The 55,803-nt window shown below is 63.1% G+C and carries 55 protein-coding genes and 1 tRNA gene (2 of these 56 running past the window's edge); 39 read left to right on the top strand and 17 right to left on the bottom strand.

All coding sequences use genetic code 11. The features are described 5' to 3' along the window. The 14 genes in view from SJY33_RS10390 to SJY33_RS10325 are tightly spaced (at most 52 nt apart) and all read left to right on the top strand, a layout consistent with a single transcriptional unit that may run on beyond the window. Positions 1-539, top strand: partial view of a FliH/SctL family protein gene (locus tag SJY33_RS10390; RefSeq protein ID WP_379922686.1) — the 3' portion only. It extends 103 nt beyond the left edge of the window; 539 of the gene's 642 nt are visible here — the last part of the coding sequence; its start codon lies off the left edge, out of view; the stop codon is at positions 537-539. After that, entirely contained in the window at positions 503-1,882 is a 1,380-nt protein-coding gene (locus SJY33_RS10385; RefSeq protein WP_379922685.1) for a FliI/YscN family ATPase, read from the top strand. The genes SJY33_RS10390 and SJY33_RS10385 overlap by 37 nt, the downstream gene beginning before the upstream one ends. After that, entirely contained in the window at positions 1,872-2,312 is a 441-nt protein-coding gene (locus SJY33_RS10380; protein ID WP_379922684.1) for a hypothetical protein, read from the top strand. Before SJY33_RS10385 ends, SJY33_RS10380 begins: the two co-directional genes overlap by 11 nt. A gap of 24 nt (positions 2,313-2,336) precedes the next feature. Beyond that, entirely contained in the window at positions 2,337-3,779 is a 1,443-nt protein-coding gene (locus tag SJY33_RS10375; RefSeq protein WP_379922683.1) for a hypothetical protein, read from the top strand. 52 nt (positions 3,780-3,831) lie between these two features. Further along, complete coding sequence (gene fliL / locus SJY33_RS10370) at positions 3,832-4,425, top strand: flagellar basal body-associated protein FliL (RefSeq protein ID WP_379922682.1); 594 nt, start codon at positions 3,832-3,834, stop codon at positions 4,423-4,425. Further along, positions 4,422-5,402 carry a FliM/FliN family flagellar motor switch protein gene (locus SJY33_RS10365; RefSeq protein ID WP_379922681.1) on the top strand — a complete coding sequence of 327 codons (981 nt, stop codon included), beginning with the start codon at positions 4,422-4,424 and terminating at the stop codon, positions 5,400-5,402. Before fliL ends, SJY33_RS10365 begins: the two co-directional genes overlap by 4 nt. Next, positions 5,399-5,752 carry a FliM/FliN family flagellar motor switch protein gene (locus SJY33_RS10360; RefSeq protein ID WP_379922680.1) on the top strand — a complete coding sequence of 118 codons (354 nt, stop codon included), beginning with the start codon at positions 5,399-5,401 and terminating at the stop codon, positions 5,750-5,752. Before SJY33_RS10365 ends, SJY33_RS10360 begins: the two co-directional genes overlap by 4 nt. Next, a complete protein-coding gene (locus SJY33_RS10355) occupies positions 5,752-6,039 on the top strand; it encodes a flagellar biosynthetic protein FliO (RefSeq protein WP_379922679.1) in 288 nt (95 codons plus the stop codon). The genes SJY33_RS10360 and SJY33_RS10355 overlap by 1 nt, the downstream gene beginning before the upstream one ends. Then, positions 6,039-6,851, top strand: a complete 813-nt coding sequence (gene fliP / locus SJY33_RS10350; RefSeq protein ID WP_379922678.1) for a flagellar type III secretion system pore protein FliP — start codon at positions 6,039-6,041, stop codon at positions 6,849-6,851. Before SJY33_RS10355 ends, fliP begins: the two co-directional genes overlap by 1 nt. A gap of 10 nt (positions 6,852-6,861) precedes the next feature. Further along, entirely contained in the window at positions 6,862-7,134 is a 273-nt protein-coding gene (locus SJY33_RS10345; RefSeq protein ID WP_379922677.1) for a flagellar biosynthetic protein FliQ, read from the top strand. A gap of 4 nt (positions 7,135-7,138) precedes the next feature. Then, entirely contained in the window at positions 7,139-7,930 is a 792-nt protein-coding gene (locus SJY33_RS10340) for a flagellar biosynthetic protein FliR (protein ID WP_379922676.1), read from the top strand. Next, on the top strand, positions 7,931-9,070 hold the full coding sequence (locus SJY33_RS10335) for a flagellar biosynthesis protein FlhB (RefSeq protein WP_379922675.1): 1,140 nt from the start codon (positions 7,931-7,933) through the stop codon (positions 9,068-9,070). It abuts the gene before it with no gap. Positions 9,071-9,100: 30 nt separating this feature from the next. Next, positions 9,101-10,531 (top strand): flagellar filament capping protein FliD, encoded by a 1,431-nt coding sequence (gene fliD, locus SJY33_RS10330; protein WP_379922674.1) that lies wholly within the window; start codon positions 9,101-9,103, stop codon positions 10,529-10,531. Positions 10,532-10,540: 9 nt separating this feature from the next. Continuing rightward, on the top strand, positions 10,541-10,909 hold the full coding sequence (locus tag SJY33_RS10325; protein WP_379922673.1) for a hypothetical protein: 369 nt from the start codon (positions 10,541-10,543) through the stop codon (positions 10,907-10,909). A gap of 38 nt (positions 10,910-10,947) precedes the next feature. Here SJY33_RS10325 and SJY33_RS10320 read toward each other — a convergent pair whose 3' ends face one another. Genes SJY33_RS10320 through SJY33_RS10310 form a run of 3 tightly spaced genes read right to left on the bottom strand, consistent with a single transcriptional unit; the run spans position 10,948 to position 14,513 of the window. Next, on the bottom strand, positions 10,948-11,826 hold the full coding sequence (locus SJY33_RS10320; RefSeq protein WP_379922672.1) for an alpha/beta hydrolase: 879 nt from the start codon (positions 11,824-11,826) through the stop codon (positions 10,948-10,950). 55 nt (positions 11,827-11,881) lie between these two features. Then, positions 11,882-13,411: a lipopolysaccharide biosynthesis protein gene (locus tag SJY33_RS10315; protein ID WP_379922671.1), complete on the bottom strand. Its 1,530-nt coding sequence runs from the start codon at positions 13,409-13,411 to the stop codon at positions 11,882-11,884. Next, on the bottom strand, positions 13,404-14,513 hold the full coding sequence (locus SJY33_RS10310; protein WP_379922670.1) for a GNAT family N-acetyltransferase: 1,110 nt from the start codon (positions 14,511-14,513) through the stop codon (positions 13,404-13,406). The genes SJY33_RS10315 and SJY33_RS10310 overlap by 8 nt, the downstream gene beginning before the upstream one ends. A 165-nt stretch (positions 14,514-14,678) precedes the next feature. Between SJY33_RS10310 and SJY33_RS10305 the strand changes: the two genes are divergently transcribed. Then, entirely contained in the window at positions 14,679-15,230 is a 552-nt protein-coding gene (locus SJY33_RS10305) for a flavin reductase family protein (protein WP_379922669.1), read from the top strand. Positions 15,231-15,255: 25 nt separating this feature from the next. Here the strand turns inward: SJY33_RS10305 and SJY33_RS10300 are convergent, their stop codons facing one another. Together SJY33_RS10300 and SJY33_RS10295 are read right to left on the bottom strand one after the other, a co-directional pair. Beyond that, complete coding sequence (locus SJY33_RS10300; protein WP_379922668.1) at positions 15,256-16,368, bottom strand: S-(hydroxymethyl)glutathione dehydrogenase/class III alcohol dehydrogenase; 1,113 nt, start codon at positions 16,366-16,368, stop codon at positions 15,256-15,258. Positions 16,369-16,386: 18 nt separating this feature from the next. Then, positions 16,387-16,575, bottom strand: a complete 189-nt coding sequence (locus SJY33_RS10295; RefSeq protein ID WP_379922667.1) for a DUF5522 domain-containing protein — start codon at positions 16,573-16,575, stop codon at positions 16,387-16,389. A 145-nt stretch (positions 16,576-16,720) separates the two neighbouring features. Between SJY33_RS10295 and SJY33_RS10290 the strand changes: the two genes are divergently transcribed. Beyond that, positions 16,721-19,147, top strand: coding sequence for a M1 family aminopeptidase (locus SJY33_RS10290; protein ID WP_379923569.1), 2,427 nt, complete (start codon positions 16,721-16,723; stop codon positions 19,145-19,147). Then, a complete protein-coding gene (locus SJY33_RS10285) occupies positions 19,144-19,653 on the top strand; it encodes a DUF6702 family protein (protein WP_379922666.1) in 510 nt (169 codons plus the stop codon). Before SJY33_RS10290 ends, SJY33_RS10285 begins: the two co-directional genes overlap by 4 nt. On the opposite strand, the gene SJY33_RS10280 is transcribed toward SJY33_RS10285, so the two are convergent. Together SJY33_RS10280 and SJY33_RS10275 are read right to left on the bottom strand one after the other, a co-directional pair. Then, positions 19,654-21,846, bottom strand: coding sequence for a putative bifunctional diguanylate cyclase/phosphodiesterase (locus tag SJY33_RS10280; protein WP_379922665.1), 2,193 nt, complete (start codon positions 21,844-21,846; stop codon positions 19,654-19,656). Positions 21,847-21,870: 24 nt separating this feature from the next. Beyond that, on the bottom strand, positions 21,871-22,827 hold the full coding sequence (locus SJY33_RS10275) for a LysR family transcriptional regulator (protein ID WP_379922664.1): 957 nt from the start codon (positions 22,825-22,827) through the stop codon (positions 21,871-21,873). Positions 22,828-22,933: 106 nt separating this feature from the next. Here SJY33_RS10275 and SJY33_RS10270 point away from each other — a divergent pair, with 106 nt between their 5' ends. The 11 genes from SJY33_RS10270 to SJY33_RS10220 all read left to right on the top strand — a co-directional run bounded on the left by SJY33_RS10270 (position 22,934) and on the right by SJY33_RS10220 (position 35,298). Continuing rightward, on the top strand, positions 22,934-23,263 hold the full coding sequence (locus SJY33_RS10270; RefSeq protein WP_379922662.1) for a nuclear transport factor 2 family protein: 330 nt from the start codon (positions 22,934-22,936) through the stop codon (positions 23,261-23,263). Positions 23,264-23,468: 205 nt separating this feature from the next. Next, positions 23,469-23,765: an STAS domain-containing protein gene (locus SJY33_RS10265; protein ID WP_379922661.1), complete on the top strand. Its 297-nt coding sequence runs from the start codon at positions 23,469-23,471 to the stop codon at positions 23,763-23,765. Continuing rightward, positions 23,762-24,127, top strand: a complete 366-nt coding sequence (locus SJY33_RS10260) for a response regulator (protein ID WP_379922660.1) — start codon at positions 23,762-23,764, stop codon at positions 24,125-24,127. Before SJY33_RS10265 ends, SJY33_RS10260 begins: the two co-directional genes overlap by 4 nt. Beyond that, complete coding sequence (locus tag SJY33_RS10255; RefSeq protein ID WP_379922659.1) at positions 24,124-26,160, top strand: chemotaxis protein CheA; 2,037 nt, start codon at positions 24,124-24,126, stop codon at positions 26,158-26,160. The genes SJY33_RS10260 and SJY33_RS10255 overlap by 4 nt, the downstream gene beginning before the upstream one ends. Before the next feature lie 4 nt (positions 26,161-26,164). Beyond that, positions 26,165-26,692 carry a chemotaxis protein CheW gene (locus SJY33_RS10250; RefSeq protein ID WP_379922658.1) on the top strand — a complete coding sequence of 176 codons (528 nt, stop codon included), beginning with the start codon at positions 26,165-26,167 and terminating at the stop codon, positions 26,690-26,692. A gap of 43 nt (positions 26,693-26,735) precedes the next feature. Further along, positions 26,736-29,066 (top strand): methyl-accepting chemotaxis protein, encoded by a 2,331-nt coding sequence (locus tag SJY33_RS10245; RefSeq protein ID WP_379922657.1) that lies wholly within the window; start codon positions 26,736-26,738, stop codon positions 29,064-29,066. Beyond that, positions 29,063-29,551 (top strand): chemotaxis protein CheW, encoded by a 489-nt coding sequence (locus SJY33_RS10240; protein WP_379922656.1) that lies wholly within the window; start codon positions 29,063-29,065, stop codon positions 29,549-29,551. The genes SJY33_RS10245 and SJY33_RS10240 overlap by 4 nt, the downstream gene beginning before the upstream one ends. A 63-nt stretch (positions 29,552-29,614) precedes the next feature. Further along, positions 29,615-31,573, top strand: a complete 1,959-nt coding sequence (locus SJY33_RS10235) for a methyl-accepting chemotaxis protein (protein WP_379922655.1) — start codon at positions 29,615-29,617, stop codon at positions 31,571-31,573. Positions 31,574-31,622: 49 nt separating this feature from the next. Then, positions 31,623-32,477 carry a CheR family methyltransferase gene (locus tag SJY33_RS10230; protein WP_379923568.1) on the top strand — a complete coding sequence of 285 codons (855 nt, stop codon included), beginning with the start codon at positions 31,623-31,625 and terminating at the stop codon, positions 32,475-32,477. A 10-nt stretch (positions 32,478-32,487) separates the two neighbouring features. Then, on the top strand, positions 32,488-33,564 hold the full coding sequence (locus tag SJY33_RS10225) for a chemotaxis response regulator protein-glutamate methylesterase (protein ID WP_379922654.1): 1,077 nt from the start codon (positions 32,488-32,490) through the stop codon (positions 33,562-33,564). Positions 33,565-33,567: 3 nt separating this feature from the next. After that, positions 33,568-35,298 carry a hypothetical protein gene (locus SJY33_RS10220; RefSeq protein WP_379922653.1) on the top strand — a complete coding sequence of 577 codons (1,731 nt, stop codon included), beginning with the start codon at positions 33,568-33,570 and terminating at the stop codon, positions 35,296-35,298. Positions 35,299-35,451: 153 nt separating this feature from the next. Here SJY33_RS10220 and SJY33_RS10215 read toward each other — a convergent pair. Next, positions 35,452-35,538, bottom strand: a tRNA-Leu gene (locus SJY33_RS10215). A gap of 130 nt (positions 35,539-35,668) precedes the next feature. Continuing rightward, positions 35,669-36,688 carry an MJ0042-type zinc finger domain-containing protein gene (locus SJY33_RS10210; protein WP_379922652.1) on the bottom strand — a complete coding sequence of 340 codons (1,020 nt, stop codon included), beginning with the start codon at positions 36,686-36,688 and terminating at the stop codon, positions 35,669-35,671. A gap of 164 nt (positions 36,689-36,852) precedes the next feature. On the opposite strand from SJY33_RS10210, the gene ftsE reads away from it, so the two are divergent. The 4 genes from ftsE to SJY33_RS10190 are packed head-to-tail and all read left to right on the top strand — an operon-like array spanning position 36,853 to position 39,770. Further along, positions 36,853-37,593, top strand: a complete 741-nt coding sequence (gene ftsE, locus SJY33_RS10205; RefSeq protein ID WP_379922651.1) for a cell division ATP-binding protein FtsE — start codon at positions 36,853-36,855, stop codon at positions 37,591-37,593. Then, a complete protein-coding gene (locus SJY33_RS10200) occupies positions 37,590-38,537 on the top strand; it encodes a cell division protein FtsX (protein WP_379922650.1) in 948 nt (315 codons plus the stop codon). The genes ftsE and SJY33_RS10200 overlap by 4 nt, the downstream gene beginning before the upstream one ends. Before the next feature lie 10 nt (positions 38,538-38,547). Then, positions 38,548-39,081 (top strand): YdcF family protein, encoded by a 534-nt coding sequence (locus tag SJY33_RS10195; RefSeq protein WP_379922649.1) that lies wholly within the window; start codon positions 38,548-38,550, stop codon positions 39,079-39,081. Continuing rightward, positions 39,078-39,770, top strand: a complete 693-nt coding sequence (locus SJY33_RS10190; RefSeq protein WP_379922648.1) for a lysophospholipid acyltransferase family protein — start codon at positions 39,078-39,080, stop codon at positions 39,768-39,770. The genes SJY33_RS10195 and SJY33_RS10190 overlap by 4 nt, the downstream gene beginning before the upstream one ends. A 39-nt stretch (positions 39,771-39,809) precedes the next feature. On the opposite strand, the gene SJY33_RS10185 is transcribed toward SJY33_RS10190, so the two are convergent. From SJY33_RS10185 to SJY33_RS10175, 3 genes are all read right to left on the bottom strand, one after another. Then, positions 39,810-40,772, bottom strand: a complete 963-nt coding sequence (locus SJY33_RS10185; RefSeq protein WP_379922647.1) for a beta-1,6-N-acetylglucosaminyltransferase — start codon at positions 40,770-40,772, stop codon at positions 39,810-39,812. A 328-nt stretch (positions 40,773-41,100) separates the two neighbouring features. After that, positions 41,101-44,541 (bottom strand): DUF4132 domain-containing protein, encoded by a 3,441-nt coding sequence (locus SJY33_RS10180; RefSeq protein ID WP_379922646.1) that lies wholly within the window; start codon positions 44,539-44,541, stop codon positions 41,101-41,103. 70 nt (positions 44,542-44,611) lie between these two features. Beyond that, positions 44,612-45,031: a hypothetical protein gene (locus tag SJY33_RS10175; protein WP_379922645.1), complete on the bottom strand. Its 420-nt coding sequence runs from the start codon at positions 45,029-45,031 to the stop codon at positions 44,612-44,614. A gap of 221 nt (positions 45,032-45,252) precedes the next feature. Between SJY33_RS10175 and SJY33_RS10170 the strand changes: the two genes are divergently transcribed. Further along, positions 45,253-45,687 carry a hypothetical protein gene (locus tag SJY33_RS10170; RefSeq protein WP_379922644.1) on the top strand — a complete coding sequence of 145 codons (435 nt, stop codon included), beginning with the start codon at positions 45,253-45,255 and terminating at the stop codon, positions 45,685-45,687. A gap of 156 nt (positions 45,688-45,843) precedes the next feature. Here SJY33_RS10170 and SJY33_RS10165 read toward each other — a convergent pair whose 3' ends face one another. The 4 genes from SJY33_RS10165 to SJY33_RS10150 all read right to left on the bottom strand — a co-directional run bounded on the left by SJY33_RS10165 (position 45,844) and on the right by SJY33_RS10150 (position 50,004). After that, the gene (locus SJY33_RS10165; protein WP_379923567.1) at positions 45,844-46,629 is read right to left on the bottom strand and encodes an alpha/beta fold hydrolase; all 786 of its coding nucleotides are present in this window, start codon (positions 46,627-46,629) and stop codon (positions 45,844-45,846) included. A gap of 232 nt (positions 46,630-46,861) precedes the next feature. Beyond that, complete coding sequence (locus tag SJY33_RS10160; protein WP_379922643.1) at positions 46,862-47,161, bottom strand: hypothetical protein; 300 nt, start codon at positions 47,159-47,161, stop codon at positions 46,862-46,864. An 834-nt stretch (positions 47,162-47,995) separates the two neighbouring features. Then, a complete protein-coding gene (locus SJY33_RS10155) occupies positions 47,996-48,898 on the bottom strand; it encodes a prephenate/arogenate dehydrogenase family protein (RefSeq protein ID WP_379922642.1) in 903 nt (300 codons plus the stop codon). Beyond that, entirely contained in the window at positions 48,895-50,004 is a 1,110-nt protein-coding gene (locus tag SJY33_RS10150) for a pyridoxal phosphate-dependent aminotransferase (protein ID WP_379923566.1), read from the bottom strand. The genes SJY33_RS10155 and SJY33_RS10150 overlap by 4 nt, the downstream gene beginning before the upstream one ends. Positions 50,005-50,111: 107 nt before the next feature. On the opposite strand from SJY33_RS10150, the gene SJY33_RS10145 reads away from it, so the two are divergent. Both SJY33_RS10145 and metW read left to right on the top strand, forming a co-directional pair. Beyond that, complete coding sequence (locus tag SJY33_RS10145) at positions 50,112-51,209, top strand: homoserine O-acetyltransferase (protein WP_379922641.1); 1,098 nt, start codon at positions 50,112-50,114, stop codon at positions 51,207-51,209. Continuing rightward, positions 51,206-51,808 carry a methionine biosynthesis protein MetW gene (gene metW / locus SJY33_RS10140; RefSeq protein ID WP_379922640.1) on the top strand — a complete coding sequence of 201 codons (603 nt, stop codon included), beginning with the start codon at positions 51,206-51,208 and terminating at the stop codon, positions 51,806-51,808. Before SJY33_RS10145 ends, metW begins: the two co-directional genes overlap by 4 nt. Here metW and SJY33_RS10135 read toward each other — a convergent pair whose 3' ends face one another. Next, positions 51,809-52,201: a VOC family protein gene (locus SJY33_RS10135; protein WP_379922639.1), complete on the bottom strand. Its 393-nt coding sequence runs from the start codon at positions 52,199-52,201 to the stop codon at positions 51,809-51,811. Between the two features lie 110 nt (positions 52,202-52,311). Between SJY33_RS10135 and SJY33_RS10130 the strand changes: the two genes are divergently transcribed. The 4 genes from SJY33_RS10130 to SJY33_RS10115 all read left to right on the top strand — a co-directional run. After that, positions 52,312-52,689 (top strand): hypothetical protein, encoded by a 378-nt coding sequence (locus tag SJY33_RS10130; protein WP_379922638.1) that lies wholly within the window; start codon positions 52,312-52,314, stop codon positions 52,687-52,689. A 67-nt stretch (positions 52,690-52,756) separates the two neighbouring features. After that, the gene (locus tag SJY33_RS10125) at positions 52,757-53,425 is read left to right on the top strand and encodes a glutathione S-transferase family protein (protein WP_379922637.1); all 669 of its coding nucleotides are present in this window, start codon (positions 52,757-52,759) and stop codon (positions 53,423-53,425) included. Positions 53,426-53,497: 72 nt separating this feature from the next. Further along, positions 53,498-53,908, top strand: coding sequence for a peptide-methionine (R)-S-oxide reductase MsrB (gene msrB / locus SJY33_RS10120; RefSeq protein ID WP_379922636.1), 411 nt, complete (start codon positions 53,498-53,500; stop codon positions 53,906-53,908). Between the two features lie 133 nt (positions 53,909-54,041). After that, positions 54,042-55,803 carry the 5' portion of a transglycosylase domain-containing protein gene (locus SJY33_RS10115; protein WP_379922635.1) on the top strand. It continues 431 nt past the right edge of the window, so the window shows 1,762 of its 2,193 coding nt (coding positions 1-1,762); it begins with the start codon at positions 54,042-54,044; its stop codon lies beyond the right edge, outside the window.

Here is a 55,803-nt window from a genome sequence, read left to right as displayed (position 1 = left end):
CCTATGCCGTCCCGGCAGAGCCCATCCCGCTGCCCGAACCGGAGCCGGCGCAGGAGCCGGACGCAGCGGCTGTCGATCCCATGGAGGCGGCGCTGGCACAGGCCTATGCCGATGGTGTTGCGGCCGGACAGGCTGAGGCCGATGTGCATCATACGGCGCAAACTGCCTGCCAACGCGCGCTGCGACTGGCTTTTCGCACGCTGGATGAAGCCGCGTTGGGCGTGCTCGCCGATGATCTGTCCGCCACCGTTGTCGCACTTTGCGATGCGGTGCTGGGCGAAGCGGCGATTGACCGTGAAGGGCTGGCGGCGCGGTGTCAGGCCGCTGCACGGCGGATCGGCGGTGCAACGGATCAACTCGCACTGCACCTTCACCCACAAGACATCGCCGTGCTAGGCGCAGAGGCGTTGCCGGGCTGGCAGGTGATCCCCGATGCGGCCTTGGAACGCGGCAGCGTGGTAATCGAAGGGGCGGATGGTTCGGTCAGCGATGGGCCTGCCGAATGGCGCCGCGCAATTGCCGCTGCGGTGCGGGGATGATTGCCGAACTGCAACTGGATCTGGCCCGGATGCGCAGTGCGCATGTGGCACACGGGCCGGTGCTGACCGGACGCGTTGTCACCTGTGACGGCGGGCTGATCGAAGTCGAAGGACTGCCGCTTCCGGTCGGATCGCTGGGTCTGATCGAAAACGATGCCGGGGCGGAATGTCTGGCCGAAGTGATCGGATTTCGTGCCGGCCATTCGCTCATGATGCTGCTGGGCGATACGATGCTGCTGCGCCCGCGGGCACGCGTGCGGGCACAGGGGCAAGCGGGCGAAGTGCGCGTGGGCGAGGCGCTGCTGGGCCGTGCGGTCGATGCGCTAGGCGATCCGATAGACGGCGGCCCGCGGCTTGATCTGGCGCAGGTCTGGCCGCTGGCGGGCAAGCGCGAAGGCGCACTGGAGCGGGCGAGCGTCGAAGTTCCGTTCGATTGCGGGGTGCGCGCGATCAACGCGCTTGCCACCATGGGCGTGGGCCAGAGACTTGGCATCATGGCCGGATCGGGCGTTGGCAAATCGGTGCTGGTCGATACCATCGCGGGCCATGCGGTCGCCGATGTCACCGTGGTCGCCCTGATCGGGGAACGCGCGCGCGAAGTGTCCGATTTCGTGAATCGCCACATGGCCGGCGCGCGGCGGGGTGGCATCGTGGTGGTGGCTGTCCCGGCTGATCATGCCCCCAATCTGCGGCTGCGCGCCGCGCAATATGCCAGCGCGATTGCGGAATATTTCCGGGCGCAGGGCAAACGGGTGCTGCTGATCCTCGACAGTCTGACCCGTGTCGCGCATGCCGCGCGCGAACTGGCGCTGGTGCTGGGCGAACCGGGCGCAGCGCGGGGCTATCCGCCATCGGCGCTGGCGGCGATCACCCGTCTGGTTGAACGTGCGGGCAATTCGGCACGATCAGGCGGCGCGGTCACGGGGGTCTACACCGTTCTGGCCGATGGCGATGACGCCAATGATCCGGTGGTTGATACCGCGCGCGCCATTCTGGATGGGCACATCGTCCTGTCGCGCGAACTGGCGCAGCGCGGGCATTATCCTGCCATCGACATCCCTGCATCGCTGAGCCGGGTGATGGATGATCTGGTCGCCCCGCCGATCCTGCATGCCGCACGTCGCCTGCGCGGACTGATCGCAGCACGCGAGGCGGGGCGCGATCTGGTCTTGATGGGGGCGTACCGCGCTGGGGGTGATCCGCTGCTGGATGAAGCGCTGGCGTTGAGCGGCCCGATCGACGCCTTTCTGACCCAGCCGCGCGGCGCGGCCGAACCGCTCGGCGCAAGTCACGCGGCACTGACCGCGCTGTTGGCCGCGAGCGAGTGCGGCCATGCAGCGTGAAGCGCGGCGCCTGTTGCTGCTGCGCCGGCAAAGCCTGATTGCCGATGTGGCACGCAAGCAGGCGCTGCGGGCTCTAGCCGAGGCGCTCGACACCGAGGCACGCAGCGCCGCGCTGGCCGCGCGCAGCCGCGGGCTGGTCAACGCGAGCGGAGCCCGCTTGGGGGACACCACGGGTGCAGCCTTGCGCGCACGCGCCGATTTCACCGCCGGCCTGTCGCACGTCGCGGTCCAGGCGGGAGAGGCCGCGCGCGATGCGGCCCGCCAGCGCATCTGGCAGGCCGAAACCCTCACCCGCGCCGAAACCCGTGCGCGCCGTCTGTCCGAACGCGTGGACGAAGCGCGTGCCGCGCTGGCCGCCGCCAAAGCGCAGCGCGAAGCGGCGCGTGAACTGCCGCTGGCACGCAAGTTGCAAAGCCGGGCCGAGAGCTGACTTCGATTGCCAAGGATAACGCCGATGATCCCGCTTCTGTCTGATCTGACCGCAGCCGCCAGCGCGCCGCCTCCCGGCGCGGTTCTGCCGCAACCGGGGGAAACGGGGCAGACAGGGCTCGACTTTTCCGGATTGCTGAGCGCCGCGATGCCCCCGCCGCCGCCGCAGCCGCAGGCTTTGTCCGGCGCTGGGGCGATGCATTCGGCCCCGTCCGGGGTGGCACCATCGGCGCTTGTTCCCGCTACCAATCCCGCGATGCCGGGCGGCAATACCCTGCCGGAATCCGGCATGTCCCTGCCGCAGTCGTTGCCTCTTTCAGGAGCGACAGTCCCGACGGCGGAGGCAAGCCTTCCCGCGGCAGACCATCGCCCGACATTGCTTTTCACCATCGCCCCCGTGCCCGACCAGATCGCTGCTGTACCGGCCACTCGCCCTTTTCCCGAAGCGGCTTTGGCAGATCAGCACCCCCCCGCAGACATCGCGCCGGAAGCCGCACCGCAAACGCCAATCCCGGCGCAGGTTGAACCAGAAGCGCCGCTGGCCGACCCTGCACCCGCTTCTGAACTGGAGACTGAACCCGATACCGCGACACCTTCCCTTGCGGTTGCCCCTCCGGTGCTGCCCGATCCACGGGTCGCAGCGGCTGGCGCGATATTGCCAGCCCCATCATCCCCGAACCGCCGTACAGAGCCGCTGACCAGCGCCCGTGTTCCGGGACAGCATACTGCGCTGATGACACCCAGCGCGAACGTGCCGCTTCCTGCGCGGGTAAACCTGGCGGCCGATATGACCGGGGACATTCCCTCTGCCATGCCTCTGTCCGAACCCGGCGCTGCGCTATTGCCAGCGCCCCCGGTGGCCGCGCCCGAAGGGTCAGCACCGACTGCGCCAGCACAAGCAGGGGCACCGCTGTCCGCGGCGGTCGCGGTGCAGCAGGACGCGATCTCCGATGCCGGACGATCGGTTGGTGGCCGTCCCTTGGGCCCGCAGATCGAATCGGCGATCTCGCAAGTTGGCGATCTGCGCGAAGCGATGCGCACCGCGCGGCCCGAAATGACGGTGCGCCACGCCGAATTCGGCGTCGTGTCGGTGCGTATCGAGGCCGGCGGCGCGCAGGATTGGCGCGCTGTTCTGGCAAGCCGCGATCCGGGCTTCGTTCCTGCCATTCAGGCGGCGCTGGGCGACCGTGCAATGATGATGGCAGCGTCCGCCAGCGCCGACAACGGCACCCCCGCGGGCCACCACGGCGCGAACCAGAACGGGACATCGGACTCCCGCTACGGAGCATCCCCTAGTGGGGGGCAGGCAGGCTCGCAACCATACCTGGGCCAATCGTCTGATCGAGACGGCAATGCTGCGCCGGACCACCGCCGAACTTCGACCGCGGCCGCACTTGCGGCCTCTGCTGAGGACGAAGGGGATGCCGGTGGCAGCACCGCCGGGCACGCACGCGGCATGTTCGCCTGACCCCTTGCAGGGCAGCGCGACGATACGGACAAGAACAGGGAGCTGACAGGGCATGGCCAAGGGTAAGGACAAGGCCGAAGGCGAAGGCGGCGGCAAGTCCGGCAAGGGTGGTTTGATCAAGATCGTGCTGGGCGCGGTGCTGCTGCTCGGGCTTGGGGCAGGAGGGGCCTATGGCGCCTTCGCAATGGGCCTTATCGGCGGCGGCGGCGCGAATGAGCCCGATGAACCCAAGTTCGTGGTAAAGGGCGAAGACGATCCTTACACGTTGCCTGGCGCCGAAAAGGAAAAGGATGCCGCTGCACCCGTCTATGGCGAAGGGGGCAGCAAGTATCGCACCGCCTATTATTCCTTTGCCGAAAGCTTCACATCAAACCTCGCGGATTCGCCGGGGTTGGTGCAGGTCGAACTGGCCGTGTCGACCCGCCGCGATGGCCGCGTGCTGCAATGGGTGAAGAACCACGAACTTGCCATCCGTTCGGCCATCCTTGCGCAGCTTGCCGCCACGACCGAAGCCGAAGCCTATGATGTCGAAGGCAAGAAACGCCTTGCCGAACGGCTGACGAAGGCGGTCAATCACGTGCTGGAAGACAACGAAGGTTTTGGCGGCGTGGATGCCGTGCACTTTCGCGGGTTCCTGGTCCAATGAAGATGGGCGAAGGCTTTGCCGCAGCGCACCCGGCTGCGGTGCATTGTGCCGAACTGATCGGGCATAGTCTGGCCCGCGGCCCGCGCCCGGAAGAAAACGCCGCGCTGCTATCGGCATGGCGCCGTGATCTGGCGCGATTGCTGGCTGATGATCTGTCGGGCCTGCTTTCGGGCGATCGGTTGGATGTTGCGATTTCCGAACCCGAACGCATGTCCGGCGCCGATGCCTTGCGGCGGATCGGGCAGGTGGCGGCTAATTCGCTGCTGCGGTGCGGAGTGGCGGGCGAAACCGCGCTTTTGAGCTTCGATCTTGCCACCGCCATCGCGCTGACGGATCGCAGCTTTGGCGGGGATGGCCGTATCACGGGCGCGGTGCCCGACACCCTGCCGCGTTCGGCCGCCCTGCTGACCGAGGAAGCCGCCACCATGATTGCCTGCGCGATGACCCGCGCAAGTTACGGCGACATGCCGCCGCCTGCGAGCATCGGCACGCGCGGCGGGGGCGGCGGCGCAGGGGGCGGGGATGTGATCGTGCGCAGCGAAAGCGCGGTGCGCCTGAAGCCCTTTGCGCTTGATGCCGAAGCGTTGCTGTTCACGCTCGAAATCGTCAACCGTCAGGGTTGCACCTGGCGAGCCAGCCTTGCCGTTGCGGCCGACCGGATGGGCCGATTGCTTCCCGGTGCTGTGCAGCGGGCCAAGACGGGCGCTGCGCACTGTGCCCCCGATCCCCAAGCCGCGCCCTTTGCAGCCATACCCTTGCCGCTTCACGTGGTGCTTGCCGATTTCGACCTGTCGCTTGCGCGGTTGCAGTCGCTTGCACCCGGCGATGTCATCCCGCTGGCCATGGGCCGGCAGGTGCCGCTGATGGTGCGCGACACGGTGGTTGGCCACGGCACCGTCGGCACCGCTGAAGACCGCATGGCAATCCGCCTTACCCGTATTCCCGCTTCCGTTTCTGTTCAGGGGTTCGCACCATGACTGCCTATCAACCCATTACCCCCGCCCCGTTTGCCCGCTTCGGCGATGTCGCGGTGCGTCTTTCGGTCGAATTGGGCCGCACCGAAATGTGCCTGCGCGATGTGTTGTCGCTGGCAGAAGGCAGCACGGTGTCGCTGGACCGGCTGACCGATGAATTGCTGGATGTCACCGCCAATGGCCGCGTGATCGCGCGCGGCGAAGTCGTGGCCGAAAAGGGGCGCTTTGCACTGCGGATCGTAAGCCTCGTGGGTGAAGAAGGGCAGAATGTCCCCCCACCGCCGGGCGCTGTTGCGCCCATGGCCGCGGCGCCGTCCGATCCGGTTATTCCCGCCGATGACGGGCTGGCGTAATGGTCGAATATCTGTTGCGGCTTGCGCTGCTGCTGCCGCTGCTGGCGGGGCTGATCTGGGGAAGCCTGTGGCTGACCCGCTGGCTGCAAACCCGGCTGCACGGCGGCGCGCCGGGGGCTGGCAACGCGGGCCGGCATCTGCAGCTTGTCCAGACCAGCCTGATCGCGCCCGGCATGAAGCTTGCCGTGGTACGCTTTCATGACCGCGAAATTCTGCTGGGTTGCACGCGGCACGGCCTTGTACGGTTAAGCGAAGCGCCTGCAATCACGCTGCCGGAGACGGATTGATGCGCAGTCTTGCTGCAGTGCGCGGCGCATGGGTGTGCCTGGCGGCGTTAACCATGTTGCTGATGCCCGAACTGGCGCATGCCGCGCCCCCGCCCCCACCACTGGCCGCCCCCGATCCGATCGCCGCGGGCATTGGCTCGGCAATCGAACGCGCTTTGGGTGATGGACAGGCGGGGGAAGATAGCCCGCTGAGCATGTCCTTGCAGTTGCTGGTGGTGATGGGTCTGCTGACCATCCTGCCTGCGCTGGTGCTGATGATGACCAGTTTCCTGCGCATTCTGGTGGTGCTGGCGATTTTGCGGCAGGCGCTGGGGTTGCAGGGTTCGCCGCCGGGGCAGGTGCTGGCAGGTCTGGCGCTGTTCCTGTCGCTGTTCGTGATGGCCCCGACGCTTGACGTGGTGAATGCGCAGGCTGTCGCCCCTTATGCCGCGGGCACGATCGGTGCAGACGCCGCCATCGGCAAGGCGGGCGAGGCGTTCCACGCCTTCATGATCGCCCAGACGCGCGAGACCAACCTGATGATGTTTACCGACATCGCAGGCGGCGGGACGTTCCAGAACGGGGCCGAGGTTCCCTTTTCGATCCTGCTGCCCGCCTTTGTCACATCCGAACTGGAAACCGCTTTTCAGATCGGTTTCATGATCTTCCTGCCGTTCCTTGTCATCGACCTTGTCGTGGCGAGCGTGTTGATGAGCCTTGGCATGATGATGCTATCGCCCACGATCATATCGCTGCCGTTCAAGCTGCTTTTGTTCGTGCTGGTCGATGGTTGGGCGCTGCTGATGGGTTCGCTCGCCCTCAGTTTCGCTTAGGGGGCCGCTGATGCAGGAAGATGCCGCGCTTCTCGCGCTTGCGGATCAGACCTTGTGGGTGACCGCGCTGATCGCCGGGCCGGTGCTGATCGCGGCGCTGCTGGTGGGGTTGGTGGTCGGGATCATCCAGGCCGCCACATCGGTCAACGAACAGACGCTGAGCTTCATTCCCAAACTGGCGGTAACCGCGCTGGTTTTCGTGGTGCTGGGCGCTGCGATGATGGGGCTGCTGGCCGATTTCACCCGCGAAATTATGGCGCAGGTTGCCGGTTTGTCGGTGTGATGCGATGAATGTCCTCGATGTCGGGCTGGGCAGTCTGGAAGCGCAGTTGTGGCACATCTTGTTCCTGTCGATCCGCTGCGGCGCGGCGCTGATGGCGGCGCCGATGATCAGCGGCAATGCCGTACCCGCGCCGGTCCGCATCCTGTTTTCGCTCGTTCTGGGCACCTTCGTTGCGACATGGGTGCCGCTTGCCGCGCCCCCTGCCATGCTGAGCCTTGCCGCGATTCTCGCAGTGCTTCAGGAAATTGCGCTGGGCCTGATGCTGGGCTTCGTCCTGCAACTGGCCTTTGCGATCCCGCTGATTGCCGCCGAACAGATTTCGGGCACGATGGGTCTTGCCATTGCCACGTCGATCGATCCGGCCAGCGGTGCGCAGTCCGGCGCGCTGGGGACGTTCTTTGGCCTTGTCCTGAGCCTGCTGTTCTACGCGATCGGTGGGCACCTGTTGTGGTTTGAACTGCTGATCGAAAGTTACCGCCTGCTGCCCGCGGGCGCGTTTGCCTTGGGCGCTTGGCGGGCAGAGGCGGTTGTGATGTTCATGGGTTACGGCCTTGCAACCGCGGCTGCAATTGCGCTTCCGGTGGTGCTGGTGCTGCTGCTTGTTCAGGTGGTAACGGGGGTGATTGCCCGCTCCGCCCCGTCGCTCAACCTGTTCGCGCTGGGTCTGCCTGCCGGGGTGCTGGCGGGAATTGCCGCACTGATCATCGCGCTGCCGGTGATGGTGGGCCAGTTCAAGGGCGTGATCGAACGCACGATCGAATATTCATCGACCTTGATCGCAGCGGAGGCGCGGTGAATGGCTGACGAGACACCGGGCGAAAAGACCTTTGCCCCCACAGCCCAGCGCCGCCGCGACGCCGCACGCAAAGGCGACGTGCTGCGATCAAAGGAGCTTGGCACCCTGATCGCGACGGCGGCCGGCGGGCTTGGCCTGATGAGTCTGGGCAGTTGGCTGAACGATGGCATGGCCCGCGTTGCACGGGCAGGCTTTACCTTTGATCGGCACGCGCTGGATGCCTTTGCGCCGGGCGCAGCGATTGTTGATGCGGCCATCGCTGCGCTGCCCCCGGTGGCGGCGCTGGGGCTGATTGTCGCAGGCGCCACTACAGTATCGCAGCTGGCGCTGGGGCAGGACGGCCGCTTTGTTGCCGGTAATGCCGCGTTCAAGCCATCGCGCATCAACCCGCTGACAGGCCTGAAGCGCATCCTTGGCTGGCAGGGCCTGATCGAGTTGGGCAAGGGGCTGGTCAAGCTGGCGCTACTTGGCGGGATCGCATGGTGGTGGGCCGGGGACAGGGCGGCAGGCCTGTTGACGCTGGGTACCTTGCCGCTCGAGGCGCAATTGGGACAGGCACTTGGTGCCTTTACCTCGCTGGTGGGCGCGCTGCTGATCGGCCTTATGGTGATTGCAGCCATCGATTACCCGCTGCAACGTTTCCAGCGCGACAAGCGGTTGAAGATGAGCTTTCAGGACATGCGTGATGAAAACAAGCAGTCCGAAGGCTCGCCCGAAATGAAATCGGCCCGCCGCCAGCGTCAGCGCGATCTGGCCCGCGGCGGCGTAGCCAAGGCGATGAAGGAGGCGCAGTTCATCATCGTCAACCCGCTGCATTTTGCCGTGGCGCTGACCTATGATCCCGCACGCGCGCCGGCACCGCTGCTTCTGGCCAAGGGGCGGGGGGAAACCGCGCTCGCCATGCGCGACATCGCGGCCGAGGAAGGGCTGCCGGTGCTGGAATATCCCACGCTGGCGCGCGCGGTCTATTTTACCACCCGCCCCCAACAGATGGTGCGCGAAGAATTGTATGTCGCGCTGGCATCGCTGGTGGCCTTTGTCCTGGCGCTGAAGCGCGGCGACCGCCCGCGTCGGCCGGTGATCGACGTGCCACCCGCCTTGCGCTTCGATGGCGATGGAAGGCCCGAACACCATGCTTAAACTTTACAGCACAAGCCCGTCCTGACGATTATGGAAAACGCAGGCTCTTCGATCATTTCCGCGCTGGGTGCGGGCAGCGGTGTCGATTTCATCCGGCTGGCATCGGATATTTCCGCTGCCAGCTTTGCCGCACAGCGCAATTCGGTCACTGCGCGCCAGACCGCGCTCGAAGCGCAGATTTCCGCAGCTTCGCAGCTTCGCGGCAGCGTCACGGGGCTCGCCTCGGCGCTGGGCGACAGGGTGCGCAATGGTGATCTTGCGCCGCGGGCCCAGCTTGGCAATCCCGCCGTTGCCGCCGTCACTGTTCCCCCCGGCCTGTCACCGCGAGGCAATTTCACGCTGGAAGTCACGCAGATCGCGCAGGCGCAGACGCTGGTGGGTCGCAGCTTTACCAGCGCTGATGCGCTTGTCGGCGAAGGCACGCTGACCTTGCGCTTCGGCACGGTGGATGGCGCCAGTTTTGCCGCCGATAGCGCGCGCGATGCCATCACGATTGCCGCGACCGCAACCGATACGCTGGCGACGCTTGCGTCCAAGATCAATCAAGCATCCGGCGGGGCGGTGCAGGCCTATGTCGCCAATGGCACGGGCGGCGCACAGCTGGTGATGAAGGGCCGCGAAGGCGCCGCCAATGGCTTTGTGGTCGAAGCCGCAGGGGCAGGCGGGCCCGATGCGCCGGGCGATCTTGGCTATCTTGGCTGGAGCCCGGCGACAAACACCACCCAATTGCAAGGCACTGCGCGCGATGCTGCCTTCCTGCTGGATACCGTGGCAATGACCAGCCCGTCCAACCGCGTGACGGGGCTTCCGGGCGGGTTCACGCTGAACCTTTCTGCCACCAACAGCGGCGCGCCCACCACATTGAGCTTTGCCAGCAACAACGACGCAATCGGCAGCGTGATGCAGGACTTCGTCACCGCGCTGAATGATATCGTCGCGCAGGTGAACACGCTGGCTGCACCGCTGGGGGGCGAGCTGGGCAACGATCCGGGCGCACGCGAATTGCGCCGCGATCTGGCGGGGCTGGCCAGCCGCGTGGTCATGCCGGGCGCGGCCGATGGCGAACCGCGCACGCTTGGCGATCTGGGTCTTGCGATCAACCGCGATGGCACCTTCCGGCTTGATACGGCGCGATTGAACCGTGCGCTGGAAGATACGCCGGATGCGGCGGCTGCGATGTTCACCACCGGGATCAACGGCGTCTTTGCGACGATGGACCGGTTCGCGCGCGAAAACAGCCTCGTTACCGACCCCGGTTCGCTGGGCGGATCGCTGCGACGGTTCGAAACCCAGTCCGCCGCCAGCACCGAACGGCTGGCCCGGATCGCCGAACAGCAGGAATTGCTGCGCGACCGGCTCACCCGCGAATTCACCGCTTCGGAGCGCCGCGTTGCCGCTTCGCAATCGACGTTGACGTTCCTGCGCCAGCAGATCGATATCTGGTCGAACCGTGACGGATAAGGACGCGTGATGATGCAGATGCTCAGCCGGAACCCTGCCGCCGCCTATCGCCGGGTCGCGCTGGAGGCGCGGATCGAGGCGTCGGGCAGCGCTGACCTGACCCGGATCTGTCTGGAAGAAGCCTGCGCCGCACTGGGTCAGGCGCTGATTGCGCTGGAACGATCCCCCGGCGTTCCTCGCGAACCATTGTCGCGCGCGCAGATGATCTTGGTGTGGCTGGCGCAATCGGTTGCGGCGGATCATCCGCTGGGGCCCAGCCTCAAGGCGTTCTACGGCGGGCTGGCCGGGCAGATCGCAGACAATTGCCTACAGGCCAATATTCGGCACATAAGCGAAATTCAAAGCGATATCAGAGATGTGCTGGCTGCTGCCGGATAGGATCGCGGCAATGTTTCACGTGAAACATTTGCAGAACATCAGCATTCTGCGATCGCGCCCGCGATGATTTTTGCGGCATCTTCGGGGTCTTGAAACGGGTGAAAATGCGTCATGTCGGGCCGGTAAAGATCGGTGCCCTGCGGCAGGATCTGCGCCAGGTTCGGCCAAGTGGGCGAGCTTTTGAAATCCTGAAGATCGGTGTGCGCAGCCCGGATCACCAGCACCGGCAAATTGATATGCCTTGCCGCGTCAAGGATCGCACCATTGCTGCGACTGGAAGCATAGACGCTGGCTTCGACTTCGGGCGGGCAGGCAAGTTCCAGACCGTCACCAGCGGCGGCCGGCACCAATCCGTAGCGGCAGTAATCGTGAAACACGCGCGGTGCGAACAGATCATAGGGGTCACGCCCTGCAAAGCGTTCGATCATCGCTTCGGCGCTGGCAAAATCGCGTTTGCGGCGAATGGCGGGGTGCGGGTTTTCAGCGGTGTAAAGCAGTTGGTCGGGCGAATAGAATTCCGGCGCCAGGATCACCGGATCGAACAGGACGAGGCGGCTGAAATGATGCGGTGCATCTGCGGCGACCTGCAGCAGCGTATGCGCGCCCATCGAATGACCAATACCGACCGCGCCTGACAGATCTGCCTGTTCCAGAAACCCTGCCACATCGCTGGCAAGCAGCCGCCAGTCGGAAATTGGCCCGGCGCGCGATTGGCCATGGCCGCGCAGGTCGATCGCGTGGGCAGGGTGATGGGGGAAAGCTTCGATGATGGCATCAAACACGCGCCCGTGAAACCCGGTGGCATGGGCAAAGACCAGCGGCACGCCGCCACCTGCTGATGCCCAATGGTGCACGGCAAGATCGATGCCGTTGACGGGATAGCTGCGGGTGACAGGCCGGGGACGCACAGTGTTCATCCACCGGACCAACCGCATCGCCTGCGCCAAGTCAATCGCGCAGATTGTCGTTCATTCACACGGACGAAGGCGCCTCGCCCCGATTGCGCAGGAACCGCAGGGCTTCGGCCAGCCGAGCCGGAGCAATCAGATGGAGCGCCCCCAGATAAACCGCCACGCCCAGTGTAACTGCGCTTGCCAGCGCGACAAGATCGGGCACCGGCGGCAACGCCCACAGCAGCGCGGCGACCGCGGCGGCCATCGCCAGTGCGGCGGCCAGCGGCGGGGCAATCGCGGCGCCAAGTCCGACAAGGCTGAAGCCCAGCACAGTGCGTGACAGCAGGATCGTTGCGCCAGTCAACACCGCCATTCCGCCGACCCAGCCCCATGCAAAGCCGATCACGCCCCAATGCGATCCGATGAAGAACGCCACCGGCATCAGCACGCTTCCCAGCATCGTTACCCGCAATGGGATGCCGGGAAAGCCGCGTGCGTTGGTCGCTGGGGCAAACAGGATTTGCAGCGTCAGCATCGCCATCGCCGCAGCCAGAACGGGCAGCAGCGGGATGATCTCAAGCCACTTTTCACCAAGCAGCACGGGAACCAGCACAGGCGCAACCACTGCGATCCCGGCATAGGCTGGCAGGCCCACCATCATCACCAGACGGATCGTGGCGAGCAGAGCGGATGATCCCCACTGCGCTTGCCCTTCGCCCTGCTGGCGCGAATAGGCGGCATAGGCGACCTCGTTGATCGGCGGGACGAATTTCGAAGCGAGCAGCTGCGCCAGAAACAGGCCGGTGGTGTAAACGCCCAGATCATGCGCATCGAGCACGCGCCCTGCGATCATCACATCGGCCTGGCTCTGGACAAACCAGAACAATTGGGTCGCAGTCATCATGCCGCCAAACCCGGCGATGTGGCCTGCGCCCTTGAAGCGGAAGATCGGGCGGATAGGCGACCGGGCCGCCCACGTCATGCCGATCGCTTCGGTCAGGATCATCACAAGCGGGGCGGCCACCAGTGTCCACACGCCCCAACCGCTCAATGCGCCGGTCAGCGCGGTGCCAGCGCCCGCCAGGGCCACCACCAGGCGCACCTGTGCGGGGCGGCGGAAATCCATCCGGCGTGACAGAACGGCATGGGGCAAAGCGCAGAAGGGCACCGCCAGATACAGCAGCGATTGCACGCGCAGCAGATTGGTCACCATCGGTTCTTCAAACCACAAGGCCACCAGCGGCGCGGCCAAGAACTGGGTCAGCGCAAGCCCGCCGTTCAGCAGGATCAGCATGCCCAGCGTCTGCCGCAGGCGTTCATCGGACACCGCCTCTTCGCGGATTAGCGCGCTGGCAAGGCCATAGCCGTTCATGGTGTTGAGCAGCATCAGCATGACCTGCGCCATCGCGAACAGCCCGTAATCCTGCGGCGCAAGCAGCCGGATCACGATCAGGGTCGATGCCCAGGACACGATTTGGGTCAGCACCTGGCTGCCCGAACGCCAGATCACCGCCGTGCGCACCTGCGCGGCAAGTGACGGGGGTTGTGGCGGGACCGGGGCCGCCGGCGTGATCGGCGGCGGGGTAGCGATGGGATCGGCCTCAGCCATTGGTACGGGCGCCCCATTCCATCGCCGCGGTAGGGCAGCTGGTCGGCAACGCCGCGCCCCAGACCGGCGCCAGCATCATGGCCGCTGCACGGCGGCGAACGAACAGCAGATCGGCCATGTCATAGGCCGGGGCCGCGCCCATTTCGCGCTTGTAGCCGCTATCGCCCACGCCCATGTCCAGCAGCCTTTGTCCGTCGGCGATGGCATCGGCCATCATGCGGTAATTGGCCAGCTTGCCCACACCCAGCGATTTCATGTCTTCGGTATAGCCTCCTGCGATGCTGTATTGCACCGGCCCGTCGTCTAGATCGAAGGTGAAGGCAACCGGACGGTCATCAACCATCAAGATGGTGGCGGAAAGGTTTGTAGCCAGAACGGGATCTTTCAGTACCCGGTGCCACAGCGCGCGCTGTTCTTCGGTCAGGAACTTGGCGCCGCTGCCATCGGTAGCGCGGCCAATCCAGCTTTGCGATTCGATCCGTCCCATATCGCCCAGCGTGCGCGCATCCCAGCGATCGCCGCTGATGCGGCGCCAGTGCGGATGGCCGCGCTGTTCCAGCTTGCGCCAGGCTGCGCGCAGTTTTTTCGCAGCCGAACCACCGGGGAAGGGCGCGCCGCGTGCCGCGTCCAGATCGATCACCCAGCCTGTGCCCGCCTTGCGCGACAGGACCGTCCAATTGGCAAGCTGCGCGGCTGCGATCAGCCGCATGGTGGCAGGATTATCGGCACGCAGCGGGCCCACGCGCCACACCGGGCCAAGCCGCCGCGCCGCGGGGCAATCGAACGCCCGGGCCAAGGCAAAAATGTCACAATCGGGCGAAAGCAGCGGGCTTCGCAGCGGCCAGTATGACCCGGGAACCTTGCGCGCGCCCGCCATCGCCGGGCCGAACGGAACGGTCGGGATTGCGGCCAGCACATCACCATCAGCATCGCGCCGCAGCAGCAATGTGGTTGCGCGATCGGACGGACACGCCGCATACCACGCAGCCCGCAGAAAGCCGTGGCCCGCCAGGTTGTGCGCGGCCAGCGTATCGATTTCGGGCGGGAAGCCCTTGACCGCATCCACCGTCAGGCGGTCTGCGGCAATCCTGCTTTCGTACATTCCTCACCTGCATGACCGGGGGCGCGAGGCCGTATTTGTGCCATACCCCCGTCCGGTAACCACGCGGTTAACCAAAGGCGGGGCAAATTGCGGTTTCGGCGTATCGGGCTATCTTGCTGGAACCGCAGCGGGCGGCATTGATTGACAAGGCGAGCCCGCTTGCCGATGGCCGCGCAGCCTGCTGCAACCCGACCCACTTTGCCGGAGATACCTTTGACCGCCCCTGCGCCGGATATTCTCGCTGAAACACGTGCCTTCCGCCAGCTCATGGGCCAGTTTGCAACCGGAGTGGCGGTGATATCGCTGGTGCCGCCGGGTGGCGGGGTGTCCGCGATGACGATCAATTCGCTGGTATCGGTGTCGCTCGATCCGATGCTGGTCAGCTGGAACCTCCAGAACTCGGCCAGCCTTTACGCCGCCTATGCCGGCGCAGACGAATTTGCCTTCAGCATTCTGGGCGAAGATCAGCAGGCGTTGGCCCGGCGCTATGCGGCGCGGGGGGACAGCTCGCTGGAGGCTGACAATTTCGAGGCCGGGCCGCGCGGCGTGCCCGTGCTGCGCGGGGCCATCGCACATATCGTCTGTCGCCGCTTTGCAGTGCATCCTGCGGGCGATCACACGCTGATTCTGGGCCAGGTTCACGGCATGGCACTGAACCCTGCCGCGGGCCGCCCGCTGTTGTTCTTCAGCGGGCGGTTCGGCGAAATGGCGCCGTAAGACGCAAGCGGCTGGATCGCTGCGCCTAGAACACGACGACGCTGCGGATCGACTTGCCTTCGTGCATAAGGTCGAAAGCGGTGTTGATCTCCTCCAGGCCCATGACATGGGTGATCATCGGGTCGATTTCGATCTTGCCGGTCATGTACATGTCGACGATCTTGGGCACATCGGTGCGGCCCTTGGCCCCGCCGAATGCGGTGCCGCGCCAGTTGCGGCCCGTCACCAGCTGGAACGGGCGGGTGGCGATTTCCTTGCCCGCTTCGGCGACGCCGATGATGATCGAGGTGCCCCAGCCACGGTGGCAGGCTTCGAGCGCCGTGCGCATCACTTCGGTGTTGCCGGTGGCATCGAAGGTGTAGTCCGCGCCGCCATCGGTCAGCGCGACGATCGCGGCGATGGTGTCTTCGCGGCTCATGCCCTTGGTGTTGAGGAAGTGGGTCATGCCGAACCGCTTGCCCCATTCCTCGCGTTCAGGGTTGATGTCGACGCCGACGATCATGTTCGCGCCCGCCAGCCGCGCACCCTGGATGACGTTGAGGCCGATCCCGCCGAGGCCGAACACCACCACATTGTCGCCCACCTGCACCTTGGCGGTGTTGGTGACCGCACCGACCCCGGTGGTGACGCCGCAACCGATGTAGCAGGCGGACTGGAACGGCGCGTCTTCGCGGATCTTGGCGACCGCGATTTCGGGCAGCACGGTGAAATTGCTGAACGTCGAGCAGCCCATGTAATGGTAGATCGGCTGGCCCTTGTAGTTGAAGCGCGTGGTGCCATCGGGCATCAGCCCCTTGCCCTGCGTCGCGCGGATCGCGGTGCACAGGTTGGTCTTACCCGAAAGGCACGACTTACACTGGCGGCATTCGGGGGTGTAAAGCGGGATAACGTGATCGCCCGGCTTCACGGATGTGACGCCCGCGCCGACTTCGCGCACGATCCCTGCGCCTTCGTGGCCTAGAACGCTGGGGAAGATGCCTTCAGAATCGAACCCGTCGAGCGTATAAGCGTCGGTGTGGCAAATGCCGGTCGCCATGATTTCGACCAGCACTTCGCCCGCCTTGGGGCCTTCCAGATCAAGCTCGACGATTTCGAGCGGCTTTTTCGCTTCAAAGGCAACGGCGGCGCGGGTTTTCATGGGGCGGGTCTCCTGAAATCAAAGGGTGGGGCGGGGCACGGCTGTGTGCCCGTAGGGACAATGGCGGCAGGCCGAACCGCAGCATTTGCCGCGCTTCAGATGGGCGATCTGTGTGAACACGCTGTAGCCGGTATCGGGATCACGATAGGTGTTTTCTCCGCGGGCGCAGGCGATTTCGTGCAGGGTTTGCCAAAGGGGCTCGGTCATCGGCTGCCGAAATAGGCGACAACTCTTCGCGGCGCCATGCCCGATGCAAAATTGCTGCAAAGCGTATCATAGATGCTTGCACCGAAGGGACTTTTGCGCTCTCAACCGGGTCTGCCCCTAATCCCGGAGAACGCCCTTGCGTTTCGTGCTGTTGCTTATTGCCATGCTATTTGCCGTCCCCGCCCAGGCGCAGGGGATCGAACAGACGAAGGGCAATTACGAAGACAAATTCCGCCAGCTTGATGAAGTGTTGCCCACTCCCAACACCTACCGCAACGCCAGCGGTGCGCCGGGGCACGAATACTGGCAGCAGAAGGTCGATTACACGATCGCAGCCGAACTGGATGAAAGCCGCCGCCGCCTGACCGCGCGCGCCACGATCCGTTACACCAACAATTCGCCCGACAGCCTGCCCTGGCTGTGGATGCAGCTGGATCAGAACATTTTCCGCACCGATTCGATGGCCGAACTTACCGATGCGTTCGGCGGGCCGGGACGGCGCGGCCCGAAGGTGGAACTGGGATCGGGCGGCGAACCGACCAAACTGTCAATGTCCGAACTGCGCCGCCAACAGGCCATGGCAGACCGGCCCTATGGCTATGATATCGCCGCGGTGCGATCGCTGGCGGGGGCCGACCTGCCGCACACCATCGTCGGCACACTGATGCGGATCGACCTTCCCGAACCACTGGCGCCCGGACAGACCACCGAATTCACAATCGAATGGGCCTTCAACATCGTCGAAGAAGACGCGGTGGTGGCACGTTCGGGCTACGAACATTTCCCCGATGACCCGCGCAAGGGCGGCAACGACATCTTCCTGCTGGCGCAGTGGTTCCCGCGCATGGTGGTCTATTCGGATTACGAAGGCTGGCATAACAAGGAATTTCTGGGCCGGGGCGAATTCACACTGGAATTTGGCGACTACAACGTCACCATGACCGTGCCCGACGATCACGTTGTGGCATCCACCGGCGTTCTCCAGAACCCCGAAGCCGTGCTGACCGCTGCGCAGCGTCAACGTCTGGATGCGGCGCGGAATGCCGATGCGCCCATGTTCATCGTCACCCCGCAGGAAGCCGCCGCCGCTGAAGCGGGCAACCCGCGCGGCCAGAAGACATGGCAATTTGCAGCCACCAACGTGCGCGATTTTGCCTGGGCCAGCAGCCGCAAGTTCATCTGGGATGCCCAAGGACACAAGCAGCCCGGCGCGGAACACGAAACCGTTCTGGCCATGAGCTTCTGGCCCAAGGAAGGCGGCGATCTGTGGAAGAAGTATTCGACCGCCGCGGTGGTGCACACCATGAAGGTCTATTCCCGCTTCAGCTTTGATTATCCCTATCCCACCGCACAGTCCGTGAACGGGCCGGTTGGCGGGATGGAATATCCGATGATCACCTTCAACGGACCCCGCACCATCCTCAACACCGATGGCAGCCGCACCTATTCGGAAGCGACGAAGGTGGGGCTGGTGGGCGTGGTGATCCACGAAATCGGCCACATCTATTTCCCGATGACCGTAAATTCGGACGAACGCCAATGGACGTGGATGGACGAAGGGCTCAATTCCTTTCTCGATTCAGTCGCCGGCTACGAATGGGACCCGGACATGCCGTGGACCCGCAGTTTGCCGCGCGATCTGGTCAGCTACATGGTTTCGAGCAATCAGCAGCCGATCATGACGCAATCGGATTCGATCACCGACTTGGGCGCAAATGCCTATGGCAAGCCCAGCGCGGCGTATCATCTGCTGCGCGACACGATCATCGGGCGCGAACGGTTCGATTTTGCGCTCAGGGAATATGCCCGCCGCTGGAAGTTCAAGCGCCCGACGCCGGCTGACTTCTTCCGCACGATCGAAGAAGCGTCGGGCACCGATCTCGACTGGTTCTGGCGCGGATGGTTCTACACCACCGATCACGTCGATATCGCGCTGGATTCGATCTACAGCCTCAAGATCGACAGCAAGGATCCCGACATCGATCTGCCGCGTCGCCGCCGGGAACGTGCTGACGAACCCGCGCCCGTGGGCATTGGTCTCAACCGCGAACAGCGTCTGCCGATCTGGGTGCTGGAAAACCCCGGCGTGACCGATTTCTATGACGAAAACGATCAGTTCACCGTCACCCCCAAGGACCAGAAGGGTTACACCGATTTCCTCGACGGGCTGCTGCCGTGGGAACGCGCAGCCTTTGACCGGGCGGTGAAGGAAGACGCGAATTACTACGTGCTCAACTTCACCAACAAGGGCGGATTGGTGATGCCGATCATCCTTGGCCTGACCTTTGACGACGGGTCGACTGAAAAGCTCAACATCCCGGCCGAAATCTGGCGCCGCAATGCGCGTGAGGTGTCCAAGCTGCTGGTTTATCCCAAAGGCAAGAAACTGACGCAGGTGGTGGTCGATCCCGATTGGGAGACAGGCGATGCGGATCTGGAAAACAACCATTACCCGCGCCGCATCATTCCCAGCCGGATCGAAGCCTTCAAGGACGAAACCAGCAAATCGCGCGTCAGCCGTGATTTGATGGGTGAAGCGGCAGGGGCCGAACCGGTGAAGGACCGCAAGTGAGCTGGCGCGGGCTGCTGGTACTGGCGGCGCTGGCGCTGACCCCGCTGGGGGCCGGCTCTGCTGCCGCGCATCAGCAGAAGATCGCGATCACCACGGTCGCGCTCAACCCGCGCACGCACACAATCGAGATCGCGCATCAGGTGCCGCTGCACGATGCCGAACATGCGTTGCGTTTTCAGGGCGCGGACAATGCCGACATCATCGCCAGCGCGGACAGCCGCGAAGCGTTTGCGCGGTATGTCACGCGGCGGTTTTTGCTTACGATCGATGGCGCGATTGTCACGCCGGATTATGTCGGCAGTGAAATCACCGGCGGCAACCTGTGGGTCTATCAGGAAACGCCCGTTTCCGACGGCGCCACGCCGACGCTTCGGGTCAATTCGCAAATCCTGACCGATATCTGGGCGCGGCAGGAAAACCGCGTCAATATCGGCAGCGGCACCCAGCCTGCGACCTTTGTTTTTCGATCCGGCGATGTGCCGCAGTCAGCCGTGCTGACGCGCTGATCACGCACGCAGACGCAGCGGCGCGCCCGTTTCGCGCTGGCCGCCAAAGGCTGCCAGCAAGTCCGGCAGCAGCGCGGGGCGGCCATATCTGTACCCCTGCACCAGCGGGCACCCGATTGCGCGCAGGAACAGTTCCTGCTCTTCGGTTTCAACCCCTTCCACCACCACACGCAGCCCCAGATTGCCGCCCATCTGTATGATCGCCTGAATGATCAGCCGCGCCTGATGATCCTCTGCAATCGCAGCGATGAAATCGCGGTCGATCTTGACCTTGTGTATGGGGAAGGCGCGCAGATGCGTAAGCGATGAAAAGCCGGTGCCGAAATCATCGAGGCAGATGGTGAAGCCGCAATCATCGAGCATCGCCAGCGAAGCGCGCAACTGCCCGCCCGCATCGATCAGCATCGTTTCGGTGACTTCGATGGTGATGTTGCGCGGGGTGAGCGGGCTGTCGTCGATCACATCGATCAGATGCTGCACAAAATCGCCGCGCCGCAGATCTGCTTCGGACAGGTTGAGCCCGATGCGCGTGTCCGGCCCGAACAGCGCCAGGATCGCAGGCCCATCGGCCACCACCGAATCCAGCATCACCCGGCTGACCCGCCGCGACAATTCGGGATCGAGCAATGCTGCAAAAACCTCGCTCGCTTCCAGCAGCCGGCCATCTTCATCGCGCAGCCGCAATAGCGCCTCGACCGAGACGATCGCACCATTTTCCAGATCGACGATCGGTTGATAGGCCGCCATCGCGCGGCCGTGGTTCAGCGCGCCGCGCAATTGGGCAATGGCTTTCTGGCGTTCGGATTGGCGGGCTTCGATCTGTTCATCCCAGCAGACAACCGCACCGCGTCCGGCATCCTTGCCGCGGTACAAGGCCAGATCGGCGCGGCGCATGATTTCTTCGCTGCTGGCCTGCGTCGTCATCCGCGCCACCCCGCAGGTCGCACCGATCTTCAACAGCGTGCTGCCAAGCGGCGGCATATCGTCAAGTTCGATCAGGACGTCTTCAAGGAACGCCGTTACCGCAGCAAGCGGCATGGACGTGGGAAACAGCATCGCAAATTCATCGCCGCCCCAGCGGGCCAGAAACATTCCCGGCGCCATCCGCGTCTTGAGCCGTTCGGAGATCGTTTCCAGCACACGGTCGCCAACAAGGTGGCCCAGCGTGTCATTGACTTCCTTGAACCCGTCCAGATCGAGCAGAGCAATGGTCACAGGCTCGGTTTCGACCTTCTGCATCGCGCCTGCCAGCCGCCGGTCAAAGGAGGCACGGTTGTACAGGCCGGTCAGCTGGTCGCGTTCGGCTGCGCGTTTCAGTGCGACATTGCGCAGGTGTTCTTCGGTGCAATCAAGGATGATACCGGCGACGCTGTCGGGCCTGCCATCCATATCGATCCGTTCGCCAACCACGCGAATGCGCCGGGGTTCGCCATCGCGGCGGCGAATGCTGGTTTCGAACATGAACGGTTTGCCGTCTTCGATGGTGTCGCGCAACGCATCGCTTACCATCTGGCGGTCGTGGGGATGGTACATGTGCACCGCATCGGGCACGCTGACCGAATGGCCCGGATCAAGTCCGGTGATCGCATAGACCTGATCGGACCAGTGCAGGCGCCGTGTGGCGATATCAACCCGCCAACTGCCGACATTGACCGCGCGTTCGGCCTGACGGAATATCTGGCTTGTCTGCTGAAGCGCGGCATTGGCGAGGCTGAGCGCGCGGGTGCGGGCATGCAGCGTCAGGCTTTGTTCGGCGAGTTGTGCCAGCATCGCAAGTGAGGCGATCTGTTCGGCGCGAAAGGCGCCGGGTTCATGGGAAATCGCGCACAGCGCGCCCAGCAGCACGCCATCATCAGTGCGGATCGGCACGCCAAGATAAGACCGGATGAACGGCGCGCCTGTAACCAGCGCACTACCGCAAAGCCGCGGATCTTGGCGTGCATCGGCAATAAGCAGCGGTTCTTCGCTTTGCACGCACATGACGCAGAATGAATCTTCGGTCGGGGTTTCATCCAGATCGGTGCCGGTGCAGCCCAGGAACCAGTGGCGCGTATCCTCCACCGCAGACAGCAGCGCGATGGGGCAATCCAGCATCATCGTTGCCAGCAGGGTGATCCGGGAAAAGACATCGCGATCAGGAATTTCCGGAAGGCCAAGATTGCGGATGCCATCAAGACGGAGATCGTTCTTCACAGCCGTCCCTTGCCTTGAAAGGCCTTAAGAAAGCGTGGCTGTGGGCCCGCGCATTTCCGCAGGCGCGCGGTCTGGGCGGTCGCCTTGTGCGCGCGCCAGTTCGCGTGCCAGCTCCACGAACACGCGGAAAGCGGCAGGCGGATTGCGGCGGCTGGGATAATACAGGCAAAGCGGGGACAGCGGCGGCGTCCAGTCCGCCAGCAACCGCACAAGCCGCCCGGCAGCGATATCCTCACAGACGTCGGATTCCATGAAGTAGCCGATCCCGACCCTGGCCTGCACCGCGATCCGGGCCAGGCTGGGGTCGTCGAGTGTCAGCGGCCCATCCACATCCACTGCCACAGGCGCTCCTTCCGCTTCAAATTGCCAGCGCAGCAAAGCGCCGTTGGGAAGCGCTGTGCGGATGCAGGCGTGGGCGGCCAGATCGGCAGGCACATCCGGTGTGCCATGTTCGGCAAGGTATCCGGGCGCGGCAACCACGGCATGACGGCGCACCGGGCCCAGCGGGATAGCGATCATGTCACTCGGGATCAGATTGCGGCTGCGGATGCCGAAATCGAACCCGCCGGCGACGACATCGATGAGATTGCTCTGGGTCACAACATCGATCCGGATCTGCGGAAAACGGCGCAGGCATTCCAGCACCAGCGGTGCCAGTATCTCGCGCCTTGCTGTGGCAAAGGTGTTGATCCGCAATGTGCCCGCAGGCGTGTCCTGCTGTGCGCGGACCGCATCGAGCGCTTGTTGAATATCCGCCAGCGCGGGCGCAACCTGCGCGACAAACCTGCGGCCTGCTTCGGTCAAAACCACGCTGCGGGTGGTGCGATTGAACAACCGTACGCCCAGCCGGGTTTCAAGCCTGGCAATCGTGCTGCTGAGCGCGCTGGTGGACATCCCCAGATCCAGCGCAGCGGCACGGAACGAACCATGCCGCCCGATTGCCAGAACTGCGTCGAAATCGCTGAGGCTGTAATTTCGCATTGTCCTGCTTTCGATAACGCGCCGTCCGCTTTTATCCTGCTTATCCGGACAGCGTCAAAGCGCTATTGCGGTCAGGCACCCACTGTCCTGAATATCGAGAACCACCATGAAACCTGATCTTCCTGAACCGATCGCGCGTTATTTTACGGCCGACAAACACCGCGATCCGGCGGCGCTGGCTGCCTGTTTCACACCCGACGGAACCGTGATCGATGAAGGCAACACCTATGCAGGCCACGCGGCGATCCGGCAGTGGCTGGCGAAAGCCTCGTCGCAATACACCTACACCGTCGAACCTTTCGCGCTGGCGCAGGCTGCGGGGCAGCATGTCGTGACAGCCCGCTTGGAAGGCAACTTCCCCGGCAGCCCGGTGGATTTGCGTTATGCCTTTGCGATTGAAGACGGGCTGATCGCCGCGCTCACGATTGCGCCGTGATCCCCCCGCGCCGCTGGCCGAAGCCGCGTCCGCGCCGGTTCCGCCTTTCGCGGCGTGAACGCGCGGCTTTGGCCGGATGTGCCGAAGATGCCTATCGATACGCTAACAGATGTCAGCGTGGTCTCCGCTAATCGGTCGGGGACGATAAGTCATACCTGCTGTGTAGACCCCTTCCCAAAGATGGGTTCGGTTAAGACATATGGTTTTGGCAGTCCGCGATAGTATCAACATACAAGTGATCGAAGGCATCCGCACTGCGATGCTTGAAGAAATCCAGATCCACGAAGATCCGGAGCTCGATTTATCGCAGCTTCAAGATGCGGACTTGAGTTTCCTTCAGCTGGTGGAGGCTGCACGTAAGTCGGCTGCTGCCAAGGGCAAGCGTTTCCGGCTTGCCGCTCCGGCCTCGCCTCATCTCGTGTCCCTGCTCGAACGCGCCGGGTTTCTGGCCGACGGGAACGCGCAGGCGCGCCAGTTCTGGCTTGAGGGAGGGGTCCAATGACATCGATCCTCACGGTCGACGATTCCGCCAGCATCCGCATGGCCATTCGTATCGCCCTGTCCGGCGCTGGCCATGATGTCGCCGAAGCTGCCGATGGTGCGGAAGGACTCGCCAAGGCAGCCGCCGCCAAGTTCGATTTGATCATCACCGATCTCAACATGCCCAATATGAACGGGCTCGACATGATCCGCGAGATCCGCAAGCTGCCGGTTCAGGCGGGAACACCGATCATCTTTCTCACGACCGAGTCGGATGACGCCATGAAGCAGGAGGCCAAGTCTGCCGGTGCGACCGGGTGGCTGGTGAAACCCTTCGTGCCGGATCATCTGCTCAAGGTCACCCGCAAGGTTCTGGGCGCATGACCGCGATGGACCCGGCCGAAACCTTCCGGACCGAAGCCGGAGAACTGCTCGATACGACCGAACAGGCGTTGCTCGATCTGACCCATCGGCTGGACAGCCGTGATCTGATCGACACGGTCTTTCGCGGCATGCATACGCTCAAGGGCTCGGGCGCGATGTTCGGCTTCGATGCGCTGGCAGCCTTCACCCACCACTGCGAAAGTGCGTTCGACAGGGTTCGCAAGGGTCAGGTGCCGGCAACGGCCGAACTTGTCGCGGTGACGCTGTCGGCGATGGACCACATGCGCGCGCTGGTGGTGCGCTCGGGTGACGATCACGCTGCCGAAAGTGCTGCTATTCTCCAGCGTCTTCAGGCCGCCATGGGTGCAGATAGCGGCGCCCCGCTAGAGAAGGCCCCTGGTCATTCGGTCGGGACGTCCACCAGTAACGATTCCGGTGACGCGGGCTGCGATGCACCATGGCATGTCCACTTCCGTCTGCCGCCCGAAGCCATGGCCAACGGCACCAATCCGCTGCTCCTGCTAGACGAATTGCGCGATCTTGGGGCTACGCGAATTGCAGCATTGACCGATGCGATCCCAGCGCTCGACGCGTTGGACCCCGTGCAATGTCATATTGCGTGGGACGTTGAATTGCCGGCTGCTGTGACGCGTGAGGCAATCGAGGACGTGTTCATCTTTGTCATGGATGACATGGAACTGCTTATCGAAAGAACGTCGAACGCGGCCCGTGCGGATATTAGCGAGGCGGGGCTGCCGGTTGCCACGGACATGCACGCCGCCGTTCCGGCACACGCCACGCAAGGGGCGGGCGATGGTGAAAGCAGCCGTCCCGTCAAGCCGGCAGGCGAAAGCGTGCGTGTTCCCGCAGAACGTCTGGATGTGCTGATGGACCGCGTCGGTGAACTCGTGATCGTCCAAAGCCGCCTAGCCCAGCTGGCCTGCGGCGGCGTTACCGGGCCAGCAGGCGAACTCGCGCTGCGTTCGATTTCCGAAGAGGTGGAACGGCTCGCCAACGAATTGCGCGACACCATGATGGTGCTTCGCATGGTCCCGATTGCAGCGCTGTTCGGACGCTTTCGCCGTCTGGTGCATGATCTGGCGCGCGAAACGGGCAAGACCATCGATCTGGTAACAGACGGCGAAAGCACCGAAATCGACAAGACCGTGTCGGAACGGCTTGCCGATCCGATCGTCCACCTGATCCGAAACGCCTGTGACCACGGCCTTGAGACCGAGGAAGAGCGCCGTGCATCGGGCAAGCCAGCTGCTGGGCAGATACGGCTATGCGCGCAGCAGACGGGCGGCGAGGTTCTCATCACGATCGAGGACGATGGACGCGGCATCAACCGGGAACGCGTGCGCGCCAAGGCCGAGGCCAACGGCCTGATCCAGCCGGGCCAATCCCTGACGGACACCGAACTTCTCCAGCTGATCTTCGAGCCGGGTTTTTCGACCGCTGCCGAAGTGACCAATCTGTCCGGGCGCGGCGTCGGCATGGATGTTGTCAAGCGCACGATCGAAGGGCTGCGCGGACAAATCGACATGGTCAGCGAACCCGGCAGAGGCTCGACCATCACGCTGCGCATCCCGCTCACGCTCGCCATCATCGATGGTCTTCTGGTGCGTGTCGGGGGCGGCAATTATGTGATCCCGCTGTCTGCGGTCGAAGAATGCCTCGAACTCAGCCTTGAACAGGATATCCGTTCGCGCGGACGCAGCATGATCCAGTTGCGCGATAGGCTGGTGCCCTTTCTTCGGCTGCGCGAACTGTTCGACACCGGCACACGGCCCGATCCATTCCAGAAGATCGTTGTCATCTCCACCGGCGGCGAACGGGTGGGGCTGGTCGTCGACCAGATTATCGGCAGTCATCAGACCGTGATCAAATCCATGTCGAGCCTGCATCGAACGATCCCGAGTTTTTCAGGCGCGACCATTCTGGGTGATGGCGGCGTGGCGCTGATCCTCGATGTGGTCCAGCTGGTTGCCCTCGGCCAGAACCGGGAGGAGCAGCTTCGTGCCGCCGGATAACGCCATGCAGACACACCGCACAACCCAGTGGGACGAAACCGGTCAGCTCGAAGTCCTCACCTTCGATATCGGCGAGGAACGGCTGGCTATCGAGGCCGTGAACATCCGCGAAATCCTCGACCTGCTTCCTGAAACCCGTGTGCCGGGCGCACCCGAGATTGTGTCGAGCGTGGTGAACTTTCGCGGCAAGATCATCCCGATCGCAGACCTGCGGGTTATTTTCGGCGCGGCCCCGCAAGGGCCTGACGTTTTGGATGGCAATTCCAACGCCGCCGTGCCGGTGAACCCGGCCACGGACCACCGGTTTGTCGTGATCGAAACCGAGTTGGACGGTGAGCTGATCCAGATCGGCATCCGGGCCGACAAGGTCCACGAAGTCGCGACGCTCAACCAGCGTGACAGCAGCGAACCGCCGGTTCTGGGTATGCGCTGGAAACGCGAATTCGTGCGGGAACTCGTGCGTCAGCCCGACAGCGTAATCGTGCTCCCCGATCTTCAGCAAATCTTCCGATCCATGGCAGGCGCCGCATGATGCCGGCCGGTTTGTCCCCGTCCATCGTCAAAGGATAGAACCCATGTCGTTCAACATCTTTGCGCCGGTTTCACAGGACCGGATTATTGCCGAAATCGCCCGTGTTGAAGCTGCACTGGCCGCAAGCGGCGACCTTTCGCTGCGACTGGATGCAGGCAGCAGCAACGCACCAACCCGCGCGGTAATCGACGCGTTCAACCGGCTTCTGGAAACGATGGCGCGGCCTGTAGAAGACCTTGCCGGGCAGATCGAAGCCATGACGGCGGAACATGACCGCGGCGACATCGACGTGGTGATAGCGGCGGACGGATTGTGTGGCCGGTACAAGGAGATGGCCCACGGCATCAACGATCTTGTGACAGCGCATATCACGACGAAGAAGAAAGCGATGGCCTGCGTCGCGGAATTCAGCCGCGGCAATTTTGCGGCTCCTCTTGAACAGTTCCCCGGCAAGAAGGCTTTCCTTAACGAGACGGTCGAAACCTTGCGCAGCAGCCTTTCGGGCCTGATCGCACAAATGAACCACATGTCGGCCGAACATGACCGCGGTGATATCGACGTGATGGTGGATGATGGCAAATTTCCGGGTGAATTCGGCATCATGGCGCGCGGGATCAACGCGATGGTGGGCGCGCATATTGCCACGAAGAAGAAGGCGATGGCCTGTGTGGCGGAATTCAGCCACGGCAATTTTTCGGCCCCGCTTGAGCAGTTCCCCGGCAAGAAAGCCTTCCTCAACGACACGATCGAGACGCTTCGCAGCAACCTGACCGGACTGATCGGCGAATTGAACGCGATGTCGGCCGAACATGATCGCGGCGACATTGATGTCATGGTGGACGATACGCGCTTTCAGGGCGATTTCGCCGTCATGGCGCGCGGTATCAACCAGATGGTTGCGGGTCACATCTCGGTGAAAAAGAAGGCCATGGCGTGCGTCAAGGCGTTCGGCGAAGGCGATTTCAACGCCCCTCTGGAACAGTTTCCCGGCAAGAAGGCCTTCATCAACGACAACATCGAAACGCTGCGCGCCAACCTTCGTGCGATCACGGCAGAGATCAACCGATTGATCGATGCAGCGACCGCGGGCGAGCTTGGCGAACGCGGTGATGCGACGCGCTTTGTTGGCGATTTTGCGACGCTGGTCGCCGGTATCAACGGGATGCTCGATGCCACGATCACACCGATTGACGAAGGCAACCGCGTGATCCGGCTCGTCAGCAACGGCAATCTCAGCGAACGCGTAGAAATTGCTTGCCGCGGCGATCATCAACGCATGCGCGATGCCATCAACGGGCTGGTGGACAGCCTGCGCAACACCGCCCGCGTGGCGGATCGCATTGCCGAGGGCGACCTGACAGTGCGCCACACCGCCCTTTCGGACGAGGACCAACTCGGCACCGCGCTTGCCAGCATGGTCGAACGCCTTCGCACAGTGGTCGGCAGCACTTCTGTCGCGGCGGAAAACGTGTCCACCGGCAGCAGGCAGCTTGCTGCCAGTTCCGAACAGGTCGCACAGGGCGCGACCGAACAGGCGGCATCGGCTGAAGAGGCATCGGCATCGATGGAGCAGATGGCGGCCAACATCAAACAGACGGCCGACAATGCTGCGCAGACCGAAAAGATTGCGCGCCAGTCCTCCAAGGATGCCGAGCTTTCGGGGCAGGCCGTGGAAGAAGCCGTCAACGCCATGCGCACGATTGCCGACAAGATCGGTATTGTTCAGGAAATTGCCCGCCAGACCGATCTTCTTGCGCTCAACGCCGCCGTCGAAGCGGCGCGTGCCGGTGAGCATGGCAAGGGCTTTGCCGTCGTGGCTTCCGAAGTGCGCAAACTTGCCGAACGCAGCCAAACTGCCGCCGCTGAAATCAGCGCCGTGTCCTCGAACACGGTAAAGGTTGCGACCGACGCTGGCGAGATGCTCGGCAAGCTGGTCCCCGACATTCGCCGTACCGCCGAGCTGGTGACCGAAATCAGCGCTGCGTGCCGCGAACAGGATATCGGGGCCTCGCAGATCAACGAAGCGATCCAGCAGCTCGACAAGGTGACGCAGCAGAATGCCAGCGCTTCGGATCAGATCTCATCAACCTCCGAAGAACTGGCTTCCCAGGCCGACGAGTTGCAGCAGGCAATTGCGTTCTTCACGATCGACCAGGCCCGCGCAGACCGCAACATCGGCAACCGGTCGAGCAGCCGTGCACCGCGCAAGACGAACCCTGCGCCGCAGAAAGCAACTGCTGCCCGCCGGCCCGCCGCCGCCGCGCCCAAACGTAATTCGGTCGGTGAGCAGCAAGAACGAGTTGCCGGGTTCGCGCTCAACCTGACCGATGGTGGGACCGATCCTGACGACGCTGAATTCGGACGTGCCGCATGAACGGGGCGGCCGACCTTCAGGTCGTCGAGTTCGGGCTCGGCAGCGAAGTCTTCGCGGTGCCTGTCAAACTGGTGCGCGAAATTCTCGACTATGCGCCGCCTGCGCATGTGCCCAACGGCCCTGACCATTTCGCAGGGCTGACCGACGTGCGCGGCCAAGGTGTCCCGACGCTGGACCTTCGGCGGCGGCTGGGGCTTGCGCCGATTGCGCCGACGCTCGCCACGCGCATCTTGATCCTCGACATTCCCCTGACCGATCGCAGACTGACGCTGGGTGTCGTGATCGATCGCGTAATCAGCGTCAGTTCCTATGACGCGGCGCAGATCGAAGCTGCACCGGACATCGGGGTGCGTTGGAAATCCCAATACATCACCGGCGTCATCAGACGCGATAACGGTTTTGCCGTCATCATCGATGCAGCGCGCATTTTCACCACGGATGACGCGGCGATGGCTGATGACGGATCGCACCTGATCAACGCCTGAAACAACCCGCAGGGCGAGCAAGATTGATCATCGCAGCCTCGCACAACGAAATTGGAGGACCTGATGACCCTGAATCCCTTCGCCGCTGTTTCGACAACCGTGGTGCTCGATGAAATTGCCCGGGTGGAAGCGGCGATGGCCAGCGGCAATTGCGCCGATCGCCTCAACAGCCAGACCGGCAATGCTGCGACCCGCGCGGTGACAGATGCCGTCAATCGCCTGCTCGACAAGGCATTCCAGCCATCGTTCGACCTCGGGAACGCCATCGCGCACATGAGCGCAGAGCATGACCGCGGCGATATTGATGTAGTGATCAAACCCGAAACGCTGCCCGGTCACTTCGCGGATATGGCTACGCAGATCAATGATCTGGTGGGTGCACACATCACGACGAAGAAGAAGGCGATGGCCTGCGTCAAGGAATTCAGTGAAGGCAATTTTACAGCGACGCTTGAAAGGTTTCCGGGCAAGAAGGTTTTCCTCAACGAAATCATCGATACGCTGCGCGACAATCTGACGGGCCTCATCGCCCAGATGAATTACATGTCCGCCGAACACGACCGCGGCGATATCGACGTGGTGGTCGATGACACGGCCTTTCATGGCGATTTTGCCGTCATGGCGCGCGGCATCAATGGGATGGTTGCCGGCCACATCGCGGTGAAGAAAAAGGCGATGGCCTGCGTCAGGGAGTTCGGTGAAGGAAACTTCGACGCGCCGCTTGAACAGTTCCCCGGCAAGAAGGCTTTCATCAACGAAACGATCGAAACACTGCGTCACAATCTTCGCGCCATCACGTCGGAAATTCAGGGCCTGATTATCGCAGCCACCGAAGGCCGCTTAAGCGAACGCGGCGATCAGCATCGGTTCGTGGGTGATTTTGCCGCCCTTGTAAGCGGCATCAACGGCATGCTTGATGCTACGATCCTGCCGATCGAGGAAGGCAACCGCATCCTCGCCAAGCTCGGCGCCGGCGATCTTGCCGAACGTGTCGAGATCGAATGCCGGGGCGATCACAAGAGCATGCGCGACGCGATCAACACGCTGGTGGACACATTGCGGGCCTTTGCGGGCAACGTCAGCCAGGCAGCGACCGAAGTGGCCGAGGGCAGCACCCAGATGGCGGCGAGCAGCCAGCAGCTGTCCGAAGGCGCCACCGAACAGGCAGCATCGGCGGAAGAGGCGTCTGCCTCGATGGAGCAGATGGCAGCCAACATCAAACAGAATGCCGACAACGCAGCGCAGACGGAGAAGATCGCCCGCCAGTCGTCGAAGGATGCCGAATTGTCGGGTGTTGCCGTGGACAAGGCCGTAGGCGCCATGCGCACGATTGCCGAGAAGATCAGCATTGTCCAGGAAATCGCACGGCAGACCGATCTTCTGGCTCTGAACGCGGCGGTCGAAGCTGCGCGCGCTGGCGAGCATGGCAAGGGCTTTGCCGTGGTCGCCTCCGAAGTGCGCAAGCTTGCCGAACGCAGCCAAAGCGCCGCTGCCGAAATCGCGTCTGTCTCTACCGATACGGTCAAGGCCGCGACTGAGGCCGGAGAAATGCTCGGCAAGCTGGTGCCCGACATCCGCCGCACAGCCGAACTGGTAACGGAAATCAGCGCCGCTTGCCGCGAACAGGATATCGGAGCCTCGCAGATTAACGAGGCGATCCAGCAGCTCGACAAGGTGACGCAGCAGAATGCGAGTGCATCGGATCAAATCTCGTCAACGTCGGAAGCACTGGCCGCGAGGGCCGATGAGCTTCAAGAGTCGATGGCCTTCTTCAAGCTCGATAATACCGACATGCGCACCGCGCCTTCCATCCCTGCGCGCAGTGCAGCAAAGGCCCGCAAGTCGGCATCGTCGGCGGCTTCACGCACGCCATCGCCAGCCCGGTCTGTATCGCGATCCGCGCAGACCCCGCCAGAGCCCAACTCTGTCACCCACCAGCAACAGCGCGCGGCCGGCTTCGCGCTCGACCTGACCGCCGGCAGCGGGGATTGCGAAGATGGCCACTTCGGCCGCGCGGCATGACTGTTCCTGCACTCGTGCACTCTTGCAAAATGGTTGCGCCATGACCGATATGAACCATACCGCTTTCGATGCCGCGCTCGACACCGACCGGATCGGCGCCAGGCAATTCAAGGCACTGGCGGCGCTGATTTATGCCGAGGCGGGCATCAATCTCAAGGCCAGCAAGCAGACCATGCTTGAAGGGCGGTTGCGCCGCCGCGCGCGCAGTGAAGGGTTTGCGACCGTCGGGGAGTATTGCGATTTCGTTCTCAGCCCTGGTGTGGGTCCGGATGAGATCGAACAGCTGATAAACGCGGTGACCACCAACAAGACGGATTTCTTCCGCGAGCCGCTGCATTTTGACGTTTTGCTGGAAACGGTGCTGCCGCAATTTGCCGAAAACCGCCAGCGCATGATCCGTTGCTGGAGCGCGGCCTGCTCTACCGGGGCGGAACCCTATACCCTTGCCATGCTGCTTGACGAGTTTGCCGGCCAGAACCGTGGGACGGATTATCAGGTGATCGCCACAGACCTCGACACCGAGGTCCTGGCGACGGCCATCAAGGGCATCTACCCGCGCGAATTGGTGGACCCGGTTCCGGATCATCTTCGCCGGCGTTACGTGCTTCAGGCGAAGAATCCTGACCGGGCGCAGGTGCGGATCGCGCCTGAACTTCGGCGCAAGGTTGCTTTCGGTCGGCTCAACCTGATGGACGCAAGCTACCCCCTGGGTGGTCCTATGGACATCATCTTCTGCCGCAACGTTCTGATATATTTCGACAAGACTACGCAGGAGGCGGTCGTGAACCGGCTCTGTGAGCAACTGAGCCCGGGAGGCTTCCTGTTTCTTGGACATTCGGAATCCATCACTGGTTTTGCCCACTGTCTCAGCCAAGTGGCCGGCACTGTGTTCCGGAAGACGTAGGGGGTAGTCGGTGAACAAGAAGGTCCGGGTGCTCATCGTCGACGACAGCGCAAGCGTGCGACAGACGATGAAAGCCATTCTGGAAGAGGACGGCGAAATCGAAGTGATCGGCACAGCTGCCGATCCTTTTGCCGCTGCGCGCATTATTCAGTCGCAAGTGCCCGATGTCATCACGCTCGATGTCGAGATGCCGCGAATGGACGGAATTACCTTTCTGCGCAAATTGATGAGCCAGTGCCCGATCCCGGTCGTGATGTGCTCGTCGCTGACCGAGGAAGGTTCCGAAACATTGCTGCAGGCGCTCGAAGCAGGGGCTGTCGATATCATTCTCAAGCCACGGATGGGCGTTGCAGATCATCTCAACGAAGCACGCGCCGCGATCCGGCAGGTGGTCAAGGGCGCCGCACGTGCGCGGGTTCAGGCACGCAAACCCGCCCCGCCGCGTATGGAACCGCAGGCCAGGCTTACGGCCGATGCCGTCCTTCCGCCGCCCAGCGGCAGGGCCATGAGCCGCACGACCGAAATGGTCGTCTGCATCGGTGCCTCGACCGGCGGAACCGAAGCCTTGCGCGAGGTGCTTGAAGCCTTGCCAGCGAACTCTCCCGGTATCGTGGTGGTTCAGCACATGCCCGAACGATTCACCCGGGCCTTCGCAGCCCGGCTCGATTCGCTTTGTGAGGTGAGCGTGAAGGAAGCCGAAGACGGGGATACCGTGATGCGCGGGCATGTCCTTATCGCGCCGGGTGGAAAGCACACCATGCTCGAACGGCAGGGTGCGCGCTATCTCGTCTCGGTGCGTGATGGGCCGCTGGTCTCGCGCCACCGTCCGTCGGTCGACGTGCTGTTCCGCTCAGCCGCGCGATGCGCCGGGTCAAACGCAGTCGGCGTCATCATGACTGGCATGGGCGACGATGGCGCACGCGGGCTTTTCGAGATGCGCGAGGGCGGTGCGCGAACTTTTGCGCAGGACGAGGCAACCTCGATTGTGTTCGGGATGCCCAAGGAGGCGATCGCGCGCGGGGCGGCCGACAAGGTCATTCCCCTTGGTTCCATCGCCCGCGAAATCCTCCACGCCACGGCGCGTTGAGAGATGCTGGCGATCAAACCTGACAAGGCGCTTGAGCGGCAGGACGGCTCGCCCGTGCCGGCAAGACTGCGTTCTGAACTCGGCGAGATCGTCGATGTGATCACAGCCCGTTTCAATTCCGCAAGTCTGACACTTTGTGATGCGGTGACTACGATCGATCATATCGTGAATGCACTGCAGGAGGTCGCGAGTGTTTTCGACACCGGCGAAGCGGCGACCGCAGTCAGCAATCTGATGGACGCCGCCGAAAATCTGCAGACGGTGCCTGCGCAGGCCGGCGTCCGCGCCCGCGCCGTCACCGACATCCGCACCAGCAGCAGCAGTTTGCGATCCTGCGCCGGTGATATCCTGCGTTGCATTCAGGTTCTCGATTTTTACGGCATGAACGTGAAGATCAATGCGTGCGGCGCTGCGGAGTTCATGGATTTTGCCGACCGTATGCGCGGCAAACTCTACGCAGCAAGCGGCGACGTGCAGAGCCTCGACCGGACGCTTGAACGGTTGGAAAGCTGCCTTTCCGAAATGATCCGCAACGATCAAATGCTTGTCGAAGAATGTGCCAAGGTTGTGCCGCAGGTTCCCGACCGGCTGATGCGCGATGCGCAGGCACTGAAACAGCATCAGGCCGGGCTGGTCAGGCTTGCGCAGGACACCAACGAAGTCGCAAAAGCGACGCGCACTGAGCTGGGGCTGGCGATCGGTGCCATTCAGATCGGGGACCGCGTCCGGCAGCGGCTGGAGCACGTGATGTTCGGCTGCCAACTCGTCGAAAATGCCGCGACAGGCAGCGATGAGGGCATGGCGCATGGCGATGACCTGCAAAAGCACCTTGTGCCACTTCTGGCAGCGCTGACGCGCGCCGCCATTGCCGAGTTTGCCGAAGATGCAGAAGCGCTTGTCACTTCGCTGAATCGGCTCAAGGAAACGTCTGCCCGCCTGACTGCCTTGCAACGTCCCGGCCACGACGACGAGGGGCGCGGCTTTCTCGAATTGCTGAACTGCGGGATCGCCGAAGCGAATGGCATGATCACCCGATTGAGCCAGGCCGATCGTCAGGGCGCCGCCACGCGCGAACAGATACAGGCGACGGTCGATGATGTTGCCGCACAGATGGCAACCATAACCGAATTGCGACTGGATGTTCGCAACATGGCCATCAATATCGGCCTGAGATGCCGGAACGTCGGCGAAACCGGCAAACCCATCGCGGTCGTAGCCAATGAAATCAGAAGCTATTCCGACCGTCTCGATCTGATCGTATCCGCTTTGTCCAAGGCAGAAACGGCCCTGGTCCAAAGCTCGTCACAAATGAGCGGACAGGGCGCCGAAGGCGCCACATCGCTGGGCCAACTTTCGGTCTTCGTGGATGTCATCGGCGAATGTGATCGCCAAACAACCTCATCGCTGGGCTATGTTGATGCAAATGCGGGCAATGTTCAGTCGGCGTTGGACCGGGCCATCGCAGATCTGGAACCGCTGCTTGGCGATACGAGCGATGTCATAAATACGACGTCGATCCTTGAGCCATGTGAGCTGGCATTGGCGCCCGCAGAAGCCGATCTGGTTCCCGCCTTGTTGGGAATCTATTCTTCGCTGTTTGCAGTATACACCATGAATTCGGAGCGTGATCTTCATAACAGGATCGTCGAAGATCTTGGCTACGATACGATCAAGACCGTGGTGGGCGGGGCTTGTGATGAAGGTGAAGATGATTTCGACGACGGATTGTTCTAGCTTGCGCGGACACGTCTGCCGGTCCGCATCAACACACGCGCCGGACTGCCGCGAAATATGGTCTGGTTCTGAACGGAAATCGGTTTGTCGGCGCAGCTTACTGAAAGCGCATTTGCCAAACCCGTCTATTGCTGTCTGATGTCAGACAATTATTGGTGCGGTCGAGAAGACTCGAACTTCCACGGGCTTTCGCCCACAACGACCTCAACGTTGCGCGTCTACCAATTCCGCCACGACCGCACTCGGGTTTGCAGGGGCAACAAACGTCAGCCCCTCGGTAGGAGCGCGCCCCTAGCAAGGGGTTTGAGGGCGCGCAAGCTCTTTGACGATGCCATGCGTTTGCGGGTCATTCACGCCCGCAATCAGGCGGTCAATTGGGCGCCCAGCCAATCGCTGCCTTGGCTGCGCCGGGCGGGATATTGTTGATTGCTTGCGTGACCGTGACCGTCTCGCCCGGAGCCAGCCGGTCTTTCACCGGGGTCACCGCCCAGTTGCCGATGTTACGGTCGCGGCGATCACTGAAGACCACCCGCAAATTGGGCACATCCAGGCTTTCGGCTGCATTGTTGGTGATCGTGCCGCGGACCAGAAAAATCTCTTCACCGGTTTCCAGCATCTTCTTGGTCTGTTCGGCTGCGGGGAAATCAAGATCGAGGCCAGGGCGGCTGACGCCGAAGGTGGGGCGGCTGATCGGAACCCATTCGGGCAGGCCATAATAATTTACCGCCAGAATCGTTGCCGTCGCCAAGGCGGCAAACAGCGCGGCTGCCAGCGTCCACATCCGCAAAGTATTGCGCCGCCGGGTGAACGGCGCACGGTAATCGAATTGCGAGCCATCGCCGTCTTCATGCTCGCTGCCGCGATCGGAATCGGTGGGCACGTCGGGCATGTCATCGGCAAAGGCCCGCGATTCGGGTGACACCGGCGGCACGGCAGGCTGCGCTTCGTTTCTGCTGCCGCGGCCGCGGCGCAGCGCGCGCGATGCCAGCGGCGCTTCCTGTGCGTAATCGGGCACCCCGTCCGGCTCGGGCGAGCGCCAGTGGCTGACCGATGGCCCGGTGTTGCCCGCATCGTCGGCACGCACCGGCTGCGGCGGGGTCTGGCGTGTGGTCGTATCGTCCGAACGCGCTGCTGGCGGCTGCCGGGGCGGAGCGGGCGGCGCTGCGACTGGCCTCGTTGGTTCTGCCACAGGCGCCGGAGGAGGCGGCGGCGGCGGCGGGGGCGTTGACGCGAGCGGCGGCGACGGCGGGTTTTCGGATGCGTTGGCATCCAGCGGTTCCTGGAACCAGCTATGCTTGCACTTGGCGCAACGAACGGTCCGTCCTTCGCTGCCGATAGCGGCATCGGGAACGGCGTAACGGGTGCCGCAGGCTGGGCAAGCAATGATCATGGCGCAAATTGCATAGCCTTCGCGCACCCTTGCACAAGAGCCGCAGCCCATCCGGCCCGTATTTACCCTCTGTTTTCCACATTGCGGGGCGTAAAACTGCCATTCTTGGCGCGTTTTTCCATCTCGCGCTTCCCCCTTGCCAGCCGCGCTGATAGGTGCGCGGCATGAGTGATCGTCTTGCCGGACACGTGAAATTCGACAATGTCGGGCTGCGCTACGGCACCGATCCCGAAGTGTTGAGCAATCTCAGCTTCACGCTGTACCCCGGCAGTTTCTATTTTCTGACCGGCGCAAGCGGGGCGGGCAAGACCAGCCTGCTCAAACTGCTTTATCTCGCTCAACGCCCGTCACGCGGGGCGATCACGATGTTTGGTGAGGATCTTGTCACCATGCCGCGCGAACGCTTGCCCGATCTTCGGCGCCGCCTGGGCGTGGTGTTCCAGAACTTCCGTCTGGTGCCCTACCTTACCGCTTTCGATAATGTCGCGCTGCCGCTGCGTCTGGCAGGCACCGAAGAAAAGAAGGTGGTGAAGGCTGTTACCGACATGCTCGAATGGGTGGGGCTGTCGCACCGCGCCCATGCGGTGCCGCCCAAGCTTTCGGGCGGCGAACAGCAGCGCGTTGCAATTGCCCGTGCGGTGATTGTCCGGCCCAAGATGCTGATCGCCGATGAACCGACCGGGAACGTCGATCCTGATATGGCGCTAAAACTGCTGCGCTTGTTCGAATCGCTCAACAACCGTGTTGGCACCACCGTGGTGGTGGCCACACACGATGTCCACCTTTTGAAAAAGGTGCCGGATTCGCTCATCATGCGGCTGCACAAGGGCGAATTGTCCGATCCCACCGGCGCGCTGCGTTACCCGCCGCGCGCGGTGACATCGCAAGGCAACGACACGGCATGAGCACATTGCCGCCGCTTCCCGCGCTCAAAGAAACCGATGCCCCGCTGCCAGCGGCGCCGCGCCCGCGCGGACGCGCAGCCGCGCGGCTGTTGCCGCCGGCGCGGCTGACAGGGCCGATCCCGTGGGTGATTGCCATTCTGATCGCGCTGGTCGTGGTCGCGGCGGCAGGCGGGCTTGCCCTGCGCAATCTGGCCGGACAGGCGCGCACCGATCTGTCCAGCGCGATCAGCGTGCAGGTGATCGAACCCAACCCCGACCTGCGCGGCGCGCGCGGCAAGGCTGCGGTCAGGGTGCTGACCCGGATCGAAGGCGTCCAGTCCGTGCGACTGGTTCCCGAAGCCGAACTGGCAGCCTTGCTTGAACCGTGGCTGGGTGCAGGCGTCACCAGCGCCGATGTGCCGATGCCCGCGCTGATCGATGTCGAGCTTGCCGGAGATGCCAGCGCGGCCGACATCGCCCGGATCGAAACGGCGCTATCTGCCCAAGTGCCGGGTGCCCGTGTCGATGCGCAGGGCGATTGGCTGCGCCCTGTCTATGACGCGCTGTCCGCGCTGCAATATCTTGCGTTGGGCTTGATCGGGCTGGTCGCACTGGCAACGGCGGCAGCGGTCTGGCTGGCGGCGCGCAACGCCTTTGCCGGTGCGCGCGATACGGTCGAAATTATGCACCTTCTGGGCGCGAGCGAACGGCAGATGTCCGCGGTGTTCCTGCGCGATGTCCTGCGCGAGGCGGTGTTCGGCGCGGCGGCCGGCACCGCGCTGGGGGTGGGGGCGGTATGGTTGCTGGGCCAGCAGTTCGCTGCGCTTGATAGCGGGATGATCAGTGCGGGCGGATTTGTGTTGGCCGATTGGCTTGTAATTGCAGCCATTCCGCTGGCCGGTGTGCTGTTGGCGATGGTCACCGCGCGGATCACCATTGCGCTTGCCTTGCGCGACATGCTTTAGACCTGCAAACATGATCCGACGTTTTGTATCCTTGGTATTTCTGGTCTGGGCCATCGGCTTCCTGTGGTTTGTGGGCGCCTTGCCGCAGCCGGCTGACGACAGCGAACAGACCGATGCGGTGATCGTGCCCACAGGCGGGCCGGGCCGGATCGCGCGCGGGCTGGATGTGCTGGACCGGAACCTTGCCGGCAAGATGCTGGTGAGCGGAGTCGATCCCGAAGTGCGCCCCGGTGAATTCGCTGCCGAATTCGGCGTTTCGCCGGGCGCGATGGCCTGCTGTGTCACGCTGGGCTTTGCGGCGGTCGATACGCGTTCCAACGCGGCCGAAACCGCCAAGTGGGTCGCGCAGAACGAAGTGAGATCGCTGCGTCTGGTGACAACCGACTGGCACATGCGCCGCGCCGCGGGCGAACTTGACCGTACGCTGCCGGCATCTGTCACCGTGATCCGCGATGCGGTGCCATCGCAGCCCGATCTGGGTACGCTGTTTCTGGAATATCACAAGCTGATCGCAAGCCGCGCGGCGGGACTGGCCGACCTTTGAACGGGCTTTGGTCTGCACTGCGCTCGCTCATCTTTTACGCGGTATTCTACAGTGTCAGCGCCGTGCTGGTGATGGCATCCGTAGTCGCGGTTGTGGCGCGCAAGGCGTGGCTGCGCGCGGTGGTGGGTACATGGGGCCAGTGGCATTTATGGTGCGTGCGCAACCTGCTGGGCATCGAAGTCGTGCTGGACGGCGTCCTGCCCGAAGGCCCGGTGTTGATTGCCATGAAGCATGAAAGCTTCTTCGAAGCGATCGATACCCCGCGCCTGTTCGCGCACCCGGCGGTGTTCGCCAAGCAGGAATTGTTCGCCATTCCCGGCTGGGGCTATTCGGCGTTGGTGTACGGCCTGATCCCTGTGGCGCGTGGAGAAGGCGCGAAGACGCTGCGGCAGATGCTGGCGCTGGCCAAGCAGCGCGTGGCCGAAGGGCGGCCGCTGGTGATCTTCCCCGAAGGCACCCGGGTCGCGCACGGGCACAAGGCGCCGTTACAGGCGGGGTTTGCCGGGCTGTACAAGCTGCTGCGCCTGCCGGTGGTGCCGATCGCGGTGGACAGCGGTTGGGCCTATCACCGGCTGGCAAAACGTCCTCGCCGGATCACTTACAAGGTCGGTGAGACAATCCCGGCCGGATTGCCCCGTCAGGAGGTCGAGGCGCGGGTTCACACCGCAATCAATGCACTCAACGGTTGAATGCCATCCGGCGTGCGTCGCGGCTTTGGTGCCTTGGGGCTAGGCCGCGAAGGTTTCTGCCGCGCGCACCGGTAGCGCGGCGACCGGCAGCAGCGCAGGCGGGCAGTAGATGTTGGCTTCGGGCGAGCGCAGGTGCGTCTCCAGCAGGGTCAGGATCGCAGGATCATCCTGTTCATTGAACTTGCGCGCGAACAGATCGGGGCTACGGCGCAGGCGTTCAAGATCGTTGCTGTTGTAATCACGCGGGCGCAGTTTGATATCGCCATCGGGCACCCAGTCGATCATCCGCAGATCATCGTTCATCACCATGCCCTGATCGCCGCTGTTCATGATGACCGTCTGGAAAAAGGCCTCGTCCGCAATGAAGCTGTCGCGGTAAAAGGTCTTGAACCGATCGGCCCGCGGATCGTGACAGACATATTCGCAGAAGCTGCGGGTCACCGCTTTCCACTGGGTTCCAATGTAAGGGGTGGCATCGGGCAAAAAGCGCCGCGCGATCCCCGTGGCGGTCATCACCCCGCCGCCTTCGCTGAAAACGTGGCTGATGCGGTCCATGGTGTCGGGCCGCTCCTTGCGCTGGTTCAGCGCACGGATGAATTGCCGGCCGGGATTGGCGAGGAAGAACTGGCGGATAAACCCCTGACTTTTCAGCGGGAAATCCTGCCCTGACAAATTGATGTAGTGGGTCCACCGACTGTTCATCGCCAACAGACGCGTCATCCCGCGCAGTTCGGCTTCGACAAGGCTGTACCCACCCCACAACGCATCCTGAGCCGGCAGCACTTCCGCCCCCTGATAGGGCGCCAGAAACGCGGCCAGATCGCTGGCAATCGCAGGGCCCGAACTCTTGTCGATATGGACGACATATTGATTGCCCGGTTCATAGATCGCCCGGAACAGGCGCTTGAACTGTTCGGGGAAGCGATGCACCAGCAGAAAATAGGCGGTTGATGGTCTGGACGCTGCGGGTCTGGCGACGCGCGCCGGATATCTTGCTGGCATGATCGCGGGCCTTTTGTGAAGCCGCCCCTGCCTCGCTGTCAGCGGGAGGAACGCGGCGTCTGTCCTGTCATCTCCCGCAGGCCAACCGAATGGGTTTTCGATTGCCAGAAGACGGCCGAAAACACATGTCGTGTTCAACAGCATCGAATAGTCTGTCTAAGATCAGGACGAACGGGCAATTTTCAATATGCAGTCCAAAATATAAGAGAGAGCATATATCGTTCGATATTCAAAAGAATGGCTTCGGTTTGTCAAAGCAATATTTGAAATTACTAAATAGGTAAATCGGCACCGCTATCAGATATTAAAACGTGCCGCATACGAAGTTTCAGATCTGGGCAAGGATGACCGAGTCGGTGATTTTGTCGTCCGCCGCCAGCAGCACTGCCTTGGAGATGATGATCGACAGCGTGCGGTCACCCTCGAACGGGAGCCACACCTTGTCGGCCATCGCGGTGTTCTTCGGAACGATGCAGATGTGCCGGCCATTTCGTGATGCCGCGCCGGAGCCGAGGTGGATTTCGTAGGTGTGGCGGGTGCCTTTGACCACCAGCGCCTTGTCGCTGAGCGACAGCTTGTCGGCAATTGCCAGCCGCGGGACGATCCGCGCGAGCATGGCGTGGCGGCGCTTGCCGGATTCGACCAGATCGCCGGTGTTGACGTTGCGCCAATAGGCGTCGGTCGTCTGTCCCCACTGGCTCGGATGCTGCGCTTCCTGCCCGCGATCGAGCCAGGTCGGATCGGCGGCGATCGAGGCGACCGCAGTGAACAGATCGCAGGCGCGCATCACTTCGGAAAACACCACCGGCGGAATGCCCGCCAGCGGCTGCGGGTCGCCCGTGCTCGGCCCGCGTGCGCTGTCGGATGCGCCGGGTGTCGCCCGGAAGAAGGTCACGCGGTCGGTGTTCACATAGGCATAGGCGCCGCTGTCGGTGGTTTCGGGATCGTCCCCGCCTGCGCCTTCGATCCAGTATTCGGCAACCAGATCATGATCGGGCAAGTAAAGGTGCCAAGGTTCATCATTGGCAACGTCGAACCACACCCGGCCGGTGACGGTCCAGCCGTTGACCCGGGCAAGGTTCATCGCCTGCTGCTGTTTGAGGATATGCGCCGCCCAGCGGTTCGAATAGGTAGCGGTAGCGCGTTCTGCATCGGTGAGGGCGTAAACCTCGCGCCAAGCCTGCGCAAAAGGCTGCGTGATGCGCAATTCTTCTAGCCGCAGGCGCCACGCCTCGACCTCCTCGACCGCGCTCATCATCGGGTGCCACAGGCGAATGGTTGCGCCGTCCAGCGGCACGGGTGCGCCCGCAATATTGACGATGCCGTCGCCTGCCGGATCGGGCAGACCTGTGACCGGGGCGCATCCCTCGCGCGCGATCTGCCACACCAGCCGCCGGGCGAATCCGCGCATCACCGGCTGATCGAGATAGCGCTCACGCCAGATGGCGGCGGGCCAGCTGCGGTTCTGCAGGTAAAGCCGTTGCAGGCGCTGCGGCTGGATTGACAGGTCCGCCTGAAGCTCCTTCAAGTCGGCCCGAAGCTCCTTCATCAACGCCTTTTCGGCCTTCATCGCGGTGGTGGCGGCCTTGACCGGCTTGCCATCGGCATTGGCCCATTCGATGCGGGCGTTGCTGCCTTCAGCGATGAGCGTCGCGGTGCCGTTTTCAAACGCCACCACCCGGCGGCCTTCGGTATCGAGATCATGCGTCGGCACGGTCACTTCATCGAGATCCGCGCGCGAAACGCCCGCAGCCGTCGCAGCGGCGTTGAGCTGCGCGTCGATCTTTTTGCGGATCTTGGGATACTTCGTCCGCGCCAGAATGCGCGCCAGATAAGGCACCCCCGCCCCATCCGGCAGCGCCGCCAGCGCCCAGACGCAGGCGTTGCCGAGCTTTTCGCTGCGGATGCCGATGCCCGGCTCGGTCACGTAACATTTCTTGAGCGCATAGTGCACCAGCAGCGGGCCGACTTCGTCCGCAGGCAGGAAGGCGGCGAAATAGATCAGCGTGCGCAGATAGGGTTCGGTGCTGTCCCCGTGGCGGCTCCAGCCCGGCGCGTTCGCTGCGGTAACCCCGCGCAGAACGTCGACCCATACCGGTTGCGGTACCTTGGCCAGGAAGGCCCGCGCTGCGGCAAGCCACTTTGCGGTGGGGGCCGTCTTGCGCTGGATCTCATCCGAAAGCGCAGCAAGCTCGCGCCCCAGCAGGGGATGGGCGGCGATAAACGGCCTGAGAGCTTCGCGCTGCTCATGAGCGCGCAGCGCCGCCTCGAAGTAGTCATTGGCCCAGCGGATAAAGTCGGTCGGCGGATTGTTGTAAGCGATCCGCACCGGCAGACCCGCTTCCTGCATCGCGGCAAAGACGCGTGGGCCGATCTTGGCGTTCGGCTCGCCTGCCGCCCGCGCTTCGGCCACCAGTTGGCCGAAGCGGGCGACCGAGCGGATGAAACTGTCATGCGGTTCGGTATAAAGCCTGGGATCGAACAGGTCGGCGCAGTACCGTGCGAAGGCCTCTTCATCGCGGTGCGATCCGATCAGGAACACCGGCAGGTCGCGAGGTGGCAATGCGGCGGGCTTTCCGTCCGGCGTCGCCTCCCGCGCCTCGCGCACGGCCTTTTCAATATCTCCGCGCCATTCACTGTATTGATATTTCTTGCCGAGTTCGACCAACGCCGTGACCGTTGCGCCTCGCGGCTGAGCGCGAACGGTGGCGAGCAATTCCTTGAGGATCAGGCGGCTCGTCTCGCGCCGGTATCCGGGCTTATCGACCTGCAACAGCGTGATCAGCTGCGCGTGAGTCCGGTCCGGATCGGCAAGCACATGCCCGCGCTTGGCCAGTTCGAAGGCGAGGTAGTCAAGCGGCGGCTGGACCCGGCCGTTGGGGTTGAACTCCTGCGCCCAGTGCTCGCCGCGCTGCACAAAGCGGGCGTGATCGTCATAGGTTTCGCCCTTGAGGATGCGATCAAGCAGGACGGTCAGCGCCGCGCCGCGCAATTCCTTGCTTCCGCCTAGCAGCGCGTCGAATTCCGGGGTCTGACCCTTGAGCTTGTCACCGATCTTGACCTCGCCGTCGAAGATCTGGCGCAGCACATCGCCCAGCGGCGCGCCGGCTGCTGCGAACAATTGCAGGCGCTGTATCTGGATCACTTCCCCTTCCGCGTCAGCCTGCCGCAGGAACGGGATATCGGCACGCGCAAAGCCCGCCGCTTCGCGCCAGCCTTTCGCGGCGGCCACGATCCGCGCCGTCTGGCAGGGCTCGGCCGAAACGACGGCCTGGATCAGTGCCCGCACGTCTTCGCGCAAGGTCGCATCGCCCGTCGCCAGAGCGCGCTCGACGATGGCGGTCAGGAAATCGAGGCAGCCGAAGCTGTCGATCGGCTTGCTGCGCGCAAACCAGCGATGAACCGCCATGACGTGGCTGTAGGTATCCTTGCTCAGCACCCATCCGCGATTCTCACCGCTGAGCCGGGAAACCATATGCGACATCACCGGCCGGAAAAGATGGGCGTGGCTTGCATGCTGGTCAAATTCGCTCGGGCGAAAAGTGACAAGGCCGGTGTGCAGTTCGGCCAGCACCTCGGCCGGGTGGCGGGTGCCGATCAGCATATCCAGCACGGTGGGATATTCATCATAACGGAACAGGCCCGGTTCCCGGCGGGTGCGCAGGTAATCGAGCAATTGCCGCGCTGCCGTGGCGAGCGGGATCGTCGGCGCTCGCGCCGTTGCGGTCTGTACGGTGTCCTCTACCGTGCGGGCAAAGCGGCCCAGCATGTCCACGAATTCACGCGGGGCCGAAGCCGTGGGCTCCCGCTTGCCAAAGGTCTTGCCGAAAAAGTTGATATCAGCCTCCCTGAAGCGGGGTGAGGAGCAGGAAGGTCGCCGCGCCCGTGCGTTCGACCTCGATCACCTGATTAAGACTTTCGGCTTGCCGGTCGTCGAGCAGGACGAAGATATGCTGGTCGAGGAAAGCCTGTTCGGCCGCGGCGCACATGCGTTCAAGGCGGTTTTCGGGAACCGCGCAGCCTCCGCCGACAAAGAAGCCGCGCACGCCGCCTTCAGTCCCGCGATTGAGCCGCGCCTCGTGCGAATCTGCTGATGTGTGACCACCCGCACGCAAATCCTCGGCCGGCTGGGTCCGGTCATTCCATTCCAGCGCGACGCGCGCATGCAGCAACTCGCGCACCGTCATGGTCAGTTTGCCAGCCGGCGCATGTCCCACCGGCCGCGCATCCTGACCAGCAATTTCATCGATCAACAGCATTGGCCCCGCCCCCTATCGAATTGCGTGCAGGCATAGCTGAAATCTATTGAGGAATTATGGATGAAGCCGGGCGGGATGGATGCGCCGCGAGCTCGACTTGCCAAAGCACAGTATCAATGGCCCAGAAACGGCCGCCATTCTGCTTTCGGGGTTGCGGGTCTGCCACGCTTATGGCCGCAAGTGGGTGGATTGCTGCCGTTGGCGAGTATATGTCCAATGGCATGACCAACCAAGCCGACCCCCCTGCGTTCGAAGTTGAAACGCTTGGCGAAAGCAGCGGCCATTGTGATTGTTGTGGAAATGAAAGCCGCCGCGTCTGGGGTATGGTTCATCATCAAGGCGGCCCAAGCGTGGCCGCATACTGGATGCACTGGACAGCCGGACATCTCAGCGAACCGGGAGCCAATCTCGACCTTATTGTTGGTAAATGGGGCGATAGCACGGACGCACACGACCGGGTTGGCGTCGCATTAGTGCATCGCCAACTGGAAGACGGCACTCCCTCCCTCATGGTCGTTGATGCGGACGACAGGTTCAGCAATGTAGACTTGGCTGCGACAGCCTTGAAACGACGCGATGTTATAAACACGCCTTTAGCCGAGCAGGTGTTTTCAGTCGTGGACGCGATCTACCTGCAGGACGGTCGCTTCTTTTGAGTTGGCCCATTTCCGTATTGGGGTCGTTTTCAGAATGTCGGCTTTGTGCGCTGCCGAAGCCAGAACCAGACAGTCAGCCATCGGACCGACAATGGACCTTACAATGGGACTAACATCTGCATAAGCGCTCAATTTGCTAACCGGCCAGTTGTAGCATCATTTCGATTCCGAAATGCTCGTTGCATCCAGGATCACGCGAACGGTCTCTTCTGGCTGATCCCACATCGGGAAGTGTCCGCTACGCTCGAACCAGTGGATCGTCGCTTCAGGGAAGGCTTTGATCGCGCGATCCGCCTGCTGCGGTAGACACAGCCGATCCTTACGACCCCAGCCAATGACAACGGGCGAGGCCGTGTTTGCAGGGCCCTCCTGCATTTCGCCGTTGGCGAGATCCTTTACGAGCGAATTGACGGTGCGCGTATTAGCCAATGACTTCAGTTCACGCGCGACGAATGCTGGATCGAGCGCCCACGGCCTTGCAGAGAGCTGGGCCATGAGCGCGGTCCGGCCCGCGACATTTCCGGTGATGGCAGAAAGCGCCGGTCGCAGCGCGCGAACCAGAGCAACCGATGGCGTTATTGTAGCTTTGAAGAAGGTGCGCTCCCACCCCTGCCAGAAGCCGCCCGGATCCAGTGCGACAACCGCGCCCGCTTGGCCGCGCCGCGCCATCTCGAGCACCAGGCGTGCACCCAACGAGCTGCCAACCATGTCAATACCTGTGAGATTCTCCGCGCCGAGCCAGTCGTCCAAACTGCGCGCCAGCCCTTCGAACGTACCGCTGTCGGCCTCTTCGGGTGTCTGCCCGTGGCCGGGCAGGTCCACTGCGATTACCTCCCTCACTTGAGAAAGCGCCGGCGAGATCGTGTCCCACGAGCCGCAGGTCGCCCCCAGTCCGTGGACAAGGAGGAGGGGTTTTCCGCGCCCCGTGCGCGTGTGATGCATGGTCATTTAATGATAACGTCTCAAACCGACTTATGGGCCCGTGGATGTATATATTGCCGAAAATGAGGGCTAGAGCGAAAGGTCCGCTCCCGGCCCAGGCCCAGTCGTTCACGGTCATTGGGATGAATACCTGCTTCCGCCAAAAGCCGCCGTGCGGCTTTCGGGATCAAGTCCCGACCTCGCTGATGACTGCACCTGGGTGGAATCCGGACGTGATCTTCGCCGACTTCTGTTATTGCCACGGTGAAATTGAACTCGCCTTTGCGGCCAAAAAACCTCCGCTGAGTGAGCCAACTATCCATGCTGCCAAACCTGGCGAAAGCATCACCAGTCCGGTCATCCACCATGCCCAGAAACCTTCGCCATCATCTGGCATTAGTGCAAACCAAGCAGTGTAGATGATTACTGGAGCGATAAGACAGGCAAACAAGGCTCCTATTCGAGCGGTGGCGCGGATCAACTTCCTACTGACGAAGTAGGTCAATAAAAACGCCACAACGAACGATGCAATCATGACGAGTTGAAGCTGCATGATGCTGACATAATGTATTTTCTTTAATTACCGCAATGGGGTCGTTTCCAGAACGGCAGGAATTATTTTGATGGGCGGCAAAGCCGACATGGCGTGTTCGGGATCGAAGATCAGCCTTGCTGATGGCTGATGATGGGTGGTTTCCTTGCCATAACACCTTCATCGTCACCCCGTGCCTGACACGGGGCTTGGCTTTTCTTTCTACGTCATTTCCGCGATACTCGCAGTATGGAGCGGGACGCCTACCCATTCATTATGGCGAACCATTATCGGGGCGGTATGTATGTCGGCGTGACGGCCAACGCCGCCCGGCGCGTTAACCAGCACCGCTAGGGCCAAGGCTCGCAGCATGTGCGCGATTTCCGCAAGCGGCGGCTTGTCTATGTCGAGCATCGCGCCACTATAGAAGGTGCCATCGCCCGCGCGTAACTGGTCAAGAAATGGCGCCGGGAATGGAAGTTTGCACCGATCGAGGCGGATAACACAGAGTACGATCACCTTTGGGAGCAACGGTTCGAAGCTAGCGCGTCTCTGAAGTAGCCAAGCCCTGTATCAAGCACGGGGCGACGCGGAAGCGAAATGTCCGCTTCGGCGCCGCGTCCCGAAACCCGGTTTTCGTTCATCATATGGCGCAAGAACGGCCGTGCTTTCCTACTTGGGGTCAAGCCGGTAGCGTCGTAATCAGGCTGCGGCCGTACGTGGCTTTTCAATGTGTGCGAGTGTTCTGCCGGCTTTTGCGCGGGGTCCGGTTTTTGGTCTTTGGACAGTGTCTCATGTGTCTCCTACACGCCGTGCAGGGCTTTGGGGCGCAGGGCCGTGCGGCGCAGGGCTGCGTCAGTGTTCGCGCCCGAAATCGGGCCGTTCATCATCCTGCCCTTGCTCAACCACGGCGCGTCGGATCGCGCGGGTGCGGGTGAAGAGATCGAACAGCGCGTCGCCATCGGCGGAACGGATCGCGCGCTGCATCGCGGTGAGGTCTTCGGTAAAGCGCCCCAGCATCTCCAGCACCGCGCCCTTGTTGGTCAGGAACACGTCGCGCCACATCACCGGGTCGGACGCGGCGATGCGGGTGAAATCGCGGAAACCCCCGGCGGAATACTTGATGACTTCGCTTTGAGTCACGTCCTCAAGGTCGCTCGCCGTGCCGACGATAGTGTAGGCGATAAGGTGGGGGATGTGGCTGGTGACGGCCAGCACCAGATCATGATGGGCCGCATCCATCAATTCAACGCGGGAGCCGAGCGCGGTCCAGAAGTCGCTCAAGGCTTCAAGCGCGGCCGGATCGCAGCCGTCGGGCGGGGTGATGATGCACCAGCGGCCGGCAAACAGCGTGGCAAAGCCTGCGTCCGGCCCGCTCTGTTCGGTGCCCGCGACAGGGTGCGCGGGGATGATGCAGGCGCCGGGCAACGCGGCGGCAAGCGCGGTCGCGACGGCTGCCTTGGACGAGCCGACATCGCTGATGATCGCATCCGGGGCCAGGCCCGGCGCAATTGCCTGCGCTGCATTGTCCATCGCACCCACAGGCACGCACAGGATCACCAGATCAGCGCCGGCCACTGCGGCTTCGGCGGTGTCACACACCTCGCCGACCAGCCTGCGGGACGCGGCGCGGGCGCGCACATCGGGGTCGCGGTCCCATCCGGTGGTGGCAATTGCCAGCCCGCGGGCCTCAATCGCCAAGCCGATCGATCCGCCCAGCAGCCCCAGACCGATGATCGCGACCCGCGCTATCGTCATGCCGTCTCTCCGCACAGCGCCCGAAGCGCGGCGATCACGCGGGTCATGTCGTCGGTCTTGCCGATGGTGATGCGCAACGCATTGGGCAGGCCCTGCGACGGCAGATGCCGCACCGCGTACCCCGCTTCGGACAGCGCCTCGACCGCCTGGATTGCCGTCACTTCGCCCGCGAAGTGCACCAGCAGGAAGTTGGCTTCGCTCGGCGAGGCGCTGAGGCCATGATTGCCGAGGGCGGCGATGGCATCTTCCAGCCGCTTGCGTTCGGCGAAGTTGTGTTCGCGGCTGGCGGTCACGAACGCCTGATCGCCCAATGCCGCAAGCGCCGCCTTCTGCCCGCTGACCGACACGTTGAACGCGCCGCGCAGCCGGTTGATGAGATCAATCAGATGCGGCGCTCCCGTCACCCAGCCCACCCGTTCGGCAGCGAGGCCATAGGCCTTGGAGAACGTGCGGCTGACCAGCACGTTCTCGTGCGCCGCGGCCAGATCGAAGGCGGCGTGCTGATGCGCAGGATCGACATACTCGCCATACGCCTCGTCGATGATCAGCAGCACGTCAGGTGCAAGGCTAGCGTGCAGCCGGGCGACCTCATCTGGCGGAAGGTAGCTGCCGACCGGGTTGTTGGGGTTATCCAGCAGCACCACCCGGGTGGCCGGCGTAACCGCGGCCAGCAGATTGTCGACGCTCGCAGCGAAATCGGCATCCGGTGCGAACACCGCGGTCGCGCCGACCTTTTGTGCCAGCAGCGGGTAGAGCGAGAAGGAATAGCGCGAAGCCACTACCTCATCCCCGACACCTGCCAGCGCCTGCACCGCGCAATGCAGCAATTCGCCCGACCCCGTGCCGCACACGATCCGCGCCGGATCAAGGCTGTGCACCGCGGCGATCGCTTCCCGCAGGCCGTGAGATTCGGGATCGGGATAATCAGCCGGGTTGTGCGCCTGGGCCAGCGCCGCCAGCGCTGCAGGGCTGGCGCCGAGCGGGTTCTCGTTCGCGGAAAGCTTGGTCAGCGGCCTGCCGCTTGCCGACTTCGACCTGCCGGGGACATAGGCGTGGATCGCGGCGATCCAGGGTTTGGGTTGCGGTTGGGATGGACGTTCGGACATGGGACTGGCGCGATAACCAGTTTGGGCCTGCGAATACAGCGCGAAAACGGCAAGGCCCGCCGCGATGATTGACACAGGCAAGGCGCTCCCCCAATTCGCTCGTCCAGATGAACACCGCCCCCGTCTCTCAGACCTATGTTATCCCCCAACCCTTACCGCTGGACAGCGGGCAGGTGCTGGAGAGCGCGCAGATCGCTTACGAGACGTACGGGACGCTGGCAGAAGACAAGCGCAATGTGGTGCTGGTCTGCCATGCGCTGACGGGCGACCAGTATCTTGCCAGTCAGCACCCGATCACCGGTAAGCCGGGTTGGTGGGAACGCATGGTGGGTCCGGGCAAGCCGATCGACACCAACCGGCACTTCGTGATCTGTGCCAATGTCATCGGCAGTTGCATGGGATCGACCGGCCCCGCGAGCATTGCTCCGGACGGGCAGCCCTATGCGATGCGGTTCCCTGTCATTACCATCCGCGACATGGTACGCGGCCTCGTCGCGTTGCTGGATGGACTGGGTATTGCGCAACTGCACGCGGTCGTCGGCGGATCGATGGGCGGGATGCAGGCGCTGAGCCTTGCCGCCAACTGGCCCGACCGCGCCGCCCGCGTGTTGGTGATCGCATCGACGGCGCGCCATTCGGCACAGAACATCGCCTTTCACGAGGTGGGGCGGCAAGCGATCATGGCCGACCCGGCCTGGGCGGGCGGCGCCTATTATGGTGCCGATGCCAGCCCCGACAATGGCCTCGCCGTGGCGCGGATGGCGGCGCACATCACCTACCTTTCGGAAGCGGGCCTAACCGAGAAGTTCGGGCGCCGCTTGCAGGACCGTGAGGCCAAGGGTTTCGGCTTTGACGCGGAATTTCAGGTGGAAAGCTATCTGCGCTATCAGGGCAGCGGCTTCACCCGCCGGTTCGATGCGAATTCGTACCTCTACATCACGCGCGCGATGGATTATCTCGATATTGCCGAGGAACACGGCGGCAAGCTGGCGAATGCGTTCGCAGGGACGCGGGCGCGGTTCTGCCTTGTGAGCTTCGATACCGACTGGCTCTACCCCACCGCTGAAAGCCGCCATATTGTCCATGCGCTGAATGCGGCGGGGGCGAAGGTCAGTTTTGTCGAATTGAGCGCGCCCAATGGCCACGACAGCTTCCTGTTGGAACACGACCAGCTCGACCGGGTGGTGAAAGGGTTCGTCGAATGAGCCCCACCCCGTCGCAACTTCGCCCCGATCTTGCGGCGATTGCCGCCCATGTCGTGCCCGCAAGCCGGGTGCTTGATATTGGCTGCGGGGACGGGGCCCTGATGGCGGCGCTTGAAAGCGGCAGTGGCTGCGATGCGCGCGGGATGGAGCTTGATGGCGAATTGGTCGAACGCTGCGTGTCGCGGGGGCTCAGCGTGGTGCAGGGCGATGCCAATCACGACCTTGCCAATTACCCCGACAAGGCGTTTGATTACGCAATCCTCAGCCAGACATTGCAAACCGCGACCCGGCCCGATCTGATCCTTGATGAATTGCTGCGCGTGGGGCGCCGCGCCTTTGTGTCATTCCCCAACTTTGCGCACTGGCGCACGCGCGCTGCGCTGATGTTCGGCGGACGGATGCCCGTCACCCGCGCGCTGCCAGTGAGCTGGTACGAGACTGAGAACATCCACCACGTCACGATTGAAGATTTTCGCGATCTGGCCCGGATGAGGGGCGCGCGGATCGAACGCGCATGGTTCTTTGCCAATGAAACGCAAATCGGCGCGCCAGCGGCAAACTGGCGCGCCGAATTCGCGGTGTTCGAACTCAGCCGGTAATCAGCCGACCCTGTGCAGCATGCACAGCTTGTGGCCATCGGGGTCGAGCACATAGCCAAGGTTCAACGTGCCCATCGCGCCGGTGCGCGGGCCCGGGGGGTCTTCGATCGACGTGCCGCCCGCGGCGACCGCGGCGTCGTGGAAAGCCTGCACCTGCTCAAGGCTGTCGCAGGCAAAGCCGATGGTCGCACCGTTGGCGCAAGCTGCAGGTTCGTTGTTGATCGGCTGGCTGATCGCAAAGATCCCGCCATTGTGGAACCAGAATGCGCGTTTGTGACCGGTGCCGGCTTCGTTGATGTTGCCGGGCCCTGCGCCCAATGTTGCGAGCACCGTGTCATAGAACGCTTTCGACCGGTCGAAGTCGTTTGTGCCGACCATTACGTGACTGAACATGGAAATGCGTCTCCTCTCATAAGACAGGTTGCGGATTAGGACGGAATCGGCGCGCCCGCAATGTCGATTCCGGTAGCGCATGGTTCATCTTGCAGGGCATAGGAGGGGGTATGCTTACCCAGCTTCTTGTCGCCGCGTTGATGCTGCAATCCGCGCCTGCCCCTGCCGTGCCAGTCCCTGTGCCGATGCCTGCGCCCGCGTCGCTGTCGCAGGAAAACCGCGCTTTGCTGCGCTGTGCCACCGCCTTTGCGCTGGTGGCACAAGGTCAGGCGGCGGGCGAACCGCAGGCGCTTCAGTGGCCCGATCTGTCGCTGCGCGGCCGCGAATTCTTTGTCCGGGCGCTGGCCCAGCTGATGGATGCCAGCGGCGCTGACCGCGATGCCATCGCTGTGCTTGCCAACGCCGAAGCCCGCGCCCTTACCGCCAGCGGCGAGGTTCCGGCGATCATGCCATCCTGTCTGTTGATGCTTGAAGCGGCAAAGCTCTGAATACTCCCCCGTTGCGCACGCGGCGTGCTGGATTTGCCGTGGAAAATACGGCACAGCTTGGCGCCTTATGTGGCTTCTCTATCAATTTCCGCTGTGCCCCTTCAGCCGCAAGATCCGGCTGCTGCTGAGCGAAAAGAACGTGCCATTCGATCTGGCGCGCGAAGACCCGTGGTCGGCGTCGGACCAGTTCTTCGACCTCAACCCGGCGGGGCGAACTCCGGTGATCGTCAATCCCGAAAAGAACATCACCATCCCCGATAGCCGCGCGATAGCGGAATATTTCGAAGAGACTGTTGATCGCAACCCGATGATCAATGGCACGGCAGCCCAGCGCGCCGAAATCCGCCGGCTTGTGGCGCTGTTCGATGAAAATTTCTACGCCGATGTCACCGCACCGCTGCTGTCCGAACGCATGAAGAAGCGCATCCTGCGCCTGCCGCCCGATAGCGGTGCGCTGCGCAATGCGATGAAGATGGCGCATGGGCATCTCGATTACCTCGACTGGCTGATCGACAATCGCCCCTGGGTGGCTGGTTCCACCATGAGCCTTGCCGATCTGGCCGCCGCGGCGCAGATTTCGGTGGCGGATTATCTGGGCGGGATCGATTGGGCAGGGCACGAACAGGCCCGCGGATGGTACGCGGTCTTCAAAAGCCGCCCCAGTTTCCGCCCGCTGCTGACCGAACGCATGGAAACGATCAAGCCGCCAGCGCATTACGCGCTGCTTGATGGGTAGCACGCATACCCATCGGCGCTTGCGCATTGTCCCTGCCACGCCAATATTGGGCGCAAGCAGAGAGGACGACGCATGGACAACCCCGATCCCCGCAGCCTGACCGACGCCGAATGGCGCGAGAAGCTGGACCCGATGCAGTATCACATCCTGCGCGAAGCCGGGACCGAACGCGCCTTCACGGGCGAGTATGACAAGTTTTACGACGAGGGCGAATATCACTGCGCTGCCTGCGGCACGCAGCTGTTCTATTCGACGGCGAAATACAATTCGGGCTGCGGTTGGCCTGCCTTTACGAAACCGGCCGATGACGAAGTGATCGAGGAGCACCGCGACACCGCCTACGGGATGGTTCGCACCGAAGTGCGCTGCGGCACATGCGGCGGGCATCTGGGGCATGTGTTTCCCGATGGTCCGCCTGAACAAGGCGGGCTGCGGTATTGCATCAATTCGGCTGCACTGATCTTCACTCCGGCCGAAGACTAAGGCGCTTCAGCAACCGATCAGGGGAGGGCGGCGGATCGGCGGGTTCACCCCCGGTTACAACTTGCCTATGCATGGGCGCCTGTCCGGCTCGCAAGCTGGTTGGCGATAGCGGGTATCAGATAGGCGCAAGGCTATGTCGAAACGGGGTGATCGGTTGCAGAACACAGGTGCGCGCGGATCGCGCCGCGCGGCAAGCCGGCGATCGGCCGCACCGCATGCCGGTTCCGGCAACGGTGGTGATGCGCCGCCCCCCTCGCGTCTGTGGGTTTGGCTGAAGCGCCTGTTTTTCTGGGGTGCTGCGCTGGCCGTGCTGTGCCTGATCTTCCTGGCGTTTGCGGTCGGCTTTGCGGCAAGATCGCTGCCAAGCTTCGATACCCTGCAGGCAACCCAGCCGGGACAGACCATCGTGGTGCGGGCGCGCGACGGGCGCGAGCTGGTCGAGATCGGCCCGAGCTTCGGCGAATGGCTGCGATACGGCGATATCCCCGACACCATGACCAACGCGATGATCGCGGTGGAGGACAAGCGGTTCCGTTCGCACTTCGGCGTTGATCCCGTGCGTCTGACAGGCGCCGTGATTGAAGGCGTGACAGGTTCGCGTGCGCGGCTTGGCGGCACATCCACGATCACGCAGCAGCTGGCCCGCAACCTGTTCCTCAACAACAACCGATCGCTGGATCGCAAGGCCCGCGAAGCGGTGCTGGCGATGGCGCTGGAATGGAGATTCTCGAAGGAACAGATACTCGAACTGTATCTCAACAAGGTCTATTTCGGCGGCGGTGCGTATGGGATCGATGGGGCGAGCCGCAAGTTCTTCAGCCACCCCGCCACCGATCTCAGCGTAGCGGAAGCCGCGATCATTGCCGGGCTTGTGAAGGCGCCCAGCCAGTATTCGCCGACCGCCGACGTGCAGGCTGCGGTGGACCGGGCGCAGGTTGTGCTCGGCCTGATGCAGGAACAGGGGTACATCACCAGCGATCAGGCCCGTGTCGATGTCAGCGCGGTGCAACTGAAGGAGCAGGCGGGCCAGAATTCGGTACGATACTTTACTGACTGGGTGTTGCCGCAGCTCGATATCATTCTGCCCGAAACCTATGAACCAATCGAAGTGTGGACGACGCTCGACATCGGGATGCAGCGCGCCGCCACGGCCGCAATCGAAGCCAATACCCCCGGCGGGGCACAGGGCGCGCTGGTCAGCCTTGACCGCGACGGCGCGATCCTGGCGCTGGTTGGCGGGACCGATTATGTCGCCAGCAATTTCAACCGCGCCACCACGGCGCTGCGCCAGCCGGGATCGGCGTGGAAGCTGTTTGTCTATCTGGCGGCGTTGGAAGCGGGCTATACCCCTGAAGATACGGTCAACGATACACCGGTGACGATCGACGGGTGGAGCCCACGCAATTCGAACGGCCGCAATGTGGGCGAAACCGATTTGCGCACGGCGTTTGCCTATTCGATCAACACCGTGGCGGCGCAGCTTGGCAATGAAGTCGGTTTTGGCACGGTTGCATCGATGGCGCGCCGGTTCGGGATCACATCGAAGATCGATACCAACCCGTCGATGGTGCTGGGCGCATCCGAAATGCGGGTGATCGAAATGACGCAAGCCTTTGCCGGGATCGCTGCGAAAGGCGTTATAGTGCAGCCTTACGGTATTACGAAAGTGACAGGCGCCAGCGGCGACGTGCTTTATGAGCGTGAGCAAGAAACCAATTCACCCGTGTTGCCCGATTACGTAGTCGCCGGGATCACCGATCTGCTGCAAGCCGCCGTGCAGACAGGTACGGGAAGGGCGGCGCAGATCGGAAGGCCGGTAGCAGGGAAGACCGGCACCACATCATCCAACAAGGATGGTTGGTTCATCGGCTTTTCCAGCGGCATCACTACCGGGG

The organism is Erythrobacter sp. R86502, from assembly GCF_042466465.1.
Taxonomy (GTDB): Bacteria; Pseudomonadota; Alphaproteobacteria; order Sphingomonadales; family Sphingomonadaceae; genus Erythrobacter.
Note: the sequence above shows the minus strand (reverse complement) of the source record. Positions and strands in the feature narration are given on the sequence as shown.

Bases quoted from the DNA above. Each gene is read 5' to 3' on its own strand.
- SJY33_RS10385 (WP_379922685.1), top strand. From the start codon at position 503: ATGGCGCCGCGCAATTGCCGCTGCGGTGCGGGGATGATTGCCGAACTG.
- SJY33_RS10160 (WP_379922643.1), bottom strand. From the start codon at position 47,161: ATGCAGCTTCAACTCGTCATGATTGCATCGTTCGTTGTGGCGTTTTTA.
- fliP (WP_379922678.1), top strand. From the start codon at position 6,039: ATGCGCAGTCTTGCTGCAGTGCGCGGCGCATGGGTGTGCCTGGCGGCG.
- fliL (WP_379922682.1), top strand. From the start codon at position 3,832: ATGGCCAAGGGTAAGGACAAGGCCGAAGGCGAAGGCGGCGGCAAGTCC.
- SJY33_RS10185 (WP_379922647.1), bottom strand. From the start codon at position 40,772: ATGCCAGCAAGATATCCGGCGCGCGTCGCCAGACCCGCAGCGTCCAGA.
- SJY33_RS10310 (WP_379922670.1), bottom strand. From the start codon at position 14,513: ATGTACGAAAGCAGGATTGCCGCAGACCGCCTGACGGTGGATGCGGTC.
- SJY33_RS10320 (WP_379922672.1), bottom strand. From the start codon at position 11,826: ATGAACACTGTGCGTCCCCGGCCTGTCACCCGCAGCTATCCCGTCAAC.
- SJY33_RS10180 (WP_379922646.1), bottom strand. From the start codon at position 44,541: ATGCTGGGCCGCTTTGCCCGCACGGTAGAGGACACCGTACAGACCGCA.
- SJY33_RS10335 (WP_379922675.1), top strand. From the start codon at position 7,931: ATGGCTGACGAGACACCGGGCGAAAAGACCTTTGCCCCCACAGCCCAG.
- SJY33_RS10380 (WP_379922684.1), top strand. From the start codon at position 1,872: ATGCAGCGTGAAGCGCGGCGCCTGTTGCTGCTGCGCCGGCAAAGCCTG.
- SJY33_RS10200 (WP_379922650.1), top strand. From the start codon at position 37,590: ATGAGCACATTGCCGCCGCTTCCCGCGCTCAAAGAAACCGATGCCCCG.
- SJY33_RS10275 (WP_379922664.1), bottom strand. From the start codon at position 22,827: ATGCGAAATTACAGCCTCAGCGATTTCGACGCAGTTCTGGCAATCGGG.
- SJY33_RS10250 (WP_379922658.1), top strand. From the start codon at position 26,165: ATGCAGACACACCGCACAACCCAGTGGGACGAAACCGGTCAGCTCGAA.
- SJY33_RS10230 (WP_379923568.1), top strand. From the start codon at position 31,623: ATGAACCATACCGCTTTCGATGCCGCGCTCGACACCGACCGGATCGGC.
- metW (WP_379922640.1), top strand. From the start codon at position 51,206: ATGAGCCCCACCCCGTCGCAACTTCGCCCCGATCTTGCGGCGATTGCC.
- SJY33_RS10365 (WP_379922681.1), top strand. From the start codon at position 4,422: ATGAAGATGGGCGAAGGCTTTGCCGCAGCGCACCCGGCTGCGGTGCAT.
- SJY33_RS10325 (WP_379922673.1), top strand. From the start codon at position 10,541: ATGATGCAGATGCTCAGCCGGAACCCTGCCGCCGCCTATCGCCGGGTC.
- fliD (WP_379922674.1), top strand. From the start codon at position 9,101: ATGGAAAACGCAGGCTCTTCGATCATTTCCGCGCTGGGTGCGGGCAGC.
- SJY33_RS10235 (WP_379922655.1), top strand. From the start codon at position 29,615: ATGACCCTGAATCCCTTCGCCGCTGTTTCGACAACCGTGGTGCTCGAT.
- SJY33_RS10150 (WP_379923566.1), bottom strand. From the start codon at position 50,004: ATGTCCGAACGTCCATCCCAACCGCAACCCAAACCCTGGATCGCCGCG.
- SJY33_RS10240 (WP_379922656.1), top strand. From the start codon at position 29,063: ATGAACGGGGCGGCCGACCTTCAGGTCGTCGAGTTCGGGCTCGGCAGC.
- SJY33_RS10295 (WP_379922667.1), bottom strand. From the start codon at position 16,575: ATGACCGAGCCCCTTTGGCAAACCCTGCACGAAATCGCCTGCGCCCGC.
- msrB (WP_379922636.1), top strand. From the start codon at position 53,498: ATGGACAACCCCGATCCCCGCAGCCTGACCGACGCCGAATGGCGCGAG.
- SJY33_RS10145 (WP_379922641.1), top strand. From the start codon at position 50,112: ATGAACACCGCCCCCGTCTCTCAGACCTATGTTATCCCCCAACCCTTA.
- SJY33_RS10195 (WP_379922649.1), top strand. From the start codon at position 38,548: ATGATCCGACGTTTTGTATCCTTGGTATTTCTGGTCTGGGCCATCGGC.
- SJY33_RS10345 (WP_379922677.1), top strand. From the start codon at position 6,862: ATGCAGGAAGATGCCGCGCTTCTCGCGCTTGCGGATCAGACCTTGTGG.
- SJY33_RS10130 (WP_379922638.1), top strand. From the start codon at position 52,312: ATGCTTACCCAGCTTCTTGTCGCCGCGTTGATGCTGCAATCCGCGCCT.
- SJY33_RS10305 (WP_379922669.1), top strand. From the start codon at position 14,679: ATGGCCGCGCAGCCTGCTGCAACCCGACCCACTTTGCCGGAGATACCT.
- SJY33_RS10125 (WP_379922637.1), top strand. From the start codon at position 52,757: ATGTGGCTTCTCTATCAATTTCCGCTGTGCCCCTTCAGCCGCAAGATC.
- SJY33_RS10175 (WP_379922645.1), bottom strand. From the start codon at position 45,031: ATGCTGTTGATCGATGAAATTGCTGGTCAGGATGCGCGGCCGGTGGGA.
- SJY33_RS10135 (WP_379922639.1), bottom strand. From the start codon at position 52,201: ATGTTCAGTCACGTAATGGTCGGCACAAACGACTTCGACCGGTCGAAA.
- SJY33_RS10270 (WP_379922662.1), top strand. From the start codon at position 22,934: ATGAAACCTGATCTTCCTGAACCGATCGCGCGTTATTTTACGGCCGAC.
- SJY33_RS10260 (WP_379922660.1), top strand. From the start codon at position 23,762: ATGACATCGATCCTCACGGTCGACGATTCCGCCAGCATCCGCATGGCC.
- SJY33_RS10210 (WP_379922652.1), bottom strand. From the start codon at position 36,688: ATGATCATTGCTTGCCCAGCCTGCGGCACCCGTTACGCCGTTCCCGAT.
- SJY33_RS10340 (WP_379922676.1), top strand. From the start codon at position 7,139: ATGAATGTCCTCGATGTCGGGCTGGGCAGTCTGGAAGCGCAGTTGTGG.
- SJY33_RS10300 (WP_379922668.1), bottom strand. From the start codon at position 16,368: ATGAAAACCCGCGCCGCCGTTGCCTTTGAAGCGAAAAAGCCGCTCGAA.
- SJY33_RS10355 (WP_379922679.1), top strand. From the start codon at position 5,752: ATGGTCGAATATCTGTTGCGGCTTGCGCTGCTGCTGCCGCTGCTGGCG.
- SJY33_RS10255 (WP_379922659.1), top strand. From the start codon at position 24,124: ATGACCGCGATGGACCCGGCCGAAACCTTCCGGACCGAAGCCGGAGAA.
- SJY33_RS10220 (WP_379922653.1), top strand. From the start codon at position 33,568: ATGCTGGCGATCAAACCTGACAAGGCGCTTGAGCGGCAGGACGGCTCG.
- SJY33_RS10315 (WP_379922671.1), bottom strand. From the start codon at position 13,411: ATGGCTGAGGCCGATCCCATCGCTACCCCGCCGCCGATCACGCCGGCG.
- SJY33_RS10165 (WP_379923567.1), bottom strand. From the start codon at position 46,629: ATGCATCACACGCGCACGGGGCGCGGAAAACCCCTCCTCCTTGTCCAC.
- SJY33_RS10360 (WP_379922680.1), top strand. From the start codon at position 5,399: ATGACTGCCTATCAACCCATTACCCCCGCCCCGTTTGCCCGCTTCGGC.
- SJY33_RS10170 (WP_379922644.1), top strand. From the start codon at position 45,253: ATGACCAACCAAGCCGACCCCCCTGCGTTCGAAGTTGAAACGCTTGGC.
- SJY33_RS10155 (WP_379922642.1), bottom strand. From the start codon at position 48,898: ATGACGATAGCGCGGGTCGCGATCATCGGTCTGGGGCTGCTGGGCGGA.
- SJY33_RS10245 (WP_379922657.1), top strand. From the start codon at position 26,736: ATGTCGTTCAACATCTTTGCGCCGGTTTCACAGGACCGGATTATTGCC.
- ftsE (WP_379922651.1), top strand. From the start codon at position 36,853: ATGAGTGATCGTCTTGCCGGACACGTGAAATTCGACAATGTCGGGCTG.
- SJY33_RS10375 (WP_379922683.1), top strand. From the start codon at position 2,337: ATGATCCCGCTTCTGTCTGATCTGACCGCAGCCGCCAGCGCGCCGCCT.